The sequence below is a fragment of the Pseudomonas sp. TWI923 genome (assembly GCF_039673365.1).
Classification (GTDB): domain Bacteria; phylum Pseudomonadota; class Gammaproteobacteria; order Pseudomonadales; family Pseudomonadaceae; genus Aquipseudomonas; species Aquipseudomonas sichuanensis.
The window spans coordinates 1-49,625 of sequence record NZ_JBDJLM010000040.1 but is presented as its reverse complement, the minus strand read 5'-3'; the positions used below and the strand labels follow the sequence as shown (position 1 = coordinate 49,625).

41 protein-coding genes, 2 tRNA genes and 1 pseudogene are annotated in these 49,625 nt (G+C 62.4%); 27 read left to right on the top strand and 17 right to left on the bottom strand.

The features are described 5' to 3' along the window. Positions 1-113 precede the first annotated feature (113 nt). A complete protein-coding gene (gene smpB / locus ABE459_RS16190; RefSeq protein WP_011532120.1) occupies positions 114-596 on the bottom strand; it encodes an SsrA-binding protein SmpB in 483 nt (160 codons plus the stop codon). Positions 597-757: 161 nt separating this feature from the next. Here smpB and ABE459_RS16185 point away from each other — a divergent pair, with 161 nt between their 5' ends. Next, entirely contained in the window at positions 758-1,192 is a 435-nt protein-coding gene (locus ABE459_RS16185) for a type II toxin-antitoxin system RatA family toxin (RefSeq protein WP_110995193.1), read from the top strand. An 85-nt stretch (positions 1,193-1,277) separates the two neighbouring features. Here the strand turns inward: ABE459_RS16185 and bamE are convergent, their stop codons facing one another. Continuing rightward, complete coding sequence (gene bamE, locus ABE459_RS16180) at positions 1,278-1,799, bottom strand: outer membrane protein assembly factor BamE (protein ID WP_110995194.1); 522 nt, start codon at positions 1,797-1,799, stop codon at positions 1,278-1,280. 97 nt (positions 1,800-1,896) lie between these two features. Here bamE and fur point away from each other — a divergent pair, with 97 nt between their 5' ends. After that, a complete protein-coding gene (gene fur, locus ABE459_RS16175) occupies positions 1,897-2,301 on the top strand; it encodes a ferric iron uptake transcriptional regulator (RefSeq protein WP_028691268.1) in 405 nt (134 codons plus the stop codon). 91 nt (positions 2,302-2,392) lie between these two features. Here fur and recN read toward each other — a convergent pair whose 3' ends face one another. Further along, positions 2,393-4,066, bottom strand: a complete 1,674-nt coding sequence (recN, locus tag ABE459_RS16170; RefSeq protein WP_125857386.1) for a DNA repair protein RecN — start codon at positions 4,064-4,066, stop codon at positions 2,393-2,395. A 182-nt stretch (positions 4,067-4,248) separates the two neighbouring features. Between recN and grpE the strand changes: the two genes are divergently transcribed. The 8 genes from grpE to ABE459_RS16130 all read left to right on the top strand — a co-directional run bounded on the left by grpE (position 4,249) and on the right by ABE459_RS16130 (position 14,685). After that, the gene (gene grpE, locus ABE459_RS16165) at positions 4,249-4,803 is read left to right on the top strand and encodes a nucleotide exchange factor GrpE (protein WP_323830361.1); all 555 of its coding nucleotides are present in this window, start codon (positions 4,249-4,251) and stop codon (positions 4,801-4,803) included. 101 nt (positions 4,804-4,904) lie between these two features. Continuing rightward, entirely contained in the window at positions 4,905-6,830 is a 1,926-nt protein-coding gene (gene dnaK / locus ABE459_RS16160; protein WP_323830362.1) for a molecular chaperone DnaK, read from the top strand. Between the two features lie 212 nt (positions 6,831-7,042). Continuing rightward, positions 7,043-8,167 carry a molecular chaperone DnaJ gene (gene dnaJ / locus ABE459_RS16155; RefSeq protein ID WP_125462532.1) on the top strand — a complete coding sequence of 375 codons (1,125 nt, stop codon included), beginning with the start codon at positions 7,043-7,045 and terminating at the stop codon, positions 8,165-8,167. Positions 8,168-8,180: 13 nt separating this feature from the next. Further along, on the top strand, positions 8,181-8,987 hold the full coding sequence (dapB, locus tag ABE459_RS16150; protein WP_125462533.1) for a 4-hydroxy-tetrahydrodipicolinate reductase: 807 nt from the start codon (positions 8,181-8,183) through the stop codon (positions 8,985-8,987). A gap of 327 nt (positions 8,988-9,314) precedes the next feature. Further along, positions 9,315-10,451 carry a glutamine-hydrolyzing carbamoyl-phosphate synthase small subunit gene (carA, locus tag ABE459_RS16145; RefSeq protein ID WP_125462534.1) on the top strand — a complete coding sequence of 379 codons (1,137 nt, stop codon included), beginning with the start codon at positions 9,315-9,317 and terminating at the stop codon, positions 10,449-10,451. 106 nt (positions 10,452-10,557) lie between these two features. After that, entirely contained in the window at positions 10,558-13,779 is a 3,222-nt protein-coding gene (carB, locus tag ABE459_RS16140; RefSeq protein WP_125462535.1) for a carbamoyl-phosphate synthase large subunit, read from the top strand. Then, a complete protein-coding gene (gene greA, locus ABE459_RS16135; protein WP_189654514.1) occupies positions 13,776-14,258 on the top strand; it encodes a transcription elongation factor GreA in 483 nt (160 codons plus the stop codon). The genes carB and greA overlap by 4 nt, the downstream gene beginning before the upstream one ends. Next, entirely contained in the window at positions 14,236-14,685 is a 450-nt protein-coding gene (locus ABE459_RS16130) for an MFS transporter (RefSeq protein WP_110995202.1), read from the top strand. Before greA ends, ABE459_RS16130 begins: the two co-directional genes overlap by 23 nt. 12 nt (positions 14,686-14,697) lie before the next feature. On the opposite strand, the gene ABE459_RS16125 is transcribed toward ABE459_RS16130, so the two are convergent. Then, complete coding sequence (locus ABE459_RS16125; RefSeq protein WP_027595032.1) at positions 14,698-15,006, bottom strand: YhbY family RNA-binding protein; 309 nt, start codon at positions 15,004-15,006, stop codon at positions 14,698-14,700. Between the two features lie 102 nt (positions 15,007-15,108). On the opposite strand from ABE459_RS16125, the gene rlmE reads away from it, so the two are divergent. From rlmE to ABE459_RS16045, 16 genes are all read left to right on the top strand, one after another. Continuing rightward, positions 15,109-15,735 (top strand): 23S rRNA (uridine(2552)-2'-O)-methyltransferase RlmE, encoded by a 627-nt coding sequence (gene rlmE, locus ABE459_RS16120; RefSeq protein WP_125462536.1) that lies wholly within the window; start codon positions 15,109-15,111, stop codon positions 15,733-15,735. A 203-nt stretch (positions 15,736-15,938) separates the two neighbouring features. Further along, positions 15,939-17,846 carry an ATP-dependent zinc metalloprotease FtsH gene (gene ftsH, locus ABE459_RS16115; RefSeq protein WP_110995204.1) on the top strand — a complete coding sequence of 636 codons (1,908 nt, stop codon included), beginning with the start codon at positions 15,939-15,941 and terminating at the stop codon, positions 17,844-17,846. Between the two features lie 8 nt (positions 17,847-17,854). After that, the gene (gene folP, locus ABE459_RS16110) at positions 17,855-18,706 is read left to right on the top strand and encodes a dihydropteroate synthase (protein ID WP_125857395.1); all 852 of its coding nucleotides are present in this window, start codon (positions 17,855-17,857) and stop codon (positions 18,704-18,706) included. 16 nt (positions 18,707-18,722) lie between these two features. Next, a complete protein-coding gene (gene glmM / locus ABE459_RS16105; protein ID WP_125462538.1) occupies positions 18,723-20,063 on the top strand; it encodes a phosphoglucosamine mutase in 1,341 nt (446 codons plus the stop codon). Between the two features lie 65 nt (positions 20,064-20,128). Next, positions 20,129-20,884 (top strand): triose-phosphate isomerase, encoded by a 756-nt coding sequence (gene tpiA / locus ABE459_RS16100; RefSeq protein WP_346648066.1) that lies wholly within the window; start codon positions 20,129-20,131, stop codon positions 20,882-20,884. A 3-nt stretch (positions 20,885-20,887) separates the two neighbouring features. After that, positions 20,888-21,280 carry a preprotein translocase subunit SecG gene (gene secG, locus ABE459_RS16095; RefSeq protein WP_011532138.1) on the top strand — a complete coding sequence of 131 codons (393 nt, stop codon included), beginning with the start codon at positions 20,888-20,890 and terminating at the stop codon, positions 21,278-21,280. A 20-nt stretch (positions 21,281-21,300) separates the two neighbouring features. Next, positions 21,301-21,386: transfer RNA gene (locus tag ABE459_RS16090), tRNA-Leu, on the top strand. Between the two features lie 99 nt (positions 21,387-21,485). Beyond that, positions 21,486-21,562: transfer RNA gene (locus ABE459_RS16085), tRNA-Met, on the top strand. 129 nt (positions 21,563-21,691) lie between these two features. Next, entirely contained in the window at positions 21,692-22,150 is a 459-nt protein-coding gene (gene rimP / locus ABE459_RS16080; protein ID WP_016391791.1) for a ribosome maturation factor RimP, read from the top strand. A gap of 60 nt (positions 22,151-22,210) precedes the next feature. Then, entirely contained in the window at positions 22,211-23,692 is a 1,482-nt protein-coding gene (nusA, locus tag ABE459_RS16075) for a transcription termination factor NusA (protein ID WP_125462540.1), read from the top strand. 27 nt (positions 23,693-23,719) lie between these two features. Continuing rightward, entirely contained in the window at positions 23,720-26,260 is a 2,541-nt protein-coding gene (gene infB, locus ABE459_RS16070; RefSeq protein ID WP_125857397.1) for a translation initiation factor IF-2, read from the top strand. Positions 26,261-26,376: 116 nt separating this feature from the next. Further along, positions 26,377-26,775 (top strand): 30S ribosome-binding factor RbfA, encoded by a 399-nt coding sequence (gene rbfA / locus ABE459_RS16065; protein ID WP_110995210.1) that lies wholly within the window; start codon positions 26,377-26,379, stop codon positions 26,773-26,775. A gap of 3 nt (positions 26,776-26,778) precedes the next feature. Continuing rightward, positions 26,779-27,696, top strand: coding sequence for a tRNA pseudouridine(55) synthase TruB (truB, locus tag ABE459_RS16060; protein ID WP_125462542.1), 918 nt, complete (start codon positions 26,779-26,781; stop codon positions 27,694-27,696). Positions 27,697-27,845: 149 nt separating this feature from the next. Continuing rightward, positions 27,846-28,115, top strand: a complete 270-nt coding sequence (gene rpsO / locus ABE459_RS16055; RefSeq protein WP_009404303.1) for a 30S ribosomal protein S15 — start codon at positions 27,846-27,848, stop codon at positions 28,113-28,115. Between the two features lie 244 nt (positions 28,116-28,359). Further along, entirely contained in the window at positions 28,360-30,465 is a 2,106-nt protein-coding gene (gene pnp / locus ABE459_RS16050; protein WP_125462543.1) for a polyribonucleotide nucleotidyltransferase, read from the top strand. A gap of 295 nt (positions 30,466-30,760) precedes the next feature. Then, positions 30,761-31,111 carry a BON domain-containing protein gene (locus tag ABE459_RS16045; RefSeq protein ID WP_125462544.1) on the top strand — a complete coding sequence of 117 codons (351 nt, stop codon included), beginning with the start codon at positions 30,761-30,763 and terminating at the stop codon, positions 31,109-31,111. 79 nt (positions 31,112-31,190) lie between these two features. Here the strand turns inward: ABE459_RS16045 and ABE459_RS16040 are convergent, their stop codons facing one another. Beyond that, positions 31,191-31,493, bottom strand: coding sequence for a putative quinol monooxygenase (locus tag ABE459_RS16040; protein WP_110995996.1), 303 nt, complete (start codon positions 31,491-31,493; stop codon positions 31,191-31,193). Positions 31,494-31,553: 60 nt separating this feature from the next. On the opposite strand from ABE459_RS16040, the gene ABE459_RS16035 reads away from it, so the two are divergent. After that, the gene (locus tag ABE459_RS16035) at positions 31,554-31,967 is read left to right on the top strand and encodes a VOC family protein (protein WP_125462545.1); all 414 of its coding nucleotides are present in this window, start codon (positions 31,554-31,556) and stop codon (positions 31,965-31,967) included. A 207-nt stretch (positions 31,968-32,174) separates the two neighbouring features. On the opposite strand, the gene ABE459_RS16030 is transcribed toward ABE459_RS16035, so the two are convergent. The 12 genes and pseudogenes from ABE459_RS16030 to ABE459_RS15975 form a co-directional block, all read right to left on the bottom strand. After that, positions 32,175-35,111, bottom strand: a complete 2,937-nt coding sequence (locus ABE459_RS16030; RefSeq protein ID WP_125462546.1) for a DUF748 domain-containing protein — start codon at positions 35,109-35,111, stop codon at positions 32,175-32,177. Positions 35,112-35,189: 78 nt separating this feature from the next. Further along, positions 35,190-36,059 (bottom strand): oxygenase MpaB family protein, encoded by an 870-nt coding sequence (locus ABE459_RS16025; RefSeq protein WP_125462547.1) that lies wholly within the window; start codon positions 36,057-36,059, stop codon positions 35,190-35,192. 40 nt (positions 36,060-36,099) lie between these two features. Then, positions 36,100-38,034, bottom strand: a complete 1,935-nt coding sequence (gene acs, locus ABE459_RS16020; RefSeq protein WP_125462548.1) for an acetate--CoA ligase — start codon at positions 38,032-38,034, stop codon at positions 36,100-36,102. Positions 38,035-38,283: 249 nt separating this feature from the next. After that, positions 38,284-39,948, bottom strand: a complete 1,665-nt coding sequence (pgi, locus tag ABE459_RS16015; RefSeq protein WP_258705690.1) for a glucose-6-phosphate isomerase — start codon at positions 39,946-39,948, stop codon at positions 38,284-38,286. Between the two features lie 237 nt (positions 39,949-40,185). Then, positions 40,186-41,049: a pantoate--beta-alanine ligase gene (gene panC / locus ABE459_RS16010; protein WP_125857410.1), complete on the bottom strand. Its 864-nt coding sequence runs from the start codon at positions 41,047-41,049 to the stop codon at positions 40,186-40,188. After that, the gene (panB, locus tag ABE459_RS16005) at positions 41,046-41,846 is read right to left on the bottom strand and encodes a 3-methyl-2-oxobutanoate hydroxymethyltransferase (protein ID WP_125462551.1); all 801 of its coding nucleotides are present in this window, start codon (positions 41,844-41,846) and stop codon (positions 41,046-41,048) included. The genes panC and panB overlap by 4 nt, the downstream gene beginning before the upstream one ends. Before the next feature lie 250 nt (positions 41,847-42,096). Then, a complete protein-coding gene (folK, locus tag ABE459_RS16000; protein WP_323830363.1) occupies positions 42,097-42,576 on the bottom strand; it encodes a 2-amino-4-hydroxy-6-hydroxymethyldihydropteridine diphosphokinase in 480 nt (159 codons plus the stop codon). 2 nt (positions 42,577-42,578) lie between these two features. Next, positions 42,579-43,973, bottom strand: coding sequence for a polynucleotide adenylyltransferase PcnB (locus ABE459_RS15995; RefSeq protein ID WP_258644610.1), 1,395 nt, complete (start codon positions 43,971-43,973; stop codon positions 42,579-42,581). A gap of 812 nt (positions 43,974-44,785) precedes the next feature. Continuing rightward, on the bottom strand, positions 44,786-46,234 hold the full coding sequence (locus ABE459_RS15990) for a sigma-54 dependent transcriptional regulator (protein ID WP_125462555.1): 1,449 nt from the start codon (positions 46,232-46,234) through the stop codon (positions 44,786-44,788). Positions 46,235-46,238: 4 nt separating this feature from the next. After that, complete coding sequence (locus tag ABE459_RS15985; protein WP_346648065.1) at positions 46,239-49,217, bottom strand: ATP-binding protein; 2,979 nt, start codon at positions 49,215-49,217, stop codon at positions 46,239-46,241. Next, entirely contained in the window at positions 49,201-49,377 is a 177-nt protein-coding gene (locus ABE459_RS15980; protein ID WP_003250005.1) for a hypothetical protein, read from the bottom strand. The genes ABE459_RS15985 and ABE459_RS15980 overlap by 17 nt, the downstream gene beginning before the upstream one ends. Positions 49,378-49,519: 142 nt before the next feature. Further along, positions 49,520-49,625 (bottom strand): annotated as a pseudogene (locus ABE459_RS15975) (tRNA glutamyl-Q(34) synthetase GluQRS); the annotation flags it as partial.

Below are 49,625 nucleotides of genomic sequence, written 5' to 3'. Positions count from 1 at the left end.
TGGGCAGCGGGGTCACCCCCCCCCCCAACTTGTTGGGCCCCTATTCTTATCCCCCCCCCTGCGGGTGGGAGGGGGTATCCCCCGCGAAGCAGGCACCGCGGTCGAAAGGCGGATTACTCTTCCTTGCCCTTGTTGCGCATGGTGCGCTGCAGCTCGCGGTTGGAATCGCGTTCGCGCACGGTGTCGCGCTTGTCGAATTCCTTCTTGCCCTTGCCGAGTGCGATCTCGCACTTGATCAGGTGCTTGCTCCAGTACAGCGACATCGCCACGCAGGTATAGCCCTTCTGCGCCACGGCCGCTTCGAGGCGCTCAAGCTCGCGCTTGTTCAGCAGCAGCTTGCGCGTGCGGATCGGGTCGGCGATGACGTGGGTGCTGGCGGTGGTCAGCGGGGTGATGTGGCTGCCGAACAGCCAGGCTTCGCCATCCTTGAGCAGCACGTAGCTGTCGGTCAGGTGCGCCTTGCCGGCCCGCAGGCTCTTTACTTCCCAACCGGACAGGACCAGCCCGGCCTCGAACTTGTGTTCGATGAAGTAATCGTGTCGCGCCTTTTTGTTTTGCGCGATGGTCCCGGTCGGATGTTTCTTTTGCTTAGCCATAGGGGCGGCATTATAGGGAGTCGCCGCGTCCTCGGCTATGGGGTTTAGGTGCGCTTGAGCCTGTTGTGTGAATCCCGGACAATACTGCCCTTGCTCTGATCAACAGAATCGTATTCGAGGCGCTATGTAGCGCTGCCGTCCCGTTTGGAAGTGACGCCTGGATGACTACCCATATTCAACGCTCCGCCCTGCTGCCTTACCCTGCCCAGGCGCTCTACGACCTGGTCAACGATGTGGCCAGCTACCCGGCGTTTTTGCCTTGGTGCTCGGCCTCGACGGTGATCGAGAGCAGCGACACGCACATGCGCGCCAGGCTGGAGGTGGCCAAGGGTGGCATCAGCCAGCACTTCGTCACGCGCAATGTGCTGGTGCCGGGGCAGTCGATCGAAATGAACCTTGAAGAGGGGCCGTTCTCCCAGCTGCATGGCTTGTGGGTGTTCAAGCCCCTGGGCGAGAAGGCCTGCAAGATCAGCCTCGATCTGTCGTTCGACTATGCCGGTGCGTTGGTGCGCGCAACCTTGGGGCCGCTGTTCAATCAGGCTGCCAATACCATGGTCGATGCGTTCTGCGAGCGTGCCAAGCAGTTGAATGCCTGAGGCGTTGGCTGTCACTGAAGCCTGCCAGGCAGTCGCCCAATAAAAAGCCCGGACAATGTCCGGGCTTTTTCGTTGTCGCCTGCGGTTATTGCGGCGAGGTGTCCAGCGGTGCTGGCGTCGGGACCGGGGTGGTCTCGATGGTGTCGATCTCTTTTTGCAGTGTCTCTTCCAGCGAGCCTGGCTTGGCCGGTTTTTCCGGTTGCTGGCTTGGCTGGTGCGCCGGGCTGACCGTGGTATCGCCGCTGCCGCCAAGGATTTCCTGGTCGCGGCTGACGCCAGGCATGAAGTCGCCGGCCAGGCTGACCAGTTGGTCGCTCTCGTTGAAGAAAATGCTCATGCGCTCTTGCTGACGCTGACCGCCACCAGGCTGCAGGCTGTACAGATAGTCCCACCGATTGGTGTGGAAGGGGTCCTGGATCAGCGGATTGCCCATGATAAACCTTACTTGCCGGCGGGTCATTCCCGGGCGTAATTGGTCTATCATGTCCTGCGTGACGACATTGCCCTGCTGGATGTCGATTTTGTAAACCCCGGGAAACGAGCAACCGGCGAGTGCGAGCAGTCCCACTAGGGTGAGGCTGGTTAGCAAGAGCTTGGTGTTTTGCATCGGTGGGCGACTTCCACTATCTTGGCTGGACAACGTAAACCCCGATCATACCCGTATTAAGAGAAGCTGCGAAGCAGCATCGGCGAGAAAGCTGACCATGGTTGAAAATAGCGAATTGCGCAAAGCGGGCCTCAAGGTAACCCTGCCTCGAGTCAAGATTCTTCAGATGCTCGACTCCGCCGAGCAGCGTCACATGAGTGCGGAGGATGTCTACAAGGCACTGATGGAAGCTGGCGAAGATGTCGGCCTGGCGACCGTGTACCGCGTGCTGACTCAGTTCGAAGCGGCTGGCCTGGTGGAGCGTCACAACTTCGATGGCGGCCATGCGGTGTTCGAGTTGGCGGATGGCAAGCACCACGACCACATGGTCAACGTGGACAGCGGTGAAGTCATTGAATTCTTCGATGCCGAAATTGAGAAGCGCCAGAAAGAGATCGTTGCCGAGCACGGCTTCGAGCTGGTGGACCACAATCTGGTCCTCTATGTGCGTAAAAAGAAGTAACGATTAAGCTCGTTACTGACGACAAAGGCGACCTTCGGGTCGCCTTTGTGCTTTCTAAGAAGTGGTTGAGGGGGAGTAGGAGCGGGCGACCTCAAGTTTTGCTGGTCACTACCATCTTGCGGGCATGAGCCAGCGATTCTTTGGTCAGGTCGATGCCGCCGAGCATTCGCGCCACTTCTTCGACGCGCTCGCGCTTGGCCAGGCTGGCCACGGCGGTGTGGGTGGTGTCGCTGTTGCGCACCTTGTGCACGAACAGGTGGTGGTGCCCCTGCGCCGCTACCTGCGGCAGGTGGGTCACGGTCAGTACCTGGCCGCGCTCACCCAGGCGGCGCAGCAACTGGCCGACGATCTCGGCGGTGGGGCCGCCGATACCGACGTCCACTTCGTCGAACACCAGCGTGGGGATGCGCGAGGTCTGTGCGGTGATCACCTGGATTGCCAGGCTGATACGCGACAGCTCACCGCCCGAGGCTACTTTGGCCAAGGCCTTGAGCGGCTGCCCCGGGTTGGCGCTGACCAGCAGTTCGATCTGCTCCAGCCCGTGGGGTGAGAGGTCACCATTGTCGAAGGGGGTAAGCGCGATGCTGAAGCGCCCGCCCGGCATGCCCAAGCGTTGGATTTCCTGCTCCACAGCGGTGGCAAGCTGTTTGGCGGCCTGTTCACGCAGGGCGCTCAGTTCGCGGGCCCGCTCTTTATAGTGTTGGGCAAAGGCTGCCAGCTCTTCGCCGAGGCGCTCGATCGATTCATCGCTGGCGTTCAGGCCTTCGATCTCTTCCATCAGACGCTGCTGCAGCTGCGGCAGCTCGGTGGGGTGCACGCGGTGCTTGCGGGCGAGGGTATAGATAGTGTCGAGGCGCTCTTCGAGTGCCTGCAGGCGCAGCGGGTCGGCATCGAAGTTGTCGAGGAAGCGGTTCAGTTCACCGACGGCTTCTTCCACCTGGATTTGCGCGCTGGCGATCAGGTTGACCGCCTCGCCCAGGGCTCTGGGAGCATTGCTGACTGCCGTGAGGCGGTTGAGGCTGACGGTCAGGGCGCTGAGTACGTTGCCCGAGTCGCTTTCGCTGCACTGGTCGATAACCTGGCGGCAGATGCCGAACAGCGCCTCGGCGTTGGTCAGGTTCTTGTGTTCCTGCTCCAGCAGCTCCAGCTCGTTTTCGCCGAGCCCGAGGTTGTCCAGTTCTTCGAGCTGGTAGCTCAGCAGCTGGTGGCGTGCGCGCTGCTCGTCGCCGGAGTTGCTCAGGCGCTCGAGCTCCTGGCGGGTCTGGTTCCAGCGCTTGGCTGCAAGCTGTACCTGGCGAGCGAGGTCGATGGCGCCGGCATACTCGTCCACCAGGCGGCGGTGGGTGTCGGTTTTGAGCAGGGACTGATGTTCGTGCTGGCTGTGGATGTCGATCAGCAGCTCGCCCAGGGCCTTGAGGTCACCGAGCGGGCAGGGCGTGCCATTGATGTAGCCGCGGCTGCGGCCTTCGGCGGTGATCACTCGGCGCAGGATGCAGGGCCCGTCGCTCTCGAGGTCGCGTTCGGCGAGCCAGCCATGGGCCTCGGGGATGTCCACCAGATCGAAGGTGGCGAGGATGTCCGCCTTGTCTGCGCCTGGGCGTACCACGCCACTATCGGCACGATCGCCCAGCGCCAGGCCGAGGGCGTCGAGCATGATCGATTTGCCGGCCCCGGTTTCGCCAGTGATGACGGACATGCCGCGGGCGAGTTCGAGGTCGAGGTGTTCGACGATGGCGTAGTTGTGAATGGACAGGTGCACCAGCATGTGGGCGGCTCCCGAAGATGTTGTCTGGATATTTATACAGTGCTTTTTGCAGGTCTGACAATGCCCGGCTGATGAATGTGGATTTCCCTCGCAGCCCTTGAACCTGGTTTTTCCGACCCCATATAGCCGGCAAGACAAGGCGAGCCTGGCTCGCACAACAGAAATTGTGGAGGAGATACCCAATGGCTGACGAACAGCTGGATGAAAAGAACCTGAACCCCGAAGAGGCCGTTGCAGCTACTGCCGACGCCCGCGTTCTGGAGCTCGAGGAGCAGCTGGCCGCCGCCAAGGATCAATCCCTGCGCGTCGCTGCCGACTTGCAGAACGTCCGTCGCCGCGCTGAACAGGATGTCGAGAAGGCTCACAAGTTCGCCCTGGAGAAGTTCGCCGGCGACCTGCTGCCGATCATCGACAGCCTGGAGCGTGGTCTGGAGCTGTCCAATCCCGACGACGAAAGCATCAAGCCAATGCGCGAAGGCATCGAGCTGACCCTGAAGATGTTCCAGGACACCCTCAAGCGCTACAACCTCGAAGCCATCGACCCGCACGGCCAGCCGTTCAACGCCGAGCACCATCAGGCGATGGCCATGCAGGAAAGCGCCGACGTCGAGCCGAACAGCGTGCTGAACGTGTTCCAGAAGGGTTACCTGCTCAACGGCCGTCTGCTGCGCCCCGCCATGGTGGTGGTCAGCAAGGCGCCGGCGGTAGCTCAGCCATCTATCAACGAGAAGGCTTGAAATCCTGCTGGGCATCCCCATCTAGGTGTCAAGCACTCAAGTATTTCCGCAGTCGTCTTGTGTAGTCGCTGCGACCAAATTCAAGTTTCGGGAGAGTTAACATGGGCAAAATCATCGGTATCGACCTGGGGACCACCAACTCCTGCGTCTCCGTGCTGGAAAACGGCACCGCCAAAGTCATCGAGAACGCCGAAGGCGCGCGTACCACGCCTTCGATCATCGCCTACGCCAACGACGGCGAGATCCTGGTTGGTCAGTCGGCCAAGCGCCAGGCAGTCACCAACCCGCACAACACCCTGTTCGCGGTGAAGCGCCTGATCGGCCGCCGTTTCGAAGAAGAGGTCGTGCAGAAAGACATCAAGCTGGTGCCTTACAAGATCGTCAAGGCCAACAATGGTGACGCCTGGGTAGAGGCTTCCGGCAAGCAGATGGCTCCGCCGCAGATCAGCGCCGAAGTCCTGAAAAAGATGAAGAAGACCGCCGAAGACTACCTCGGCGAGCCAGTCACCGAAGCGGTCATCACCGTTCCGGCCTACTTCAACGACAGCCAGCGTCAGGCGACCAAAGATGCCGGCCGCATCGCTGGTCTGGACGTAAAACGTATCATCAACGAGCCGACCGCCGCCGCGCTGGCCTACGGCATGGACAAGGGCAAGGGCGACCATACCGTCATCGTCTATGACCTCGGTGGTGGTACCTTCGACGTATCGGTCATTGAAATCGCCGAAGTCGACGGTGAGCACCAGTTCGAAGTACTGGCCACCAACGGCGACACCTTCCTGGGTGGCGAAGACTTCGACATGCGCCTGATCGACTACCTCGTCGACGAGTTCAAGAAAGAGTCCGGCATGGACCTGAAGAACGATCCGCTGGCCCTGCAGCGCCTGAAAGAAGCCGCTGAAAAGGCCAAGATCGAGCTGTCCTCGGCTCAGTCGACCGACGTCAACCTGCCGTACATCACTGCAGATGCCACCGGTCCTAAGCACCTGAACGTGAAGATCTCCCGCGCCAAGCTGGAGTCGCTGGTCGAAGACCTGGTCAGCCGTACCATCGAGCCATGCCGCATCGCTCTGAAAGACGCCGGCATCGACGCCAGCAAGATCGACGACGTGATTCTGGTCGGTGGCCAGACCCGTATGCCGATGGTGCAGAAAGCCGTTGCCGACTTCTTCGGTAAAGAAGCGCGCAAGGACGTCAACCCGGACGAAGCCGTGGCCATGGGTGCTGCCATCCAGGGCGCCGTACTGGCCGGTGACGTCAAAGACGTACTGCTGCTGGACGTCAGCCCGCTGACCCTGGGTATCGAAACCATGGGTGGCGTGATGACCGCGCTGATCGAGAAGAACACCACCATCCCGACCAAGAAGTCGCAGGTGTTCTCGACCGCCGACGACAACCAGGGCGCCGTGACCATCCACGTACTGCAGGGCGAGCGCAAGCAAGCTTCGCAGAACAAGTCGCTGGGCAAGTTCGACCTGGCTGACATTCCGCCAGCACCACGCGGCGTGCCACAAATTGAAGTGACCTTCGACATCGACGCCAACGGCATCCTGCACGTCGGCGCCAAAGACAAGGCCACCGGCAAGGCTCAGTCGATCGTGATCAAGGCCAACTCCGGTCTGTCCGACGAAGAGATCGAGAAAATGGTGCGTGACGCCGAGGCCAATGCCGAGGAAGACCGTAAGTTCGAAGAGCTGGCCGCAGCCCGTAACCAGGGTGACGCGCTGGTTCACTCGACCCGCAAGATGGTCAATGAGGCCGGTGACAAGGTCACTGCCGAAGAGAAGACTGCCATCGAGGCTGCCGTGGTTGCCCTGGAAGCCGCCGTCAAAGGCGACGACAAGGCTGCCATCGACGCCAAGGTCGAGGAGCTGTCCAAGGTCTCCGCGCCGGTTGCTCAGAAGATGTACGCAGAGCAGGCCGAGCAGCCGCAGGGCGGCGCCCAGCAGCAAGCCGAGCCGGAAGCCAAGCACGATGACGTGGTTGACGCCGAGTTCGAAGAAGTGAAAGACAACAACAAGCAGTAATGCCTGCACGTTGTCGGCCAGCTCAACGGCGTTTGCCGGTGAGCTGGTAGGATGTCGCCGCGCGGGGGCTTGCTCCCGCGTTGGCGTGTCTGGAACACGAGAATTATTTACAGCATCTGTCTGGGCGCATTCGCGTATGGCGGCAGGTGCTGACGGCACGACGCAATGATTGCGCACCGTGTGCCGAACGCCCACAAGAGTGCAAATGACCTATGGCAAAGCGTGATTTTTATGAGGTCCTGGGTGTCGAGCGAGGCGCCAGCGAAGGTGATCTCAAGAAGGCCTATCGCCGCCTGGCGATGAAGTACCACCCGGACCGCAACCCCGGTGATAAGGCGTCGGAAGACAGCTTCAAGGAGGCCAACGAGGCCTACGAAGTGTTGTCTGATGCCAGCAAGCGCGCGGCGTACGACCAGTACGGCCACGCCGGCGTCGACCCGAGCATGGGTGGCGGTGGTGCGGGCTTCGGCGGCGCCAACTTCTCCGACATCTTCGGCGATGTCTTCAGTGACTTCTTTGGTGGCGGCCGTGGTGGCTCGCGTGGCGGCGCTCAGCGCGGCAGCGACCTGCGCTACACCCTTGAGCTGAATCTTGAAGAAGCGGTGCGTGGCACCACGGTCAGCATTCGCGTGCCTACCCTGGTCAACTGCGCGCCGTGTGACGGCTCGGGCGCCAAGAAGGGCTCGACCCCGTCGACCTGCCCGACCTGTGGCGGTATCGGCCAGGTGCGCATGCAGCAGGGCTTCTTCTCGGTGCAGCAGACCTGCCCGCGCTGCCATGGCCAGGGCAAGATCATCACCGACCCTTGCAATTCCTGCCATGGCGAAGGCCGTGTCGAGGAATACAAGACCTTGTCGGTCAAGGTGCCGGCTGGCGTCGATACCGGCGACCGCATTCGCCTGTCCGGCGAAGGCGAGGCGGGTGCTCATGGCGGCCCGACCGGCGACCTGTACGTGGTGGTCAGCGTGCGTGAGCACGGCATCTTCCAGCGCGACGGCAAGCACCTGTACTGCGAAGTGCCGATCAGCTACACCGACGCAGCCCTGGGCGGCGAGCTGGAAGTGCCGACCCTGGATGGTCGCGTGAAGTTGAAGATCCCGGAAGGCACCCAGACCGGCAAGCAGTTCCGCCTGCGCGGCAAGGGTGTGGCGCCGGTGCGTGGCGGTGCGGCGGGTGACCTGCTGTGCCGTGTGGCGGTGGAAACCCCGGTCAACCTCAGCCGTCGCCAACGCGAGCTGCTCGAAGAGCTGCGTGACTCCCTCGAGGGCGACAGCTCCCACTCGCCCAAGGCCAGTGGCTGGTTCGAAGGCGTGAAGCGCTTCTTCGGCGATCTCTGAGAAGGAACAGGCTATGCGACGTATTGCAGTGATGGGCGCGGCAGGGCGGATGGGCAAGACCCTCGTCGAGGCGGTGCAGCAACAGGCGCCACAGGCAGGCCTGACGGCGGCGATCGATCGTCCCGACAGCTCGCTGGTCGGGGCCGATGCCGGTGAGCTGGCGGCCCTGGGCCGGATCGGCGTGACGATCTGCGACGACCTGGCCAAGGTGGTCGACGAGTTCGATGTGCTGATCGACTTCACCCACCCTTCGGTGACCCTGAAGAACCTGGCGTTCTGCCGCAAGGCGGGCAAGGCCATGGTCATCGGTACCACCGGTTTCACGCCGGAAGAGAAAGAGCAACTGGCCGAGGCGGGCAGGGAGATCCCGATCGTCTTCGCCGCCAACTTCAGCGTGGGCGTCAACCTGAGCCTCAAGCTGCTGGACATGGCAGCCCGGGTGCTGGGTGATGATGTGGATATCGAGATCATCGAGGCGCACCACCGGCACAAGGTCGATGCACCTTCGGGTACCGCGCTGCGCATGGGTGAAGTGGTCGCCAATGCACTGGGGCGCGACCTGCAGGAAGTCGCGGTCTATGGCCGTGAAGGCCAGACCGGCGCCCGTGACCGCAAGACCATCGGTTTTGCCACGGTGCGTGCTGGCGATGTGGTCGGTGATCACACCGTGCTGTTCGCCGCCGAGGGTGAGCGCCTGGAGATCACCCACAAGGCGTCGAGCCGCATGACCTTCGCCAAGGGTGCGGTACGTGCCGCGCTGTGGCTGGATGGGCGTGAGCCTGGGCTGTACGACATGCAGGATGTGCTCGAGCTGCGTTGAGCCGTTAGCGCGGCGTTGGTTTCTTCGCGGGTAAACCCGCTCCCACAGAGATGGCGCAGGGCTGAAGGTGCGCGCGGTCCCTGTGGGAGCGGGTTTACCCGCGAAGAGGTCGTCGCCGAAGTCAGTCTGTCGCATTCATGTGTTTTAGAGGCACATCTGCGGTAGACCCAAAACGCACTTTTCTGTAAGCTACAGCTTTAGTGTGTCCACTAAAAGCGCGCAGCGAATTGAATTCAGCACATGAAAGCGGGGTGACGTGTCCATACGTCACTCCGCTTTTTTGCAACCTGCGATCGCCCTTTCATGCTTGATCTACGGGAGGTCTTCTTGACAAAGCCAGCCATACTCGCCCTTGCCGACGGCAGTATTTTTCGCGGTGAAGCCATCGGTGCCGACGGTCAGACCGTTGGTGAGGTGGTGTTCAACACTGCTATGACCGGCTACCAGGAAATCCTTACAGACCCTTCCTATGCCCAGCAAATCGTTACCCTGACCTACCCGCACATCGGCAACACCGGCACCACGCCGGAAGACGCCGAGTCGAACCGCGTCTGGTCCGCCGGCCTGGTCATCCGTGACCTGCCGCTGCTGGCCAGCAACTGGCGTAACACCCAGTCGCTGCCTGACTACCTCAAGGCCAACAATGTCGTCGCCATCGCTGGCATCGACACCCGTCGCCTGACCCGTATCCTGCGTGAAAAAGGCGCTCAGAACGGCTGCATCCTCGCCGGTGACAACATCACCGAAGAGCAGGCCATCGCCGCTGCCCGCGCCTTCCCGGGCCTGAAGGGCATGGACCTGGCCAAGGTTGTTTCCACCAAAGAGCGCTACGAGTGGCGCTCCAGCGTGTGGGAGCTGAAAACCGACAGCCACCCGACCCTCGAAGCCGCCGACCTGCCGTACCACGTGGTCGCCTTCGACTACGGCGTCAAGTTGAACATCCTGCGCATGCTGGTTGCCCGCGGCTGCCGCGTGACCGTGGTGCCGGCGCAAACCCCGGCCAGCGAAGTGCTCGCGCTCAACCCCGATGGCGTGTTCCTGTCCAACGGCCCTGGCGATCCCGAGCCATGCGACTACGCCATCCAGGCGATCAAAGAGATCCTCGACACCGAGATCCCGGTGTTCGGCATCTGCCTCGGCCACCAGCTGCTGGCCCTGGCCTCCGGCGCCAAGACCATGAAGATGGGCCACGGTCACCACGGTGCCAACCACCCGGTCCAGGACCTGGACACCGGCGTGGTCATGATCACCAGCCAGAACCACGGTTTCGCCGTTGACGAAACCACTCTGCCGGCTAACGTACGCGCCATCCACAAGTCGCTGTTCGACGGCACCCTGCAGGGTATCGAGCGCACCGACAAGAGCGCGTTCAGCTTCCAGGGCCACCCTGAAGCGAGCCCAGGCCCGACCGACGTCGCGCCACTGTTCGATCGTTTCATCGATGCCATGGCCAAGCGCCGCTGAGCATCCTGCTGCAAGGCCCCGGGGCGGCATGTGCCGCGCCCGGAAGCGCCTGACCCAGATTGTTCAAGACGGCTTGCCGACTGACCCGCGGATTTGAGTGACAACCATGCCAAAACGTACAGACATCAAAAGCATCCTGATTCTCGGCGCTGGCCCGATCGTGATCGGCCAGGCCTGCGAATTCGACTATTCCGGCGCCCAGGCCTGTAAGGCCCTGCGCGAGGAAGGTTTCCGCGTCATCCTGGTGAACTCCAACCCGGCCACCATCATGACCGACCCGGCCATGGCCGACGCTACCTACATCGAGCCGATCAAATGGCAGTCGGTGGCCAAGATCATCGAGAAAGAGCGCCCTGACGCCGTCCTGCCGACCATGGGTGGCCAGACTGCACTGAACTGCGCCCTGGACCTGGAGCGCCACGGCGTTCTGGAGAAGTTCGGCGTGGAGATGATCGGTGCCAACGCCGACACCATCGACAAGGCCGAAGACCGTTCGCGCTTCGACAAGGCCATGAAAGACATCGGCCTGGAGTGCCCGCGCTCCGGTATCGCCCACAGCATGGAAGAGGCCAACGCGGTGCTCGAGAAGCTTGGCTTCCCGTGCATCATTCGCCCGTCCTTCACCATGGGTGGCACCGGCGGCGGTATCGCCTACAACCGTGAAGAGTTCGAAGAAATCTGCACCCGCGGTCTGGACCTGTCGCCGACCAAAGAGCTGCTGATCGACGAATCGCTGATCGGCTGGAAAGAGTACGAGATGGAAGTGGTCCGCGACAAAAAGGACAACTGCATCATCGTCTGCTCGATCGAAAACTTCGACCCGATGGGCGTGCACACCGGTGACTCGATCACCGTTGCTCCAGCGCAGACCCTGACCGACAAGGAATACCAGATCATGCGCAACGCCTCGCTGGCGGTGCTGCGTGAGATCGGTGTTGAAACCGGCGGTTCCAACGTGCAGTTCGGTATCTGCCCGAACACTGGCCGCATGGTCGTGATCGAGATGAACCCGCGCGTATCGCGTTCGTCTGCCCTGGCTTCCAAGGCCACCGGCTTCCCGATCGCCAAGATCGCCGCCAAGCTGGCCATTGGTTACACCCTCGACGAGCTGCAGAACGACATCACCGGCGGCCGTACCCCGGCGTCGTTCGAACCGTCGATCGACTACGTCGTCACCAAGCTGCCACGCTTCGCCTTCGAGAAATTCCCGAAAGCCGACGCCCGTCTGACCACCCAGATGAAATCCGTGGGTGAAGTCATGGCCATCGGCCGTACCTTCCAGGAATCCCTGCAGAAAGCCCTGCGCGGCCTGGAAGTAGGCGCCTGCGGCCTCGACCCGAAAGTCGACCTGGCCAGCCCTGAGGCTGCCAGCATCCTCAAGCGCGAGCTGACCGTGCCGGGCGCCGAGCGTATCTGGTACGTGGCCGACGCCATGCGTTCGGGCATGAGCTGCGAAGAAATCTTCGCGCTGACCGGCATCGACATGTGGTTCCTGGTGCAGATGGAAGATCTGATCAAGGAAGAAGAGAAGGTCAAAACCCTGGCCCTGTCGGCGATCGACAAGGACTACATGCTGCGCCTCAAGCGCAAGGGCTTCTCCGACCAGCGTCTGGCCAAGCTGCTGGGTATCACCGACAAGAACCTGCGCCGTCATCGTCACAAGCTGGAAGTGTTCCCGGTGTACAAGCGCGTCGACACCTGCGCCGCCGAGTTCGCCACCGACACCGCCTACCTGTACTCGACCTATGAGGAAGAGTGCGAGGCCAACCCGTCGACCCGTGACAAGATCATGATCCTCGGTGGTGGCCCTAACCGTATCGGCCAGGGCATCGAGTTCGACTACTGCTGCGTGCACGCGGCACTGGCCCTGCGTGAAGACGGTTACGAGACCATCATGGTCAACTGCAACCCGGAAACCGTCTCCACCGACTACGACACCTCCGACCGCCTGTACTTCGAGCCGCTGACCCTGGAAGACGTGCTGGAAGTCTGCCGCGTCGAGAAGCCGAAGGGCGTCATCGTCCACTACGGCGGCCAGACCCCGCTGAAACTGGCTCGCGCCCTGGAAGAAGCTGGCGTGCCGATCATCGGCACCAGCCCTGACGCCATCGACCGCGCCGAAGACCGCGAGCGCTTCCAGCAGATGGTTCAGCGCCTGAGCCTGCTGCAGCCGCCAAACGCCACCGTGCGCAGCGAAGACGAAGCCATCGTTGCCGCTGGCAAGATCGGTTACCCGCTGGTGGTGCGTCCGTCCTACGTACTGGGCGGCCGTGCCATGGAAATCGTCTACGAGCTGGACGAGCTGAAACGCTACCTGCGTGAAGCGGTGCAGGTGTCCAACGACAGCCCGGTACTGCTCGACCACTTCCTCAACTGCGCCATCGAGATGGACGTGGATGCGGTGTGCGACGGCACCGACGTGGTCATCGGCGCGATCATGCAGCACATCGAGCAGGCCGGCGTTCACTCGGGTGACTCGGCGTGCTCGCTGCCGCCTTACTCGCTGAGCCAGGACGTGCAGGACCAGGTTCGCGACCAGGTCAAGAAGATGGCCCTGGAACTGGGCGTGGTTGGCCTGATGAACGTGCAGCTGGCCCTGCAGGGCGACAAGATCTACGTGATCGAAGTCAACCCGCGCGCTTCGCGTACCGTGCCGTTCGTTTCCAAGTGCATCGGCACCTCGCTGGCGATGATCGCCGCCCGTGTCATGGCCGGCAAAACCCTGAAAGAGCTGGGCTTCACCCAGGAAATCATCCCGAACTTCTACAGCGTCAAGGAAGCGGTATTCCCGTTCGCCAAGTTCCCAGGGGTTGACCCGATCCTCGGCCCTGAGATGAAATCGACCGGTGAAGTGATGGGCGTCGGTGACAGCTTCGGTGAAGCCTTCGCCAAGGCCCAGATGGGCGCCAGCGAAGTGCTGCCGACCGGCGGTACCGCGTTCATCAGCGTGCGTGACGACGACAAGCCACAAGTGGCTGGCGTTGCCCGCGACCTGATCGCCCTGGGCTTCGAAGTGGTCGCCACTGCTGGCACCGCCAAGATCATCGAGGCTGCTGGCCTGAAGGTGCGTCGCGTTAACAAGGTGACCGAAGGTCGTCCGCACGTGGTCGACATGATCAAGAACGACGAAGTGTCGCTGATCATCAACACCACCGAAGGCCGCCAGTCGATCGCCGACTCGTACTCGATTCGTCGCAATGCGCTGCAGCACAAGATTTACTGCACCACTACCATTGCGGCCGGTGAAGCCATCTGCGAAGCGCTGAAATTCGGCCCTGAAAAGACCGTTCGTCGCTTGCAGGATCTGCATGCAGGACTTAAAGCATGAGCATTACCAAGTACCCGATGACCGTCCAGGGCGCTCGCGCCCTGGAAGAGGAGCACCTGTTCCTGAGCAAGACCGAGCGCCCGCGCCTGAGCCAAGCGATCGGTGAGGCCCGTGAGCTGGGTGACCTCAAGGAAAACGCCGAATACCATGCCGCCCGCGAAGAGCAAGGCATGGTCGAGGCGCGTATCCGTGATATCGAAGGCCGCCTGCAGAACTCGGTGGTGATCGACGTGACCACTATCGCTCACACCGGCAAGGTGATTTTCGGGACCACCGTGGACCTGGAAAACACCGAGACCGGCGATCAGGTGACCTACCAGATCGTCGGCGAGGACGAAGCCGACATCAAGAAGGGCAAGCTCTCGGCGGGTGCGCCAATTGCCCGTGCCATCATCGGCAAGGAAGAAGGTGACATCGTCGTCGTCAAGACGCCAAGTGGCACGGTCGAGTACGAGATTGTCGAAGTCAAGCACATCTGACCGGCGCCTGCGGGCGCCATCCCTCGAGGGGATCCTCTGGCAACTGGCCCAGGTATTCTGGGTCGGTGGCCTGTGGGTGTTCCATGTGGGGCTGGTGCCGGCGCTCAAGGTCAGTGGCCTTGCGCCGCTGCTGGTGCATGATGTGGCCGGGCAGATCGACCGCTGGTTGATCGGCGTGGCGATGCTCGGGCTGTTGACCCAGCTGGCGGTATTGGCGAGGGTGGACGGCCTGGCGGCCTGGTGGCGGCAGTTCCGTGGGCAGATGTTGCTGCTTGGCTTTGCTGCCTGTGTCAGCTACTACACGCTGCGCTACGGTATTTCCGTGGGTGAACGCTGGCAGATGTTCTGCTTCTTGGTGCTGGGTTTTTCCGGCATCGTGCTGGTGGCCCAGCCAGTTCCGGTCAGGGCGCGCAAGGCGCGCCACTGATCGGCTCCACCCTTACTTGAAGCGGTGGATGTTGGACAGCTGCTTGTTCGGCTGTGGGTTCTTGCGGTAGATCAGCGCTTTCTTGCCGATGGTCTGCACCAGCTCGGCGCGGCCGACCTTGCACAGTTCGGCGATCGCGGCGGCGCGCTCTTCACGGTCTTCCGAACGGATTTCGACCTTGATCAGCTCGTGATCGGCCAGGGCGCGCTCCAGTTCGGCGGCGACGCCTTCGTTCACACCGTTGCCAGCAACGATCAGGACCGGCTTCAGGTCATGACCAATGGACTTGTATTGCTTCTTCTGCTCGTTATTGAGCGGCATAATCTGACCCTTTTCGTCTGATTCTGTAAAATTGACGGGCATTTTACCCGAGGGCCCCTGGCTCCGCCCAGTCAAACACGACGCATATCATCGAGGTGCCCCGTGGTACAACGTTCCAAAAGCAGCGCAAACTGGCTGCGCGAGCATTTCAACGACCCTTTTGTGAAACAGGCGCAGAAGGATGGCTACCGCTCGCGTGCGAGCTACAAACTGCTGGAGATCCAGGAGAAAGACCGCCTGATCCGTCCCGGCATGAGCGTGATCGACCTCGGCGCAGCGCCAGGTGGCTGGTCGCAGGTGACCAGTCGTCTGATTGGTGGCCAAGGGCGGTTGATCGCCTCGGACATCCTGGAAATGGACTCGATCCCGGACGTGACCTTCATCCAGGGGGACTTCACCCAGGACGAAGTGTTGCAGCAGATCCTGGCAGCGGTCGGCGATTCGCACGTAGACCTTGTGATTTCCGATATGGCCCCCAATATGAGTGGTACGCCCGCGGTGGACATGCCGCGCGCCATGTTCCTCTGTGAGCTGGCTCTGGATCTGGCAACCCGCGTGCTCAAGCCGGGCGGGGATTTCCTGATCAAGATTTTCCAGGGCGAAGGTTTCGACATGTACCTGAAGGACGTGCGCAGCAAGTTCGACAAGGTGCAGATGCGCAAGCCATCGTCCTCGCGGGATCGCTCCCGTGAACAGTACCTGTTGGGCAAGGGTTTCAAAGGGGCATGAAAGGCGTACTGCGGGGTGGTCGATAGTTAATTCCAATCAGCCGCCCCGTCTGGATTGTCCGAACTTCGTGTAGTCTAGCTTTCACAAAGGGTTACAGACGGTGCCTGCGGTTGCGTAGGTAATGTAGTAAGTTAGGGCGATGAATATCATGCGAGGCACGGCTGCGTCGTGCGCCGGCCTCAGAGGGTAGCGAATTGAACGACATGGCAAAGAATCTGATCCTGTGGTTGATCATCGCCGCCGTCCTGGTGACGGTGATGAACAACTTCTCCAGCCCTAACGAGCCGCAGACCCTCAACTATTCCGACTTCATCCAGCAGGTCAAGGATGGCAAGGTCGAGCGCGTGACCGTCGACGGCTACATCATTACCGGCAAGCGCACCGACGGCGACAACTTCAAGACCGTGCGTCCGGCCATCACCGACAACGGCCTGATCGGCGACCTGGTTGACAACCACGTGACCGTCGAGGGCAAGCAGCCCGAGCAGCAGAGCATCTGGACTCAGTTGCTGGTGGCGAGCTTCCCGATCCTGGTGATCATCGCCGTGTTCATGTTCTTCATGCGCCAGATGCAGGGCGGTGCCGGCGGTAAAGGCGGCCCGATGAGCTTTGGCAAGAGCAAGGCGCGCCTGCTCTCCGAAGACCAGGTCAAGACCACGCTGGCTGACGTCGCGGGTTGCGACGAGGCCAAGGAAGAGGTCGGCGAGCTGGTCGAGTTCCTGCGCGATCCGGGCAAGTTCCAGCGCTTGGGTGGCCGTATCCCGCGTGGCGTGCTGATGGTGGGCCCACCTGGTACCGGTAAGACCCTGCTGGCCAAGGCCATCGCCGGTGAAGCCAAAGTGCCGTTCTTCACTATCTCGGGTTCCGACTTCGTTGAAATGTTCGTCGGTGTCGGTGCCAGCCGTGTGCGCGACATGTTCGAGCAGGCGAAGAAGCACGCCCCCTGCATCATCTTCATCGACGAAATCGATGCCGTCGGTCGCCACCGTGGCGCCGGCATGGGCGGCGGTCACGACGAGCGTGAGCAGACCCTCAACCAGCTGCTGGTCGAGATGGATGGCTTCGAGATGAACGATGGCATCATCGTCATCGCCGCCACCAACCGTCCGGACGTACTCGACCCGGCGCTGCTGCGCCCGGGCCGCTTCGACCGCCAGGTGGTGGTCGGCCTGCCGGACATCCGTGGGCGTGAGCAGATCCTCAAGGTCCACATGCGCAAGGTGCCGATTGGCGAGAACGTCAACCCGGCGGTCATTGCTCGCGGCACCCCTGGTTTCTCCGGTGCCGACCTGGCCAACCTGGTCAACGAGGCGTCGCTGTTCGCCGCCCGCGCCAGCAAGCGCGTGGTCGAGATGAAGGAGTTCGAGCTGGCCAAGGACAAGATCATGATGGGCGCCGAGCGCAAGACCATGGTCATGTCCGAGAAAGAGAAGCAGAACACCGCTTATCACGAAGCCGGTCACGCCATCGTTGGTCGCGTGGTACCTGAGCATGATCCTGTCTACAAAGTGTCGATCATCCCGCGTGGTCGCGCGCTGGGTGTGACCATGTTCCTGCCGGAAGAGGACCGCTACAGCCTGTCCAAGCGCGCCCTGATCAGCCAGATCTGCTCGCTGTACGGTGGCCGTATCGCCGAAGAAATGACCCTGGGCTTCGATGGCGTCACCACCGGTGCCTCCAACGACATCATGCGTGCCAGCCAGATTGCCCGGAACATGGTCACCAAGTGGGGCCTGTCCGAGAAGCTCGGGCCGCTGATGTACGCGGAAGAAGAGGGCGAAGTGTTCCTCGGCCGCAGCGCCGGCAGCCAGCACGCCAGCGTGTCGGGCGAGACCGCCAAGATGATCGACTCGGAAGTGCGTGCGATCATCGATCAGTGCTACGCCACGGCCAAGCAGATCCTCACCGACAACCGTGACAAGCTCGACGCCATGGCCGAAGCATTGATGAAGTACGAAACCATCGATGCCGACCAGATCGACGACATCATGGCGGGCCGCACTCCGCGTGAACCGCGTGACTGGGACAATGATGCCGGCACTTCCGGCAACCAGGCCTCCCAGGGTGATCGTCCGGAGTCGCCGATCGGCGGCCCAGCGGCTCAACACTAAGGGTAGCCATGAGTTCACAGCAGTACCCGACCCGGTTGCCTTGCGGCAACCGGGTTCTTGATTTGTCCCGTACCCATGTCATGGGTATCCTCAATATCACCCCCGATTCCTTCTCCGACGGCGGGCGCTTCAGCCAGCGCGACGCGGCGCTGCGTCACGCCGAGGCGATGGTGGCCGCAGGCGCGACCCTGGTCGATGTCGGCGGCGAGTCCACGCGACCCGGTGCCCGGGCTGTTTCGCCCCTCGAGGAACTGGAGCGCGTGGCGCCCATCGTTGAAGCGATCAGCAGCCGCCTTGATGTGATCATCTCCGTGGATACCTCGACGCCCGCAGTCATGCGCGAGTCGGCCCGCGTTGGTGCCGGCCTGATCAACGACGTGCGCGCCCTGGAGCGCGACGGTGCGCTTGATGCCGCTGCCGCTACAGGGTTGCCGGTGTGCCTGATGCACATGCGCGGCGAGCCGGGCAACATGCAGGACAATCCGCATTACGAGGATGTGACCGCCGACGTCACGCGCTACCTTGAGCAGCGCATGGCGGCCTGTGCGGCGGTCGGCATCGACGCCGATCGTATCGTCCTCGATCCCGGGTTTGGGTTTGCCAAGACCCTCGAGCACAACCTGAGCCTGTTCAAACACATGGAAGCGCTTTACCGCCTCGGGCGGCCACTGTTGGTGGGCGTCTCGCGCAAGAGCATGATTGGCCTCACGCTGGATCGCCCGGTAGGTGAGCGGCTCTACGGCAGCCTGGCGCTGGCGGCACTGGCCATGACCAAGGGCGCGAGCATCCTGCGCGTTCATGATGTCGCCGAAACGGTCGATGTAGTGCGCATGATCGCCGCCGTGCAGAGCGCCGAATAAGAAAACTGGAGTCCCTATGAGCAGAAAATACTTTGGTACCGATGGTATCCGTGGTCGCGTTGGCCAGTTCCCCATCACCCCGGACTTCATGCTGAAACTCGGCTGGGCCGCGGGCATGGCCTTCCGCAAGCAGGGTCACTGCCGTGTGCTGGTCGGCAAGGACACCCGTATCTCCGGCTACATGTTCGAGTCGGCGCTCGAGGCTGGCCTTTCTGCCGCCGGTGCCGATGTGATGCTGCTCGGGCCGATGCCGACCCCGGCGATCGCCTACCTTACCCGCACCTTCCACGCCGAAGCCGGTATCGTCATCAGTGCGTCGCACAACCCGCACGACGACAATGGCATCAAGTTCTTCTCGGGCAATGGCACCAAGCTGCCGGACGAAGTCGAGTTGATGATCGAGGAGTTGCTCGACCAGCCGATGACCGTCGTCGATTCGGGCAAGCTGGGCAAGGTTTCGCGCATCAACGATGCGGCCGGCCGCTACATCGAGTTCTGCAAGAGCAGCGTGCCTACCAGCACCAGTTTCGAAGGCCTCAAGGTCGTGGTGGACTGCGCCCACGGCGCCACCTACAAAGTTGCCCCCAGCGTGTTCCGTGAGCTGGGCGCCGATGTGACGGTGCTGCATGCCGCACCGGATGGCCTGAACATCAACGAAGGCTGCGGTTCGACGCACATCGAGTCGTTGCAGGCTGCGGTACTGGTTGGGCATGCCGACCTGGGTATCGCCTTTGACGGCGATGGTGACCGGGTGCTGATGGTCGATCACACCGGTGCCATCGTCGACGGTGATGAGCTGTTGTACATCATCGGCCGCGACCTGCACGAGCGCGGCAAGCTGCAGGGTGGCGTGGTGGGTACCTTGATGAGCAACCTTGGCCTGGAGCTGGCGTTCAAGGAACTGGACATTCCGTTCGTGCGAGCGAAAGTCGGCGACCGCTATGTCATGGCCGAACTGATTGAACGCGAGTGGCTGCTGGGGGGTGAAAACTCCGGGCATGTCGTGTGCTGCAACCACACCACCACCGGTGATGCGATCATCGCCGCGCTGCAGGTGCTGATGGCCCTCAAGCGTCGCGGCGAAACCCTTGCCCAGGCGCGCCAGGGCGTGCGCAAGTGCCCTCAGGTGTTGATCAATGTGCGCTTCGAGGCAGGCAAGAGCGACCCGTTGAAAAACCCTCTGGTGAAAGCCGCAAGCGACAAGGCTACCGAAGACATGGCGGGCCGCGGGCGCGTGCTGTTGCGCAAGTCCGGCACCGAGCCACTGGTGCGCGTGATGGTCGAAGGCGACGACGAAAACCAGGTGCGTGGCCATGCCGAAGCCTTGGCCAAGCTGGTCGCTGAAGTTTGTGCCTGAAGAGGCTTGCCAGCGCAGATCGGGTTGGGTAAGATCTGCGCCCACTTTGACCGACGAGGTAAAGCATGCGTCGCCCCATGGTAGCTGGTAACTGGAAGATGCACGGTACCCGCGCCAGCGTCGCTGAGCTGACTCAGGGCTTGGGCAATCTGCCCCTGCCAAGCGGTGTGGAAGTCGCGGTGTTTCCGCCATCCCTGTTCATTGATCAAGTGATCAAGGGCCTGGAAGGAAAGGGAATCACCGTTGGCGCACAGAATTCTGCTGTACAGCCTGAACAAGGCGCGCTGACCGGAGAAGTTGCACCGAGTCAGTTGGCTGAAGTTGGTTGCAAATATGTTCTGGTCGGGCATTCCGAGCGTCGCCAAATTATTGGTGAAACTAACGAAGTGCTGAATCAAAAGTTTGCAGCTGCTCAGAAAAGTGGTTTGACGCCAGTGCTCTGTATAGGGGAAACTCTCGAAGAGCGCGAGGCAGGCAAGACGCTTGAAGTTGTAGGGCGTCAACTAAGCAGTGTTATCGACGCGTTCGGTATTGCCGCTTTTGCCAGCGCAGTAATTGCCTATGAGCCTGTATGGGCCATCGGTACTGGTTTGACGGCCTCGCCACAGCAAGCCCAGGATGTGCATGCAGCCATCCGCAAGCAGTTGGCGGCGAAGGACGCCGAAGTTGCAGCTAACGTGCAGCTTCTCTACGGCGGCAGCGTGAAGGCGGCCAATGCGGCCGAACTGTTCGGCATGCCGGATATCGATGGGGGGCTCATTGGTGGAGCGTCCCTGAATGCAGACGAATTCGGTGCAATTTGTCGCGCCGCAGGAAACTGAACAATGCTGGAAACAGTCGTAGTTGTTTTTCATCTGTTGGCGGCATTGGCACTGGTAGTAATGGTGCTGCTGCAACAGGGTAAAGGTGCGGAAGCAGGTGCATCTTTCGGCGCAGGTGCTTCAAATACTGTGTTCGGAAGCCAAGGTTCCGCTACCTTTTTGAGTAAAGTTACTGCTATACTTGCCGCCACTTTCTTTTTGACTGCACTTGGGTTAGGATACTTCGCCAAGCAGCAGGCTCACCAGCTGACTCAAGCTGGTCTGCCAGATCCAGCAGTGCTGGAAGTCAAAGAGCAAAAGCCGGCAGTCAACGATGATGTACCGGTGCTCCAGCAGCAGAAGAGCGAAACCACCAACTCTGGTGATGTACCTCCTCCGGCGAAAGAGCAGCAGTAACGGGTTTCAAATGTAGTATTGCCGAGGTGGTGGAATTGGTAGACACGCAACCTTGAGGTGGTTGTGCCCATAGGGTGTAGGGGTTCGAGTCCCCTTCTCGGTACCAATTGAAGCAAGAGAGCCCGCTTTAAGCGGGCTTTCTTGTAGGTGGAGGTTGGATTGACCCTCAAGGGGGTTCGGTCTTATACTTTCGCCCCAGCTTTGTCGCGGGGTGGAGCAGCTTGGTAGCTCGTCGGGCTCATAACCCGAAGGTCGTTGGTTCAAATCCAGCCCCCGCAACCAGCTTCAGCGGAGCCCCTTTTCAGGGGCTTTTTGCTAGCCAACAGTTTTCGGCGTCGTTGTCCTACGGCGCTTTCAGGGATGGGCGCTTCGCCCATTTTTTATTTGCACAGCATGCACGAGGGGGTTCAGGTGTCGAGCAAGCTAGAACAGTTGCAGGCCTTGTTGGCCCCAGTGGTCGAGGGGCTGGGCTATCAGTGCTGGGGGATCGAATACGTCTCCCAAGGTAAGCATTCGGTACTGCGTATCTACATCGACAAGGAAGGCGGCATTCTGGTGGAAGACTGCGAAGCGGTCAGCCGTCAGGCCAGCGCCATCCTGGATGTGGAAGACCCGATCAGCAGTGAATACACCCTCGAGGTTTCCTCTCCAGGCATGGATCGCCCGCTGTTCACTCTGGAACAGTTTGCCTCGCATGCCGGCGAGCAAGTGAAGATCAAGCTGCGTACGCCCTTCGAAGGTCGTCGTAACTTCCAGGGCCTTCTCCGCGGTGTGGAGGAGCAGGATGTGGTGGTCCAGGTGGATAACCATGAGTTCCTGCTGCCGATCGACTCGATCGACAAGGCCAATATTATTCCCAGTTTTGACTGAGACGTGCCGGGCCCGGCGGAAATTTACGGGCCCAATGGCTTGCGCAAGGCGAGGCGTACGATGAGCAAAGAAGTACTGCTGGTTGTTGAATCGGTATCCAACGAAAAGGGTGTACCGCCCGGCGTCATTTTCGAGGCGCTGGAAGTGGCTCTGGCCACTGCAACCAAAAAGCGTTTTGAGGACGAAGTCGACCTGCGTGTGGAAATCAACCGCCACACCGGTAGCTACGAAACGTTCCGTCGTTGGACGGTCGTCGAGGAAGCGGATCTGGATGATCCGGCAATCGAGGTCTGGCCAGCAAAAATTCAGGAAAGTCATCCTGAAGCCAAAGTTGGCGACGTGATCGAAGAGAAGATCGAATCGATCGAGTTCGGTCGCATTGCTGCGCAAACCGCCAAGCAAGTCATCGTGCAGAAGGTTCGCGAAGCTGAGCGCGCCCAGGTGGTCGACGCCTACCGCGAGCGCGTTGGCGAGATCATCTCCGGTACCGTGAAGAAGGTCACCCGCGACAACGTCATCGTCGACCTGGGCAACAACGCCGAAGCGCTGCTGGCCCGTGAAGACATCATCCCCCGTGAGACCTTCCGGGTCGGTGTGCGCCTGCGTGCACTGCTCAAGGAAATCCGCACCGAGAACCGTGGTCCGCAGTTGATCCTGTCGCGCACCGCGCCGCAGATGCTGATCGAGCTGTTCCGCATCGAAGTGCCGGAAATCGCCGAAGGCCTCATCGAAGTCATGGCCGCCTCCCGTGATCCGGGATCGCGTGCCAAGATCGCCGTCCGCTCCAAGGACAAGCGCATCGACCCACAAGGTGCCTGTATCGGCATGCGTGGTTCGCGCGTCCAAGCCGTATCCGGCGAGCTGGGTGGCGAGCGTGTGGATATCGTCCTCTGGGACGAGAACCCGGCGCAGTTCGTCATCAACGCCATGTCGCCGGCAGAGGTTGCCGCGATCATCGTTGACGAAGACGCCCATGCGATGGATATCGCCGTTGGTGCCGACAACCTGGCTCAGGCCATTGGTCGTGGCGGTCAGAACGTTCGTCTGGCCAGTCAGCTGACCGGCTGGACCCTGAACGTGATGACCGAGTCGGACATCCAGGCCAAGCAACAGGCTGAAACCGGCGACATCCTGCGTAATTTTGTTGAGGAACTGGAAGTCGACGAAGAACTGGCACAAGTGCTGGTCGACGAAGGCTTCACCAACCTTGAAGAAATTGCCTACGTACCGTTGGAAGAAATGCTCAACATCGATGGCTTTGACGAAGAAATCGTCAATGAGCTCCGCGCTCGAGCCAAGGACCGTTTGTTGACCAAGGCCATCGCTACCGAAGAAAAACTGGCAGACGCCCATCCGGCCGAAGACCTGCTCTCCCTCGAGGGCATGGACAAGGACCTGGCGGCCGAACTGGCGGTGCGCGGCGTGGTTAACCGCGAAGACCTGGCCGAGCAGTCGATCGACGATCTGCTCGACATCGACGGCATCGACGAAGAGCGTGCCGGCAAGTTGATCATGGCCGCCCGAGCCCACTGGTTCGAGTAATTAGGCGCGGCCTGAGGAGAGAAGTGCATGACGCAAGTCACGGTGAAAGAACTGGCCCAAGAGGTCGAGGCACCGGTAGAGCGCCTGCTGCAGCAGATGCGTGAGGCAGGTCTGCCGCACACCGACGCCGGTCAGGTAGTGACCGACAATGAGAAGCAGACCCTGCTGACTCATTTGAAAAGCAGCCACAAGAGCAAGGCGGAAGAGCCGCGCAAGATTACCTTGCAGCGCAAAACCACCAGCACCCTGCGTGTCGCCGGTAGCAAGAGCATCAGCGTAGAAGTACGCAAGAAGAAAGTATTCGTGCAGCGCAGCCCGGAAGAGATCCAGGCTGAGCAGAAGCGCGAGCAGGAAGAGCGCCGCGCGGCTGAAAACGCCGCTCGCGAGAAGGTCGAAGCCGAAGTGCGTCAGCGCAACGAGGAGCAGGCACGCCGTCAGGCCGCCGAAGCCCCGGCCGCTGCCCCGGTAGCCAAGGCCGAGCCTGCCGCTGTTGCTGCCCCGGTAGTGGCCAATGCGCCGGTGTCCGAAGACGCCGCCGCACGTGCTGCCGAGCGCAAGAAAGACGAGACCCGTCGCAACGAAAGCCGCAGCCGTGATGACGATCGTCGTGGTGGTGGCCCAGCTGCTGCCGGCCGTGGCGAAGCGCCGCGCATGTCGGTCAAGGTCAAGGTCAAGGAGAAGGAAAAGGCTCCGACTCCACGCGCCGCGCCACGCACCACCGAAGAAGAAAGCGATGGTTTCCGTCGTGGTCGCGGTGGCAAGAGCAAAGGCAAGAAGCGCAACCAGCATGGCTTCCAGAGCCCGTCCGGCCCCGTCATCCGTGACGTGACCATCGGCGAGACCATCACGGTTTCGGACCTGGCCCAGCGCATGTCGGTCAAAGGTGCTGAAGTCGTCAAGTTCATGTTCAAGATGGGCACTCCGGTCACCATCAACCAGGTGCTCGACCAGGAAACCGCTCAGCTGGTAGCAGAAGAGCTGGGTCACAAGGTCACCCTGGTCAGCGATACCGCCCTGGAAGACTCCCTGGCCGAATCGCTGAAGTTCGAAGGTGAAGTTGAATCGCGCGCGCCGGTCGTTACCGTCATGGGTCACGTTGACCATGGTAAGACCTCGCTGCTCGACTACATCCGTCGTGCCAAAGTTGCTGCTGGCGAAGCCGGTGGCATCACCCAGCACATCGGTGCCTACCACGTCGAAACCGACCGTGGCATGGTCACCTTCCTCGACACCCCAGGCCACGCTGCGTTTACTCAGATGCGTGCCCGTGGTGCCAAGGCCACCGACATCGTCATCCTGGTGGTGGCGGCGGACGACGGCGTGATGCCGCAGACCCGCGAAGCCGTTCAGCATGCCAAGGCTGCTGGCGTGCCGCTGGTGGTTGCCGTGAACAAGATCGACAAGCCGGGTGCCGACCTCGATCGCATCCGCAACGAGCTGGCCGTCGAAGGCGTCACCTCCGAGGACTGGGGTGGTGACACTCCGTTCGTCAAGGTGTCGGCGAAGATGGGTACCGGTGTCGACGAACTGCTCGAAGCCGTACTGCTGCAGGCCGAGATTCTCGAACTGACCGCCACCCCGACGGCTCCAGGTCGCGGTGTCGTGGTTGAATCGCGTCTGGACAAAGGCCGTGGCCCGGTTGCCACCATCCTGGTTCAGGACGGCACCCTGCGTCAGGGCGACATGGTCCTGGTCGGCTCCAACTATGGCCGCGTGCGTGCCATGCTCGACGAGAACGGCAAGCCTGTGAAGGAAGCCGGCCCGTCGATCCCGGTCGAGATCCTCGGCCTGGATGGCACTCCGGACGCTGGTGACGAAATGTCCGTGGTGGCCGACGAGAAGAAAGCCCGTGAAGTTGCCCTGTTCCGTCAAGGCAAGTTCCGTGAGGTCAAGCTGGCTCGTGCTCACGCCGGCAAGCTGGAAAACATCTTCGAGACCATGGGTCAGGAAGAGAAGAAGACCCTCAACATCGTCCTCAAGACCGATGTGCGTGGCTCCCTGGAAGCGCTGCAGGGCTCGCTCGGCGGCCTGGGCAACGACGAAGTTCAGGTGCGTGTGATCGGTGGCGGCGTCGGTGGTATCACCGAGAGCGACGCCAACCTGGCACTGGCCTCGAACGCGGTGCTGTTCGGCTTCAACGTGCGTGCCGATGCCGGTGCGCGCCGGATCGTCGAGCAGGAAGGTCTGGATATGCGTTACTACAACGTGATCTACGACATCATCGAAGACGTCAAGAAAGCCCTGACCGGCATGCTCGGCAGCGATGTTCGCGAGAACATCCTGGGTGTCGCCGAAGTGCGTGACGTGTTCCGTTCGCCGAAGTTCGGCGCCATCGCTGGCTGTATGGTCATCGAGGGTACCGTGTACCGCAACCGTCCGATCCGCGTACTGCGCGACGACGTTGTGATCTTCGAAGGCGAGCTGGAATCGCTGCGTCGCTTCAAGGACGATGCTTCCGAAGTGCGTAACGGCATGGAGTGCGGTATTGGCGTCAAGAGCTACAACGACGTCAAGGTCGGCGACAAGATCGAAGTCTTCGAGAAAGTCCAGGTGGCTCGTACCCTTTAAGGGCGAGCCCGCTGCCAACCCCCGTCGTACGGCGGTTGGCAGCGCCTCTGCAGGTAGCGCCCGGTCAGGCTTGTGTCTGAACCGGGCGTTTGCCGCTTTAGAAACAGGTAGCAAAAATGGCAAAAGAATACAGCCGTACCCAACGTATCGGCGATCAGATGCAGCGCGAGCTGGCCGAACTGATCCGCCGCGAAGTCAAGGACCCACGCGTGGGCCTGGTGACCATCACCGCCGTCGACGTCAGCCGCGACGTGGGCCATGCCAAGGTCTTCATCACCGTCATGGGTGAAGAAACCCCGGACGCAGTGCAGCAGTCGCTCAAGGCCCTCAACAGTGCCGCCAGCTTCCTGCGCCTGCACCTGGGCCGCTCGATGCAGCTGCGCAGCGTGCCGCAACTGCATTTCCACTTCGATGAAAGCGTCAGCCGTGGCGTGCACCTGTCGGCACTGATCGAGCGGGCGGTCGCCGAAGACCGTCTGCACAAGGATGCCGACGAGCCGGGCGCCAAGGAGTAAGCGGTGGCCCAGGTCAAACGTATCCGCCGCAACGTCAGCGGCATCATCCTGCTCGACAAGCCGCTGGGGTTCACCTCCAACGCCGCGTTGCAGAAGGTCCGCTGGTTGCTCAATGCCGAGAAGGCCGGCCACACCGGCAGCCTCGACCCACTGGCCAGCGGCGTGCTGCCGCTGTGCTTCGGTGAAGCGACCAAGTTCTCGCAGTACCTGCTCGAGTCCGACAAGGGCTACGAAACGGTCATGCAAATGGGGCAGACTACCAACACCGGTGATGCCGAGGGCGAAGTCCTGCAGACCCGTGAGGTGACCGTCGGTCGCGCCGACATCGAGGCCGTGCTGCCGCGTTTTCGCGGCCCGATCAGCCAGATACCGCCGATGTACTCGGCGCTCAAGCGTGACGGCCAGCCGCTTTACAAGCTGGCACGTGCAGGAGAGGTAGTGGAGCGCGAGGCGCGTTCTGTTACTATTGGCCGCTTGGAGTTGCTCGAGTGCGAAGGCACCCGTGCACGGCTGAGCGTAGGATGCAGCAAAGGCACCTATATCCGTACCCTGGTGGAGGATATTGGCGAGGCACTTGGCTGCGGCGCCTATGTCGCCGAACTGCGCAGGACCCAGGCCGGGCCCTTCGCACTGGCACAGACCGTGACCCTCGAGGAGCTCGAACAGGCCCACGCCGAAGGTGGCAACGAAGCGCTCGATCGCTTCCTCATGCCGTCCGACAGCGGGTTGCAGGACTGGCCGCTGTTGAGCCTTTCCGAGCACAGTGCGTTCTACTGGCTGCATGGCCAGGCCGTACGTGCCCCGGATGCGCCGCAGTTCGGCATGGTCCGCGTACAGGATCACAACGGTCGCTTCATCGGTATCGGTGAAGTGAGCGAAGACGGGCGCGTGGCGCCGCGTCGGCTGATTCGGTCGGAATGACCGGAACCGCAGGCCCAGGCTTCGGCTAAAGCCTGCGGATACAAGGGTGGCTGTCAGTAGGCACGGTCACACCTTTTTTATTAATACAGGGATCAAGTCCCTGGCCTATTGGACCCCGCTTGCGGGATCCGTTTATCAGGAGAAGCCACATGGCCCTCAGCGTTGAAGAAAAAGCTCAAATCGTTGCCGACTACCAGCAAGCTGCTGGCGATACTGGTAGCCCGGAAGTTCAGGTTGCTCTGCTGACCGCGAACATCAACAAGCTGCAAGGCCACTTCAAGGCCAACGGCAAAGACCACCACTCGCGTCGTGGCCTGATCCGTATGGTTAACCAGCGTCGTAAGCTGCTGGACTACCTGAAGGGCAAAGACACCACTCGTTACAGCGCCCTGATCGGTCGCCTGGGCCTGCGTCGCTAATAGCGGCCTGGTCAGTGGTGTGCATGGCGGACTCATCGGCAACGCTGCCTGGCAGCGTTTCCGTTGGGCACGCCATGCGTATCTTCGAGGTTGGCAGCCTGGCAATGCCGAGCGGGATTTCCGCTCGGCGCCAGGCTCCCAGCCTCGTGTTGTATCTGGACGGTCAATGGGGCCGATTCCCTGTTCTGCCCAAGAATTCGCAAGAAACCAGTTCCCCCAGAGCCACTGAAAAAGGTAGGAAACCGTGAACCCGGTAATCAAGCAATTCCAGTTCGGTCAATCGACCGTTACCCTCGAAACGGGCCGCATTGCCCGTCAGGCCACCGGCGCTGTGCTGGTCACCGTCGACAACGATGTCACCGTGCTGGTGACCGTGGTCGGTGCCAAGCAGGCAGACCCGAGCAAGGGCTTCTTCCCGCTGTCCGTGCACTACCAGGAAAAGACCTACGCCGCTGGCAAGATCCCAGGTGGTTTCTTCAAGCGTGAAGGCCGCCCATCCGAAAAAGAAACCCTGACTTCGCGCCTGATCGACCGCCCGATCCGCCCGCTGTTCCCAGAAGGTTTCATGAACGAAGTGCAGGTCGTCTGCACCGTGGTTTCCACCAGCAAGAAGACCGATCCGGACATCGCTGCGATGATCGGTACCTCGGCTGCCCTGGCCATTTCCGGCATTCCGTTCGAAGGCCCGATCGGCGCCGCCCGCGTTGCCTTCCACGAAAGCACCGGCTACCTGCTGAACCCGACCTACGAGCAGCAGGCCGCTTCGAGCCTGGACATGGTCGTAGCCGGTACCGCCGATGCCGTACTGATGGTTGAATCGGAAGCCAAAGAGCTGACCGAAGACCAGATGCTGGGCGCCGTGCTGTTCGCCCACGACGAATTCCAGGCCGTGATCAAGGCTGTCAAAGAGCTGGCTGCCGAAGCCGCCAAGCCGACCTGGGACTGGAAACCGGCCGTTGCCAACACCGAGCTGTTCAACGCCATCCGCGCCGAGTTCGGCGAGGCGGTCTCCCAGGGCTACACCATCACCGTCAAGGCCGACCGTTACGCGCGCCTGGGCGAGCTGCGCGACCAGGCGGTTGCCAAGTTCTCCGGTGAAGAAGGCCAGCCATCGGCCGGTGAAGTCAAAGACATCTTCGGCGAGATCGAATACCGCACCGTTCGCGAGAACATCGTCAACGGCAAGCCACGTATCGACGGCCGCGACACCAAGACCGTGCGCCCGCTGAACATCGAAGTCGGCGTACTGCCGAAGACCCACGGTTCGGCCCTGTTCACCCGTGGCGAAACCCAGGCCCTGGTGGTTGCCACCCTCGGCACCGCGCGTGACGCCCAGCTGCTGGACACCCTCGAAGGCGAGAAGAAAGACCCCTTCATGCTGCACTACAACTTCCCACCGTTCTCGGTAGGCGAGTGTGGTCGCATGGGCGGTGCTGGCCGTCGCGAAATCGGTCACGGCCGTCTGGCCCGTCGTTCGGTCCAGGCCATGCTGCCGGCCGCTGACGTGTTCCCGTACACCATCCGCGTCGTATCGGAAATCACCGAGTCCAACGGCTCCAGCTCCATGGCTTCGGTCTGTGGCGCTTCCCTGGCCCTGATGGACGCTGGTGTGCCGATGAAGGCACCGGTGGCCGGTATCGCCATGGGCCTGGTCAAGGAAGGCGAGAAGTTCGCCATTCTGACCGACATCCTGGGTGACGAAGACCACCTGGGCGACATGGACTTCAAGGTAGCCGGTACCGCCAAAGGTGTTACCGCGCTGCAGATGGACATCAAGATCAACGGCATCACCGAAGAGATCATGGAAATCGCCCTGGGCCAGGCCCTGGAAGCGCGCCTGAACATCCTCGGCCAGATGAACCAGATCATTGGCCAGTCGCGCACCGAGCTGTCGGCCAACGCACCGACCATGATCGCGATGAAGATCGACACCGACAAGATCCGTGACGTCATCGGTAAAGGCGGCGCCACCATCCGCGGCATCTGTGAAGAAACCAAGGCTTCGATCGACATCGAAGACGACGGTTCGATCAAGATCTTCGGCGAAACCAAGGAAGCGGCTGAAGCTGCCAAGCAGCGCATCCTGGGCATTACCGCAGAAGCCGAAATCGGCAAGATCTATGTCGGTAAGGTCGAGCGTATCGTCGACTTCGGCGCCTTCGTCAACATCCTGCCGGGCAAGGACGGCCTGGTGCACATCTCCATGCTCAGCGATGCGCGTGTAGAGAAGGTCACCGACATCCTGAAGGAAGGCCAGGAAGTCGAAGTTCTGGTACTGGACGTGGACAACCGCGGCCGTATCAAGCTGTCGATCAAAGACGTTGCCGCTGCCAAGGCATCGGGCGTCTGAGCATTTCGATGCTGGAAAGAAGGACCCTTCGGGGTCCTTTTTTTATGGGCGTCGATCATGTTCGTCGAACTTCAGGGAGGCTGGCAACTGGCGCCTGCGGCGAGCTTGCAACTTGCATTCAACAATATCCTCATACTTGCAAATTGCACGATCCATTTCAGCATGCTGTTTCGGTAAGCTACTGATTTATAAGGACTATTAAAAAGGCGAAAACCTGGCACAGCCCCTGCAACATCACTCTTACCTGACGCCAGGAACCACGGCGCAGACCTTTCGAAAAACAGGAGTGACCCTCATGAAGAAATTCGCCATTGCTGCCGCTACTGCTACCGCGCTGACCCTGACCATGGCTAACGCGGCGTTTGCTGCCCAGTCCACCCAGGCCCCGATGACGCTTGCGGCCGGTGAGGTGACCAAAGCCAAGGAAGCTACCTCCGATACCTGGATCACCACCAAGGTGAAGGCTGACCTGATGACCGAGAAAGGCGTGCCGGGCAGCGATATCAAGGTCGAAACCAACAAAGGCGTTGTGTCGTTGTCGTCCGAGACGGCAATTACCGATGCGCAAAAAGAGATGGCGATCGCCATCGCCAAGAAAATCAAGGGTGTACAGGCCGTCTCGGCTGATGGCCTGAAGTCCGAATAAGGGATGTCCCGTCGGCCAAAGGGAATTGGCCACCTTTCAAGCAAAAGCCCCGGCACCTGCCGGGGCTTTTGCTTATTCATCAGACCCCGGGATTGCGGGCGATCACATCACTCTCGAAACACACCTGCTCCAGGATCAGCGGCTCCACCAATGGCCGGCTGTCGCGAAAGTGCGCGGTCTGGGTATGGGCCTCGTAGGCCGCGTCGTCGCGGTAGATCTCGTACAGGTAGATCACCTGCGGGTCTTCGCGGTCCACCGACACATCGAACACCAGGCAGCCTGGCTCGGTAGCTACCGAGGCAGCCGCATTGGCTTTGATGGCGCTGAGAAAGGCTTCGGTCGTACCGGGCTTCACGCGCGTCTTGATAAACAGGCTATACACAGGCGCTTCCTTTTGTTTTAAATTCGCACTCGAATTGTATACAAAAATGGAGTCCTGACCATGACCGATCTACCTGCTCGCCCGGGCCGACTCAACGGCCTGCGCCACATTGCCCTGCTGGTGCCCAATCTGGAGGAGTGCGAGCGCTTCTATGTCGATGTGCTGGGTATGGAAGTACTCAATCGCGCCAACGAGGACCTGGTCTATCTCACCTGCGGTAACGACAACCTCTCGTTGGGGCGAGGCGCAGGTGCTGCCAATGGCCTGCAAACCCTGGATCACTATGGCTTCATCGTCGACAGCGTGGAGGAGCTGGAGGCCTGGTACCAGTACTTCAAGGCCCATGGCGTGACCTTGCTCGACCGCCCGTTCAACCACGGCGACGGTGCGCGCAGCTTCCATTTGCTGGACCCGGCGGGGAACAAGGTACAGCCGCTGTATCACCCGTCGGTGTCGGGGCAGCGGTTGGTTTGAGTGTTTGATTTATGGCGATCGCAGGTGTGGCTGATCCTGCGCCGCTGGGAGCGACTTACCTGTGCTGTGGCTGTCGGCCTCATCGCCGCCAAGCCGGCTCCCACAGGTACGGCGCTGACCTTGACGATCACGCGATCCCTGTGGGAGCTGGCTTGCCAGCGATGAGCCCAGCACAGGCCTCATCAAGCGGTATGGGCGTATGCCGAGTTACTCGGCATCCAGATGCAGCGGCGTTACCACCCGGCCATCACTCTCGGCCTGGCCGAGGGATGCGTCGATGAAGTACACCCGGTCATCTTCGAGCTGCCCTTTGTCCACCAGGTAGTCCTTGATACTGCTCGCCCGTTCCTGGCCGAGGGTACGCAGCAGCGGGGCACTCTCGGCCCAGGACTTGATCACTGCCTCGCGCAGCTTGGCGGTGCGCTCATCACGACCGAGCTTTTCCCACTCGGCGGGCGGTTGCTGCTTCAGCCGGGTGCGGTAGATACCTTCGAGCATGGGCGGCTTGTCGCTGTCATCAACCACCAGCAGTGACGGGTTGGCCGGCACCTTGTCGCCACGGCGCTGCAGTACTTTGTACCAGGTGGCCTGGTATTCGCGCTCCAGGCGCTGCTGGGCGATCAGCGGGCCATCGCTGCCCTGGGCGGCGGTACCTTCGATCTCCAGGCGCAGCTCCGGGCGTGCCTTGAGCGCAGAGGCCAGTTTGTCCAGCGAGGCCTGGGCGTCGCTGCTGAGCTCGCTTGAACCTGCGGCGAACGAGACATTGCCCAGATCTTCCGCACCACCGCCAGAGACCAACCCGCCGATGAACTTGAACGGCGCCTGGGCGGCGCGCAGCACCAGGTTGCGCAAGGTCTGCCAGACGATCGGCATCACGCTGAACTGCGGGTTGTTGAGGTCGCCGGAGATCGGCAGTTCGATGGAGATCTTGCCCTCGGTATCCTTGAGCAGCGCCACTGCCAGGCGGATCGGCAGGTCCACCGCGTCCGGGCTGTCGACCTTCTCGCCCAGCTGCAGTTGCTCGACCACCAGCTTGTTCTCGGCTTTCAGCTGGCCGTTGGTGATCAGGTAATGCAGGTCGAGGTTCAGGCGCCCCTTGCGGATGCGGAAGCCCGCGAACTTGCCCGAGTAGGGAGTCAGGGTGGTCAGTTCGACACGCTTGAAGCTGGTGGCGATATCCAGGCTGGCCAACGGGTTGAACGGGTTGAGCGCGCCCTTGATGGTCACCGGCGCGTAACGGTCGACCTTGCCCTTGATGTCCACCTTGGCCGGTTGCGGCTTGCGGTTGTCGAGGGTGCCGATCTGGCCGTTGAGCTGTTGCACGGCGGTGGCGAAGTTGGGGGTCAGGGTCAGGTCGGCGAAGTTGGCCGAGCCGTCGTTGATGCTGATCTGGCCGATGCGGATGCCCAGCGGCTTGCTGCTGCCGGCAGTGGCAGGCTTGCCCTGGGAGGCCGCAGGCGCCCCGGCGGGTTGCGGGATCAGCAGGTCACTCACGTTGGTGGTGCGGTCTTCGTTGATGATGAAGCGGGCGTAGGGTTGCAGCAGGGTCACCTTGTCGATCGACAGGGCGTCGCCATGCACATAGGACAGGCCATCGACGTTGACCTGCTGCCATTTGACGAAGTCACGGTTCTTGATGGTGTCCAGAGTGTGCAGCTGGTTGACCTGGGCCTTGCCGCCAACGTCGAACGCCAGCGGCTCGGTGCTCTTCAGGTTCACTTTTAGGTCGCTGGACAGCATGCCGCTGCGCAGTTCCAGGCGAATGAACGGGCTGATGTAGGCCTGGGCCACGCGCAGGTCGATGTCGCGGGTGGCCACATCGAGCTTGGCGGTGATCGGTGCCAGATTGACAACGCCGGCGGCCTGCAGCTTGCCCTGCTTGCCCACGCCGGTATCGAGCTTGAGGGTGAAGGGCGACTGGTTGAGGCTGTCGAAGTTCTGCAGGTCGAGGTTGAGCGGGCCCACGTCCAGTGCCACAGGCTCCTTCTGGCTGCGGTCGGCCAGATGGATCATGTAGTTGCGCGCCTGTACGTCCTTGAGCAACACCTGCCAGGGCTTGCTCGGCGCCTTGGCGGCCTTTTCCTTGTCGGTGGGTTCGGCGGCGGCAGGCTCGGCTTTTTCCTTGGGGGTAGCCTTGGCCGGCTGGCTGGCGAACAGCTTCTGCCAGTCGAGCTGGCCATCCTTCTCCAGTGCCGCCCAGGTTTCGAGTTTTTCGCTGCGGATCTTGCCGACTGTCACCAACTGCTTGGCCAGGTCGATGGACGTTTCGCTGACCTCCAGGCTGGCCAGGCGCGCCAGCTGTCGGCCGTCGGGGGCCTTGATGGCGAACGGCGCAATGCGCACGGCGGTTTGGTCCAGCAACAGCTCGGTCTCTTTGGCCAGGCTGAGCTTGTAATGGGTGTCGAGGCTGATGACGCCGTCTTCCAGCACCAGGGGCACAGCGTCGCGTACGTAGGGCCAGAACGCTTTCATCTTGCCGTCGGTGACTTTCAGCGTGCCTTCGGAGGCGATCGGCGCAAGGCTCAGGGTACCGCTCCAATCGATACGCCCGCCGTTGGGGCCGTTGGCCACCAGGGTCATGTCGGCGTTGTCGTCAGGCAGGGTACTGAGGTTCTTGAGCTCCAGGTTCATCGAGTCGTAGATGAACTCGATCGGCTCGCTGGGGCGCTGGTCCTCGAAGTGCAGGTAGCCTTCGCTGAGCTTGATGCTGCCGATGCGCAGCGGGAAGGGGTCGCTGGGCGGCTCTTCGGCTTTTGGCTCGCTGGGTGGCAGCTTGAATAGCTGGGTCAGGTTGAGGCTGCCATCCTTGGCGAACAGCAGCTCGGTGCGCGGCTTGTCCAGCTCGACGGCTTCCAGGTGCAGGGCCTTGGTCCACAGGCTGTCGAGTGCCAGGTTGGCGTACAGCCGTTCGAAACCGACCTGCTCCTTGCCGGGCTCACCGAGCTGCAGGCCCCACAGCGTCAGCTCGAGGCTGAACGGGTTGAGTTCGATGCGCTGCAGGTGCGCCGGCACGGTGGCGTGCTGCGCCAACTGCTGGTTGGCAATGCGCAGTGCGATGCCGGGGAGAATCAGGAAGCCGAGCAGGCTGTACAGGGCCACCAGGGCCAGCAATGCGCCGAAGGCGCGAGTCAATCCTTTGTGCATGTGTCGCTTCGTCTGTAGCAGGCTGGAGTGCTTGGAGTATGGCACGTTCAACAGGTTCCGCCGGGGTCGGAAAACACCTCATTCAATCCCCATGCGCCGCCTTGCGCGGTGGGCCGAACCGTCGCGCATGGCCCAGCGCAGCACCGGGGCGGTGTTGGCCAGGCCCAGGCGGATCAGGCGCCTGGCCAGCGGGCCTTGCTGCAGGCCTAGCATCTGCTGGGCCCAGCCTGGCAGCAGGTCCGCTCCCGCTTTAAGCATCAGTTTGCCCACCGGCTCGGCCATGCGGCTGGGCGCCGGCGCCTTGAACAGGATGTCGATCACTTCCAGGCTGCGGGCATCACAGAGCAGCTGTGGGCGCATGCGTTGCAGGTAGTCCTCGACCTGGCTGCAGGAGCGCGGCACGTCGCGGGCCCCCAGGCGCTCGGCGATCAGGGCGATCTCGTTGTAGTAGGCGTCCTGATCGGCACGGGGCAGGTCGGGGTTGCGGTAGCGCAGATGGGCGGCGAGAAAGCTGCTCACTTCGGCCACATGCACCCAGGTCAACAGGTCGGGGTCGCTGGCGGCATAAGGGCGCCCGTCCGCGGCGGTGCCGACCACCTTGAGATGGATGGTGCGTACCTTGTCGATGAGCCACTCGGCGTCGCGGGTCGAGCCGAACGTGGTGCCGGAGATGAACTGGCTGGTACGGCGCAGGCGGCCGAGCAGGTCTTCGCGAAAGTTCGAATGGTCCCACACGCCCGCCAGTGCCAGTGGGTGCAGCAGCTGCAGCATCAACGCACTGATGCCACCCACCAGCATGCTCGGGAAGTCGCCGTGCACCTGCCAGCTGATGCTCTGAGGGCCGAACAGCCCTGGGTCGCCTTTGGGTGATTCCAGGTCGAGCTGGCCGAGGGCCAGCCCGGTAAGGCTCATGACCTGGGTTTCGATGCGGCGGCGTAGGGCTTCCATGGCGACCTTGCGGGCAGGGCAGCCCTGCCCGGGCCGCGGATTACTGGTTGAGGCGCTTGTCGATCAGGCCCTGGACCACGCTCGGGTCGGCGAGGGTGGAGGTATCTCCCAGGTTGTCCAGTTCGTTGCAGGCGATCTTGCGCAGTATACGCCGCATGATCTTGCCTGAGCGGGTCTTGGGCAGAGCCGGGGCCCACTGGATCAGCTCTGGCTTGGCGAAACTGCCGATTTCCTTGCTGACCAGCGCCAGCAGCTCGGCCTTGAGTGCATCGTCCGGGGTGACCCCATTCATGGGGGTGACGAAGGCATACACGCCCTGGCCCTTGAGGTCGTGCGGGTAACCCACCACCGCGGCCTCGGCGACACTGTCGTGCAGCACCAGCGCGCTCTCGACCTCGGCAGTGCCGATGCGGTGGCCGGAGACATTGATCACATCGTCGATGCGCCCGGTGATCCAGTAGTCGCCATCGGCGTCGCGGCGGGCGCCGTCGCCGGTGAAGTAATAGCCGGGCAGGGGTTTGAAGTAGGTGTCGACCATGCGCTGATGGTCGCCATAGACACTGCGGATCTGCCCTGGCCAACTGGCCTTGATCGCCAGCAGCCCGGCGCCGGGGCCTTCGATGAGCTTGCCTTTTTCGTCCAGTAATACAGGTTGCACGCCGAACATGGGCTGGGTGGCGCAGCCGGGCTTGAGGCGCTGGGTGCCGGGGAGAGGGGTGAGCATGATGCCGCCAGTCTCGGTCTGCCACCAGGTGTCGACGATGGGGCAGCGCTGTTGCCCGACCGCCTCGAAATACCACTCCCAGGCTTCGGGGTTGATCGGTTCGCCGACGCTGCCGAGCAGGCGCAGGCTCTGGCGCGAGGTGCCTTGCAAGGGGCCCGAGCCTTCGCGCATCAAGGCGCGCAGGGCGGTGGGCGCGGTATAGAAGATATTCACCCGGTGCTTGTCCACCACCTGCCAGAAGCGCGAGGTGTCGGGGTAGTTGGGCACGCCCTCGAACATCAGCGAGATCGCCCCGTTGGCCAGCGGGCCGTAGACGATGTAGCTGTGGCCGGTTACCCAGCCGACATCGGCGGTGCACCAGAACACCTCGCCGTCGCGGTAATCGAACACCAGCTTGAAGGTCATCGTGGCCTGCAGCAGGTAGCCGGCGGTGCTGTGCAGCACGCCCTTGGGTTTGCCGGTGCTGCCGGAGGTGTAGAGGATGAACAGCGGGTCTTCGGCAGCCATGGGTTCGGGTGGGCAGTCATCGCCGGCCTTTGCGGTGGCCTCGTGGTACCAGAGGTCACGGCCGTCGCTCCAGGCCACATCGCCCCCGGTGCGGCGCACCACCAGCACGCTGCTGACATTGGGGCAGTTGGCCAGGGCTTTGTCGACGTTCTGTTTGAGCGGTATGCGTTTGCCGCCACGGACCCCTTCGTCGGCCGTGATCACGGTGCGGCAGTCGGCGTCGAGGATGCGGTCACGCAGGGCGTCGGGCGAGAAACCGCCGAACACCACCGAGTGGATGGCGCCGATGCGTGTGCAGGCGAGCATGGCGTAGGCGGCTTCGGGGATCATCGGCATGTACAGGCACACGCGGTCGCCTTTCTTTACCCCGCGTGCTTTGAGCGCATTGGCCAGGCGGCAGACCTGGCGGTGCAGTTCGCGGTAGCTGATGGCCTTGCTGTCGTTCGGGTCGTCGCCTTCCCACAGCAAAGCCGTCTGCTCGCCGCGCTGGGCCAGGTGGCGATCGATGCAGTTGTAGGAGACGTTGAGCTGGCCGCCGTCGAACCAGCGCGCCGTGCCGGTTTTCAGGTCGCATTGCTGCACGCTGGCCCAGGGCTTGATCCAGTCCAGGCGTTTGGCCTGTTCGGCCCAGAAAGTGTCGGGGTTTTCCACCGACTGGCGGTAGAGGCGGCGGTAGTCGTCGTCGGTCAATTCGGCGGCCTGGCAGACGGCCAGGGCCTGGGGGTAGTTGCGGATATCGAACATGGCGGGTGGTCCTGCTCTTGTAGGGGAGTGGGACTGCGGCGGCTATTCGATGGACAGTGTAGAAGGTGGGGGTGTTCCTGGAGGCGCGGAAATCGTGCGATCTGTGGGAGCGGCTTTAGCTGCGAAGCAGGCGGCGCGGTGGATGGCACCGGCTTCGCCGGTGTTCGCGGCTGAAGCCGCTCCCACAGGCCCGTGCAAATCCGCGAGTTATTTGCAGGCCTGTGAGAGCGGTCGTATATCAGCTAGACATCAACCGCGATGACGGCCGCGGAAGTAGTTGATCAGGCCCTGGGTAGAGCCATCCTCGGCGCTTTCTTCGAGGCTGCCGACCAGGCGCTGATACACGCCCTTGCCCAGCTCCTTGCCCAGCTCCACGCCCCACTGGTCGAAGGCGTTGATACCCCAGATCACGCTCTGCACGAAGACCTTGTGCTCGTACATGGCCACCAGCGCGCCAAGCCGGCGCGGGCTGATGCGCTCGACCACCAGGGTATTGCTCGGGCGGTTGCCCGGGATCACCTTGTGTGGGGCGAGCTTGGCGATATCGGCTTCGTTGAGGCCTTTGGCGCGCAGTTCGGCTTCGGCCTCCTCGCGGGTCTTGCCGAGCATCAGCGCCTGGCTCTGCGACAGGCAGTTGGCATACAGCCACTGGTGATGGTCGGCCACCGGGTTGAAGCTCACCACCGGCACGATGAAGTCGGCCGGGATCATCTGGGTGCCCTGGTGCAGCAACTGGTGGTAGGCGTGCTGGCCGTTGCAGCCCACGCCGCCCCAGATCACCGGGCCGGTATCGGTTTTCACCGGGGCGCCGTCGGTCAGCACGCTCTTGCCGTTGGACTCCATGTCCAGCTGCTGCAGGTGCTTGGTGATGTTGCGCAGGTAGTGGTCGTACGGCAGGATCGCGTGGCTCTTGGCGCCCCAGAAGTTGCCGTACCACACGCCCAGCAGGGCCAGCAGCACCGGCATGTTCTTGTCGAACGGCGCGGTCTGGAAGTGCTGGTCCATGGTGTAGGCGCCGGACAGCAGCTCCTTGAAGTTGGCGGTGCCGATGGCCAGGGCGATCGGCAGGCCGATGGCCGACCACAGCGAGTAACGCCCGCCGACCCAGTCCCACATCGGGAAGATGTTCTCTTCGCGGATGCCAAAGGCCACGGCGGCGGCCTTGTTGCTCGACACGGCGATGAAGTGGCGGTACAGCTCGGCTTCCGAACCACCCTGGGCCAGGTACCAGGTGCGGGCGGCCATGGCGTTCTTCAGGGTTTCGAGGGTGTTGAACGACTTCGACGAGACGATGAACAGGGTGGTCTCGGCGCGCAGGTTGGCCGACAGTTCATGGAATTCGCTGCCATCGATGTTGGCCAGGTAGTGGCAACGGACACCGCGCTGGGCATAGGGCAGCAGGGCCTCGGAGACCAGTTCCGGGCCGAGGAACGAGCCGCCGATGCCGATGTTGACCACGTCGGTGATCGGTTTTTCGCTGTAGCCGCGCCACAGGCCGTCGTGGATGCGGCCGACCAGCTCGGTGATCTGGTTCAGCACCTTGTGCACTTCCGGCATCACGTTGGCGCCGTTGACGCTGAGCTTGTCGCCGACCGGGCGGCGCAGCGCGGTGTGCAGCACCGGGCGGCCTTCCGAGCCGTTGATGATTTCGCCGCTGAACATCGACTTGATGGCGTCGCCCAGTTCGACTTCGTTGGCCAGGTTCACCAGCAGTTCGCGGGTCTGCTCGTTGATGAGGTTCTTCGAGTAGTCGAGGAACAACCCGCAACAGCTCAGGGAAAACTGTTCGAAGCGCTTGCCGTCGGCGGCGAAGGCTTCGCGCATGCTGAAGCCCTGCATGGCGTCGCGGTGTTGCTGAAGCGCCTGCCAGGCGGGCAGCGCCGTCACATCGTGGGGAGTACGGTAATACGCCATTGCGGATGGTTTCCTTGGTGCATGGTCAGGCTATGACACTGGCGATCTTTGCCAGTTGCAAGCTGCTCATTATAGGCATTGGTCGCAAAGCGGGAATGGGGGGGCGGGGGCGGTGAATGAAATATTCTGATTCCGTGGGAGCGGGCTTGCCCCGCGATACCGGCGCAGCCGGTGCCATCCGTCGCGGGGCAAGCCCGCTCCCACGGAACCTCTATAAATCAATTGGTTAAAGCTGGGTCAGGCGGTCGTCGCTTCCAGGTGCAGGTACAGGTTGTCGATCAACCGGGTGTTACCCATGTACGCCGCCGCAATCACTACCAGGTCACGGTCATCGACCTGTGCCGGGCGCAGGGTCAGTGCATGGCGTACTTCCAGGTAGTCCTTACGGAACCCCGCCGCTTCGAGTTGCGCCTGCCCTTCAGCGATCAGCGCCGCGAAATCACGCTGGCCACGGCGAATGGCCTCTGCCATGCCGCTAAGGGTGCGATACAGCGCAGGTGCCGCCGCGCGCTGCTCGGCGCTCAGGTAACCATTGCGCGACGACAGCGCCAGGCCATCCTCGGCGCGCACGGTCGGCTCGCCAAGGATCTGGATCGGCATGTTCAGGTCGCGAACCATGGCGCGGATCACCGCCAGTTGCTGGAAGTCCTTCTCACCGAACACGGCAAGGTCGGGCTGGACCATGTTGAACAGCTTGCTGACCACGGTCGCCACGCCTTCGAAGTGCCCGGGGCGGCTGGCACCGCACAGGCCTTCGGACAACTGCGGCACGCTGACCCGGGTCTGCACGGCCATGCCATCGGGGTACATCTCCTCGACGGTGGGGGTGAACAGCAGGTGGCAGCCCGCTTGGAGCAGTTTTTCCTGATCGGCGGCGAGGGTGCGGGGGTATTTGTCCAGGTCTTCGCCGGCACCGAACTGCAGCGGGTTGACGAAGATGCTGGCAACCACGAAGTCGGCGCGCTGGGCGGCCTTGGTCACCAACGCGGCGTGGCCGCTGTGCAGGTTGCCCATGGTCGGCACGAACGCGATGCGCTTGCCCTCGCCACGGGCACGGGCCACGGCGGCGCGCAGTTCAAGGACGGTCTTGACGGTATTCATGCGCTGAACCCATGTTCACTGGCGGGGAAACTGACGTCTTTCACGGCTTGCACATAGGCTTTGAACGCGCTGTCGATGTCCGGCTGGCCGGCCATGAAGTTCTTCACGAACTTCGGCACGCGGCCGCTGAGGGACAGGCCGAGCATGTCGTGCAGCACCAGCACCTGGCCATCGGTGGCGCTACCGGCACCGATACCGATCACCGGAATGGCCACTGCCTGGGTGATCTCTGCGGCCAGCTCGCTGGGCACGCATTCGAGCAGCAGCATGGCGGCGCCGGCTTGCTCCAGAGCGATGGCATCGGCGCGCATCTGCCGCGCCTGGGCTTCCTGGCGGCCTTGGACCTTGTAGCCGCCGAGCACGTTGACGGTCTGTGGCGTGAGGCCCATGTGCGCGCACACCGGCACGCCGCGTTCGGCCAGCAGGCGGATGGTCTCGGCCAGCCAGGCGGCGCCTTCGATCTTGACCATGTGGGCGCCGGCGCGCATCAACTGGGCGGCATTGCTGAACGCCAGCTCAGGGGTGGCATGGGCCATGAAGGGCAGGTCGCTGAGGATCAGCGCGCCGTCGTTGCCGCGTTTGACGCAGGCGGTGTGGTAGGCCATGTCGTCGTTGCTGACGGGCAGGGTGCTGTCATGCCCTTGCAGGACCATTCCCAGGGAGTCGCCCACCAGCAGGATTTCCACGCCGGCCTGGCTTGCGGCCTTGGCGAAGGTTGCGTCATAGCAGGTCAGCATGGTGATTTTTTCACCCTTGGCCTTCAGGCCATGCAGGGTGGTCAGGGTTACTTCAGGCATGTAGGGGCATCCTCGTTCAGGCGCTGTGAAAGACAACTGCGTACAACGCGTGTATTCATCAAGCGGAGCGGCACATCATCGTCTGTGATGTTCGGGCACAGGTCCGTCCGGGCCTAAATGGGTGATTGCGGCATAGTGGCGCCGCGGGACGCCTATAGTCGTGAGCGAGGTGGGGGAAGTCAATGACCCGTGTTACCGCATTGTTACGCGGTGGGTGTTACTGGCGTTACCGCCGTCTGAAACGCCCGTTTTACAGGCGTTCCAGGCCGACGAACGGGCAATCCTGAAGCATTTGCTGCAGGCTGCGGCCATCGGCGAGGCGGAAGTCGGCGTCGACCAGCTCGGCGAGCGGGTAGAGCACGAAGGGGCGGGCGTGCATGTGGTAATGCGGTACTTTCAGGCGCGGCACGTCGATGAGCTGGTCACCGAACAGCAGCATGTCCAGGTCGAGGGTGCGCGGCCCCCAGCGTTCCTGGCGGACCCGGCCCTGGTCGTTCTCGATGGCTTGCAGGGCGTCGAGCAGGTCAAGCGGCGCCAGCCGTGTATCGATGGCCGCCACGGCATTGGTGTAGCGCGGCTGGCCGGGCAGCAACGAGTCGCTGGTGTACAGCGCCGAAGCCGCTGCCAGGCGCGTATCGGCCAGCACATCCAGCGCCTGCAGGGCGCTGCGCAGCTGCTCGGCGGGTTCGTCGAGGTTGCTGCCCAGGCCGATGTAAGCGCGGGTATTCATGCTCAGTCCCACGCCTGGTCGTCGTCACGCTTGCGTTTGCTGGGGCTGCGCTTGCGCTTGCGCGGGCCTGCGCCTGTGCTGGCACCGTCGTCGCGGTTGCCCAGTTCGCGAATCATGTCGCGGCGCTGGCTGTCATTGGCGTCCTGGTAGTCGGTCCACCATTGGCCCAGACCATCGGTTTCCTCGCCTGCGCTTTCACGCAGCAGCAGGAAATCGTAGCCGGCGCGGAAACGCGGGTTGTCGAGCAGCATGTCGGCGCGTTTGCCACTGCGCCGTGGCAGGCGCTCCTGCATGTCCCAGATCTCGCGGATCGGCAGGGTGAAACGCTTGGGGATGGCAATGCGTTGGCACTGCTCGGCGATCAGGTCGTGGGCCGCGCCATTCATGGCCGGGATCGGCGGCACGCCTTGGCTCTGCAGGTGCAGCGCGCGGCCTGGCAGGGCTGGCCAGAGCAGGGCGGCGAAGAGGAACGCAGGGGTGACCGGCTTGCCCTGCTTGACGCGCAGGTCGGTGTTGGCCAGGGCCTGGCTGATCAGCGTGTGGGTGTAGGTCGGGCGCTCTTCCAGGGCATGGGCACTGGCAGGGAACAACGGCTCGAACAACTCCAGGTCGACCAGCATCTCGAAGGCCAACGCGCCCTGGCCGTTGAGGAACAGCTTGAGGGTTTCTTCGAACAAACGCGCCGGCGGGATCTCGCGCAGCAGCTTGGCCAGCTGGCGGATCGGTTGCACGGTGTGCTTTTCGATGCCGAAGTTCAGCTTGGCGGCGAAGCGCACGGCGCGCAGCATGCGCACCGGGTCTTCCTGGTAGCGGTGCGTTGGGTCGCCGATCAGGCGCAGCAGGCGGTTGCGCACATCGTGCACGCCGTTGGCGTAATCGAGCACGCGCTCGTTGACCGGGTCGTAGTACAGGGCGTTGATGGTGAAGTCGCGGCGCTGCGCGTCTTCCTCAAGGGTGCCGTACACGTTGTCACGCAGGATGCGGCCGCTGGCATTGTGCGAGGAGCGGTGGCTGTCGGCCTGGTCCTCGTCCGAGTGCGGGGCACGGAAGGTGGCGACTTCGATGATCTCGCGACCGAAATGCACGTGAACCAGCTTGAAGCGCCGGCCAATGATGCGGGCGTTGCGGAACTCGGCGCGCACCTGTTCGGGGGTGGCGCTGGTGGCGACGTCGAAGTCCTTGGGCGTGATACCCAGCATCAGGTCGCGCACGCAGCCACCGACCAGATAGGCCTGGTAGCCGGCCGCCTGCAGGCGCTCGACGATGCTCACGGCATGGCGGCTGAACTGGCTGCGCTGCAGCGAGTGCTGGCTCTTGTTGATCACTTCAGGCGTGGTGCGCCTGTGGTGCTGGCCGGGGACCGGCGGGCGGAACGACTGGAACAGCTTCTTCAGCATGGGATGCACTGTTTGAAGGAATGTTCGGCCAAGGATAGGAGAATGGCCGCATGATGGGCGGGGATTCTAGCATTTACTGGGGGAATGGTGTAGGCGGCGTGCCAAGGGGCGTGGCAGACGCCCAGAAACGACAATGGGGAGCCGAAGCTCCCCACCAAGTCGTTGTGTGCTCTTATTATTTTTTTGCTGGGCTTCTTGTTTTTGTTGAGTGCCCTGTTCACAAATCTCGAAGCTTGTGAACGACCCCTAAACCAGGGGTGAAGAGCAAACGGATTGCTTTGGTCGCCGAGTTGATGCTGATCTTTCGATCCAATCAGTTCAGGTGCTGCTTTTGAGTGCAGTTTTTGTTGTTCTCTGTCTGATCGTGGGGCAAACCCCAAACACAGCTCCTCTCCAAAAGAATCAGTTAGCTGCGCCTCCGCCGTCTTGTTTTTATTGTGCGTGAGCCGTTTCGTCTTGTTCTTATTCTGAGTTGCAGTGCTTGTTATTGTTCTTGTACCAGACATATAGCAGATGCCGTGCCAACTTTTGAAAGGCCAATGAATCCGGGGGTTTTGGCCATTTCGACGGCTGTCCGCGCCGGGCAAATGTAGAAATTTCGTTACCGTACGCCTCGTGAGCTGTTACGCCGAAGGGCAGAGGTAACAGATTTTTGCGGGAACTGATCTGTTACCGCGCTTCCCTCAAAAGCATCGCGGGCGGTGCGGCGGTCCGACAAGCCCGCTCCCACGCTAGGTGCTCCTGTAGGGGCATCAGGCGTGGGAGCGGGCTTGTCGGGACGCCGCACCGCCCGCGATAGGTATGACGGTGTATCAGTTGTCGCTGGTGGCGTTGCTCTTGCGCCGCGGAATGCCCAGGCGCTGGCGACGTTCCCACAGGCACTTGCGGCTCACGCCCAGCTTGCGTGCCAGTTCCGTCTCGGTCATGTGGTCCTGGTGTTCAAGGACGAAGTGCTGGAAGTAGTCCTCCAGCGACAGGTCTTCGGTGGGCTCGTGGCTGGCGTTGCTGGCGGCGTTGCTGACCAGGGAGGGCAGGTGGGCCAGGCCATCGACCTCTTCGAGGTCGCTGAGCTCGATGTCGATGCCCAGCAGGTCTGCGGAAATCTCCGCGCTCTCGCTCAGGATCACCGCGCGCTCCACGGCGTTCTCCAGCTCGCGCACGTTGCCTGGCCAGCTGTAGTGACGGATGGCCTGTTCGGCTTCGTGGGAGAAGTGCAGGTCGTCGCGGCCGATACGCGCGCTCTGGCGGGCGAGGAAGGTGTCGGCGATTTCGTTGACGTCGCTGCCGCGCTCGCGCAGGGCGGGCAGCTTGAGCGCAATCACGTGCAGGCGGTAATACAGGTCTTCACGGAACTGACCGGCCTTGGCCAGGTTCTTCAGGTCACGGTGGGTCGCTGCGATCAGGCGCACATCGACCTTTTGCGACTGTACCGAGCCGACCCGGCGGATCTCGCCTTCCTGCAGTACGCGCAGCAGGCGGGCTTGTGCCTCAAGCGGCAGCTCGCCGATCTCGTCGAGGAACAGGGTGCCGCCATCGGCCGCTTCGACCAGGCCGGCACGGCCGGCACTGGCACCGGTGAACGCCCCTTTCTCGTGGCCGAACAGTTCGGATTCGATCAGGGTTTCCGGGATCGCCGCGCAGTTCACCGAGATCATCGGTGCCTTGGCCCGGCGCGAAAGATTGTGCAGGGCGCGGGCGACCAGCTCCTTGCCGGTGCCGGACTCGCCCTGGATCAGCACGTTGGAGTCGGTGGGCGCGACCTTGCGGATCTTGACGAACAGGTCCTGCATGGGCGCGCAGGAACCGATGATGCCGATTTCGCCATTGGCGGCTGCGGGGCTGGACTTGTCCGCGCCGGCCTTGCCATTGGTGGGCCGCGGTTCGGCGACCGCTGCTGCGGCCGGCGCGTTCTGCCGGTCGCGCAGGATGCGCGCGACGGCTTGCAGCATTTCGTCGTGGTCGAAGGGCTTGGCGATGTAGTCCACCGCGCCCATTTTCATCGAGTCCACCGCCGAGCGCAGGCTGGCGTAGCTGGTCATGATCAGTACCGGCGTGCCCTGGCCAAGCTTGATCAGCTCGGTGCCGGGGGCGCCGGGCAGGCGCAGGTCGCTGACGATCAGGTCAAAGGTGGCGATGCTGAAGCGTTCCTGGGCTTCCTGCACCGAGCCGGCTTCGCTGACCTGGTACTGGTTGCGTTCGAGCAGGCGGCGCAGGGCCGAACGGATGATGGTTTCGTCTTCGACGATCAGAATGTGCGGCATTGATTCAATTCTCTCGACGGTCTCGAATTACAGGGGACGTCGCTACGACATGCCGGGGCAGGGTCACGCGGATCCGGGTACCACGTTGGCGCTCGATGTCGGCCGGGCTGTCGATGGTGATTTGCCCATAATGCTCTTCCACGATGGAATAGACCAGAGCGAGCCCCAGTCCGGTTCCCTCGCCTGGGTCCTTGGTGGTGAAGAAGGGTTCGAACAGGCGATCCATGATGCTTTTCGGGATGCCGCTGCCCTCGTCCTCGACGATCAGGTCGACGGTGTGATCGCTGACTTCGCTGCGCACGCGTACGGCACTGCCGGCCGGGGAGGCGTCGCGGGCGTTGGACAGCAGGTTGATCAGCACCTGGGCCAGGCGCTGCGGGTCGCCCTCGGCCCAGTGGTCGGGGTCGCACAGGTTGAAGAACTGTACTTCGAAATTGCGCCGGTTCAGCGCCAGCAGACCAATGGCGTCCTGCGCCACTTCGGCGAGGCACACCGGCTCCTCGCTGTTCTGCTGGCTGCCGCCGGCATGGGCGAAGCTCATCAGCGACTGGACGATGCGCGACACGCGCTTGGTCTGTTCGAGGATCTGGCTGGACAGCTCGATGATCTCGCCATCGCCCTCGCGCTCTTCACGCAGGTTCTGCGCAAGGCAGGCGATGCCGGTGATCGGGTTGCCGATTTCGTGGGCAACGCCTGCGGCCAGGCGGCCGATGCTGGCCAGGCGCTCGGAGTGCACCAGCTTGTCTTCCAGGGCCTGGGTTTCGGTGAGGTCCTCGACCAGCAGCACCAGGCCGCTGTTGCCCGGTGCCAGTGGCTCGTCGATGGCCGCCTTGTGCAGGTTGAGCCAGCGTGGCTGGCCATCGAGGGCCAGGCGCTGCTTGTGCAGGTGCTCGTCGGGTACGTTGTTGATGAACCCCTGCAAAAGGCCGCGCCAAGGTTCGCCAATGGTCACTAGGCGCGAGCCGACCACGTGCTTGGCGGCGATGCCTGTGAGTTCTTCCATCGCCTTGTTCCACATCAGGATTTCCTGGTCCTTGGCCAGCGAGCAGACGCCCATGGGCAGCTCCTGCAAGGTCTGGCGGTGGTAGCGGCGCAGGGCGTCGAGCTCGGCGGCGAGGCCGGTCAGGCGCGAGTGGTAGTCCTCGAGGCGGCTCTCGATGAAGTGGATGTCTTCGGTGACGTAGTTTTCGTTGCCGGACTTGTACGGCAGGAAGGTCTCGACCATGTCCTGGGCCACGCTCGGGCCCATCAGGCCGGAGAGGTTGGCCTCGATGCGGTCGCGCAGGCGACGCAGGGCGTAGGGGCGGCGCTCGTCGAACGGCAGGTAAAGGTCACGCAGGGCTTGCTCGACTTCCTTCTGTGCGGCCTTGGCGCCCAGTGGCTTGGCAAGCTGGGTGGCGAACTCCTGGGGCGAGGCAGCGTGCAGCTCGCGGCGTTGCGGGCGACGCACGTTGTCCACCGCGCAGGCTTCGGCGGCACTGACCTCTTCGCTGCTGGCATTGGTGAACAGCGAAATCAGGGTGAACAGCAGGACGTTGGCCGCCAACGAGGCGATGGCCGCCATGTGCCAGCTGGTGTCGTCCAGCACGTAGATCATGTCCAGCAACGGAATGTAGAAGCCCTGCAGGTTGCCCAACAGCGGCAGCAGCATGGTCACCATCCACACCAGCATGCCGGCCAGCAGGCCGGCGATGAAGCCGCGGCGGTTGGCGGTCGGCCAGTACAGCACCGAAAGCACGCCGGGCAGGAACTGCAGGGTGGCGACGAAGGCGACGATGCCGAGGTTGGCCAGGCTCTGGTGGTTGTTCTGGGTAAGGTAGAAGACGAAGCCGGCGGTGATGATGGCGACGATCAGCGCTCGGCGGGTCCACTTCAGCCAGCGGTAGATGTTGCCTTCGGCCGGCGGCTGGTACAGCGGCAGCACCAGATGGTTGAGGGCCATGCCCGACAGCGCCAGGGTGGTGACGATGATCAGCCCGCTGGCGGCCGACAGCCCGCCGACGTAGGCCAGCAAGGCCAGGGCCTGGTTGTTGGCGGCGATGCCCAGCCCCAGGGTGAAGTACTCCGGATTGGTGCTGGCGCCCAGGCGCAGGCCGGCCCACAGCACCAGCGGCACGGCCAGGCTCATCAGCAGCAGGAACAGCGGCAGGCCCCAGCTGGCGCTGACCAGCGAGCGTGGGCTGAGGTTCTCGGTGAAGGCCATGTGGTACATGTGCGGCATCACGATCGCCGAGGCGAAGAATACCAGCAGCAGGGTGCGCCACGGGCCTTCCTGCAACGGCGTGTGCAGGGCGGCGAGGGCGGTCTGGTTCTGCAGCAGCCACACTTCCAGCCCATGCGGGCCGCCGAACACGCCGTACAGCGCGTATAGGCCGATGCCGCCCAGGGCCAGCAGCTTGATCACCGACTCGAAGGCGATGGCGAACACCAGGCCCTCGTGCTTCTCGCGGGTGGCGATATGACGCGAGCCGAAGAAAATGGTGAAGAGGGTGATCAGCGCACAGAAGGCGAATGCCACCCGCGCCTTGACCGGCTCGCCGGTGAGGATGCTGATGGAGTCGGCCACCGCCTGGATTTGCAGGGCCAGTAATGGCAGCACGCCGATCAGCATGAAGATGGTGGTCAGCGCGCCGGCCCAGGTGCTGCGGAAGCGGAATGCCAGCAGGTCGGCCAGCGATGAGAGCTGGTAGGTGCGGGTGATCTTGAGGATCGGGTAGAGCAGCACCGGTGCCAGCAGGAATGCGCCGGACACCCCCAGGTAACAGGCGAGGAACCCATAGCCATACTGGTAGGCCAGCCCCACCGAGCCATAGAAGGCCCAGGCGCTGGCATAGACGCCCAGCGACAGGGTGTAGGTCAGCGGGTGGCGGATGACCGAGCGCGGGATCAGCCCGCGTTCGCTGATCCAGGCCACGCCGAACAGCACCAGCAGGTAGGCGGCGCTGATCAGGATCATCTGGGTCAGGCTAAAGCTCATCGGCATCTCGTTGGCTCTGCAGGATGAAAGTGACGACGATGAGGATCAGCCAGAGCAGGTAGGGGCGGTACCAGGCTCCGGTCGGTTCGATCCACCAGTCCATGATGGCCGGGGAGAACAGGTAGATCCCCACGACCAGAAGCAGGACCAAACGATAGATGTACATGCTGGCCTCGAGGGTTGGGCGCTGCGGGTTTGGACTTATTATTGGTGAAAATGGCGCAGGCGATGCTAGCGGGTATCGGTAGGGTTAGCCAAGGGTTTGAATTTGTTGGGCTTTTGAACTTGGTTTCGCTTGTTCTGGCCCTATCGCGGGCATGCCCGGCATTGCGGCAAAAGCCCGGGTAGATGCCGTGATGCCCCTCCAGTTGCTTGCGCGAGCAGGTGCAGGCATAGGCCAGGCCCATATTGAAC

Bases quoted from the DNA above. Each gene is read 5' to 3' on its own strand.
- smpB (WP_011532120.1), bottom strand. From the start codon at position 596: ATGGCTAAGCAAAAGAAACATCCGACCGGGACCATCGCGCAAAACAAA.
- ABE459_RS16185 (WP_110995193.1), top strand. From the start codon at position 758: ATGACTACCCATATTCAACGCTCCGCCCTGCTGCCTTACCCTGCCCAG.
- bamE (WP_110995194.1), bottom strand. From the start codon at position 1,799: ATGCAAAACACCAAGCTCTTGCTAACCAGCCTCACCCTAGTGGGACTG.
- fur (WP_028691268.1), top strand. From the start codon at position 1,897: ATGGTTGAAAATAGCGAATTGCGCAAAGCGGGCCTCAAGGTAACCCTG.
- recN (WP_125857386.1), bottom strand. From the start codon at position 4,066: ATGCTGGTGCACCTGTCCATTCACAACTACGCCATCGTCGAACACCTC.
- grpE (WP_323830361.1), top strand. From the start codon at position 4,249: ATGGCTGACGAACAGCTGGATGAAAAGAACCTGAACCCCGAAGAGGCC.
- dnaK (WP_323830362.1), top strand. From the start codon at position 4,905: ATGGGCAAAATCATCGGTATCGACCTGGGGACCACCAACTCCTGCGTC.
- dnaJ (WP_125462532.1), top strand. From the start codon at position 7,043: ATGGCAAAGCGTGATTTTTATGAGGTCCTGGGTGTCGAGCGAGGCGCC.
- dapB (WP_125462533.1), top strand. From the start codon at position 8,181: ATGCGACGTATTGCAGTGATGGGCGCGGCAGGGCGGATGGGCAAGACC.
- carB (WP_125462535.1), top strand. From the start codon at position 10,558: ATGCCAAAACGTACAGACATCAAAAGCATCCTGATTCTCGGCGCTGGC.
- greA (WP_189654514.1), top strand. From the start codon at position 13,776: ATGAGCATTACCAAGTACCCGATGACCGTCCAGGGCGCTCGCGCCCTG.
- ABE459_RS16125 (WP_027595032.1), bottom strand. From the start codon at position 15,006: ATGCCGCTCAATAACGAGCAGAAGAAGCAATACAAGTCCATTGGTCAT.
- ftsH (WP_110995204.1), top strand. From the start codon at position 15,939: ATGGCAAAGAATCTGATCCTGTGGTTGATCATCGCCGCCGTCCTGGTG.
- folP (WP_125857395.1), top strand. From the start codon at position 17,855: ATGAGTTCACAGCAGTACCCGACCCGGTTGCCTTGCGGCAACCGGGTT.
- glmM (WP_125462538.1), top strand. From the start codon at position 18,723: ATGAGCAGAAAATACTTTGGTACCGATGGTATCCGTGGTCGCGTTGGC.
- tpiA (WP_346648066.1), top strand. From the start codon at position 20,129: ATGCGTCGCCCCATGGTAGCTGGTAACTGGAAGATGCACGGTACCCGC.
- secG (WP_011532138.1), top strand. From the start codon at position 20,888: ATGCTGGAAACAGTCGTAGTTGTTTTTCATCTGTTGGCGGCATTGGCA.
- nusA (WP_125462540.1), top strand. From the start codon at position 22,211: ATGAGCAAAGAAGTACTGCTGGTTGTTGAATCGGTATCCAACGAAAAG.
- infB (WP_125857397.1), top strand. From the start codon at position 23,720: ATGACGCAAGTCACGGTGAAAGAACTGGCCCAAGAGGTCGAGGCACCG.
- rbfA (WP_110995210.1), top strand. From the start codon at position 26,377: ATGGCAAAAGAATACAGCCGTACCCAACGTATCGGCGATCAGATGCAG.
- rpsO (WP_009404303.1), top strand. From the start codon at position 27,846: ATGGCCCTCAGCGTTGAAGAAAAAGCTCAAATCGTTGCCGACTACCAG.
- ABE459_RS16045 (WP_125462544.1), top strand. From the start codon at position 30,761: ATGAAGAAATTCGCCATTGCTGCCGCTACTGCTACCGCGCTGACCCTG.
- ABE459_RS16035 (WP_125462545.1), top strand. From the start codon at position 31,554: ATGACCGATCTACCTGCTCGCCCGGGCCGACTCAACGGCCTGCGCCAC.
- ABE459_RS16030 (WP_125462546.1), bottom strand. From the start codon at position 35,111: ATGCACAAAGGATTGACTCGCGCCTTCGGCGCATTGCTGGCCCTGGTG.
- ABE459_RS16025 (WP_125462547.1), bottom strand. From the start codon at position 36,059: ATGGAAGCCCTACGCCGCCGCATCGAAACCCAGGTCATGAGCCTTACC.
- acs (WP_125462548.1), bottom strand. From the start codon at position 38,034: ATGTTCGATATCCGCAACTACCCCCAGGCCCTGGCCGTCTGCCAGGCC.
- pgi (WP_258705690.1), bottom strand. From the start codon at position 39,948: ATGGCGTATTACCGTACTCCCCACGATGTGACGGCGCTGCCCGCCTGG.
- panC (WP_125857410.1), bottom strand. From the start codon at position 41,049: ATGAATACCGTCAAGACCGTCCTTGAACTGCGCGCCGCCGTGGCCCGT.
- panB (WP_125462551.1), bottom strand. From the start codon at position 41,846: ATGCCTGAAGTAACCCTGACCACCCTGCATGGCCTGAAGGCCAAGGGT.
- folK (WP_323830363.1), bottom strand. From the start codon at position 42,576: ATGAATACCCGCGCTTACATCGGCCTGGGCAGCAACCTCGACGAACCC.
- ABE459_RS15995 (WP_258644610.1), bottom strand. From the start codon at position 43,973: ATGCTGAAGAAGCTGTTCCAGTCGTTCCGCCCGCCGGTCCCCGGCCAG.
- ABE459_RS15990 (WP_125462555.1), bottom strand. From the start codon at position 46,234: ATGCCGCACATTCTGATCGTCGAAGACGAAACCATCATCCGTTCGGCC.
- ABE459_RS15985 (WP_346648065.1), bottom strand. From the start codon at position 49,217: ATGCCGATGAGCTTTAGCCTGACCCAGATGATCCTGATCAGCGCCGCC.
- ABE459_RS15980 (WP_003250005.1), bottom strand. From the start codon at position 49,377: ATGTACATCTATCGTTTGGTCCTGCTTCTGGTCGTGGGGATCTACCTG.